General features: G+C 68.1%; 55 protein-coding genes (1 of these 55 only partly in view). 17 read left to right on the top strand and 38 right to left on the bottom strand.

Annotated elements, in window-relative coordinates; genetic code table 11:
- On the top strand, positions 1-2,470 hold part of the coding region annotated (locus tag ACSHSS_RS19650; RefSeq protein ID WP_445545422.1) for an NAD-glutamate dehydrogenase (this coding region is incomplete at its 5' end). 957 nt of the annotated region lie to the left of the window's left edge; 2,470 of 3,427 annotated nt are visible.
- A gap of 3 nt (positions 2,471-2,473) precedes the next feature.
- Here the strand turns inward: ACSHSS_RS19650 and ACSHSS_RS19645 are convergent.
- From ACSHSS_RS19645 to ACSHSS_RS19625, 5 genes are all read right to left on the bottom strand, one after another.
- The gene (locus ACSHSS_RS19645; RefSeq protein ID WP_445545421.1) at positions 2,474-3,334 is read right to left on the bottom strand and encodes a class I SAM-dependent methyltransferase; all 861 of its coding nucleotides are present in this window, start codon (positions 3,332-3,334) and stop codon (positions 2,474-2,476) included.
- 10 nt (positions 3,335-3,344) lie between these two features.
- On the bottom strand, positions 3,345-3,704 hold the full coding sequence (locus ACSHSS_RS19640; protein ID WP_006396804.1) for a VOC family protein: 360 nt from the start codon (positions 3,702-3,704) through the stop codon (positions 3,345-3,347).
- A 1-nt stretch (position 3,705) separates the two neighbouring features.
- Positions 3,706-3,879, bottom strand: coding sequence for a ribbon-helix-helix domain-containing protein (locus tag ACSHSS_RS19635; protein WP_006403231.1), 174 nt, complete (start codon positions 3,877-3,879; stop codon positions 3,706-3,708).
- A gap of 128 nt (positions 3,880-4,007) precedes the next feature.
- Positions 4,008-4,838, bottom strand: coding sequence for an arylamine N-acetyltransferase family protein (locus ACSHSS_RS19630; protein WP_445545420.1), 831 nt, complete (start codon positions 4,836-4,838; stop codon positions 4,008-4,010).
- 128 nt (positions 4,839-4,966) lie between these two features.
- Entirely contained in the window at positions 4,967-5,650 is a 684-nt protein-coding gene (locus tag ACSHSS_RS19625) for a hypothetical protein (protein WP_445545419.1), read from the bottom strand.
- Between the two features lie 297 nt (positions 5,651-5,947).
- On the opposite strand from ACSHSS_RS19625, the gene ACSHSS_RS19620 reads away from it, so the two are divergent.
- The gene (locus ACSHSS_RS19620; RefSeq protein WP_445545418.1) at positions 5,948-7,387 is read left to right on the top strand and encodes a carbohydrate porin; all 1,440 of its coding nucleotides are present in this window, start codon (positions 5,948-5,950) and stop codon (positions 7,385-7,387) included.
- A 64-nt stretch (positions 7,388-7,451) separates the two neighbouring features.
- On the opposite strand, the gene ACSHSS_RS19615 is transcribed toward ACSHSS_RS19620, so the two are convergent.
- Positions 7,452-8,936: an amidase gene (locus ACSHSS_RS19615; protein ID WP_445545417.1), complete on the bottom strand. Its 1,485-nt coding sequence runs from the start codon at positions 8,934-8,936 to the stop codon at positions 7,452-7,454.
- Positions 8,937-9,301: 365 nt separating this feature from the next.
- Here ACSHSS_RS19615 and ACSHSS_RS19610 point away from each other — a divergent pair, with 365 nt between their 5' ends.
- The 4 genes from ACSHSS_RS19610 (at position 9,302) to ACSHSS_RS19595 (ending at position 13,441) form a co-directional block, all read left to right on the top strand.
- Positions 9,302-9,736: a universal stress protein gene (locus tag ACSHSS_RS19610; RefSeq protein ID WP_445545416.1), complete on the top strand. Its 435-nt coding sequence runs from the start codon at positions 9,302-9,304 to the stop codon at positions 9,734-9,736.
- Between the two features lie 625 nt (positions 9,737-10,361).
- A complete protein-coding gene (locus ACSHSS_RS19605; RefSeq protein ID WP_060146160.1) occupies positions 10,362-10,610 on the top strand; it encodes a hypothetical protein in 249 nt (82 codons plus the stop codon).
- 252 nt (positions 10,611-10,862) lie between these two features.
- The gene (locus ACSHSS_RS19600) at positions 10,863-12,149 is read left to right on the top strand and encodes an Nramp family divalent metal transporter (RefSeq protein ID WP_006413810.1); all 1,287 of its coding nucleotides are present in this window, start codon (positions 10,863-10,865) and stop codon (positions 12,147-12,149) included.
- A gap of 50 nt (positions 12,150-12,199) precedes the next feature.
- A complete protein-coding gene (locus ACSHSS_RS19595; RefSeq protein WP_445545415.1) occupies positions 12,200-13,441 on the top strand; it encodes a DUF2252 family protein in 1,242 nt (413 codons plus the stop codon).
- A 35-nt stretch (positions 13,442-13,476) separates the two neighbouring features.
- On the opposite strand, the gene ACSHSS_RS19590 is transcribed toward ACSHSS_RS19595, so the two are convergent.
- The 15 genes from ACSHSS_RS19590 to ACSHSS_RS19520 all read right to left on the bottom strand — a co-directional run bounded on the left by ACSHSS_RS19590 (position 13,477) and on the right by ACSHSS_RS19520 (position 27,448).
- Entirely contained in the window at positions 13,477-13,881 is a 405-nt protein-coding gene (locus ACSHSS_RS19590; RefSeq protein WP_445545414.1) for a PPC domain-containing DNA-binding protein, read from the bottom strand.
- A 238-nt stretch (positions 13,882-14,119) separates the two neighbouring features.
- On the bottom strand, positions 14,120-15,520 hold the full coding sequence (locus tag ACSHSS_RS19585) for an MFS transporter (protein WP_006413811.1): 1,401 nt from the start codon (positions 15,518-15,520) through the stop codon (positions 14,120-14,122).
- 37 nt (positions 15,521-15,557) lie between these two features.
- A complete protein-coding gene (locus ACSHSS_RS19580; RefSeq protein WP_445545413.1) occupies positions 15,558-16,793 on the bottom strand; it encodes an NAD(P)/FAD-dependent oxidoreductase in 1,236 nt (411 codons plus the stop codon).
- Positions 16,790-17,752 (bottom strand): VOC family protein, encoded by a 963-nt coding sequence (locus ACSHSS_RS19575; RefSeq protein WP_164676081.1) that lies wholly within the window; start codon positions 17,750-17,752, stop codon positions 16,790-16,792. The genes ACSHSS_RS19580 and ACSHSS_RS19575 overlap by 4 nt, the downstream gene beginning before the upstream one ends.
- An 18-nt stretch (positions 17,753-17,770) precedes the next feature.
- Complete coding sequence (locus tag ACSHSS_RS19570; protein ID WP_445545412.1) at positions 17,771-19,261, bottom strand: aldehyde dehydrogenase; 1,491 nt, start codon at positions 19,259-19,261, stop codon at positions 17,771-17,773.
- Positions 19,262-19,338: 77 nt separating this feature from the next.
- Complete coding sequence (locus tag ACSHSS_RS19565; RefSeq protein WP_012216809.1) at positions 19,339-20,169, bottom strand: aspartate dehydrogenase; 831 nt, start codon at positions 20,167-20,169, stop codon at positions 19,339-19,341.
- The gene (locus ACSHSS_RS19560; RefSeq protein WP_012216808.1) at positions 20,162-21,829 is read right to left on the bottom strand and encodes a thiamine pyrophosphate-binding protein; all 1,668 of its coding nucleotides are present in this window, start codon (positions 21,827-21,829) and stop codon (positions 20,162-20,164) included. Before ACSHSS_RS19560 ends, ACSHSS_RS19565 begins: the two co-directional genes overlap by 8 nt.
- Complete coding sequence (locus tag ACSHSS_RS19555; protein ID WP_445545411.1) at positions 21,822-22,619, bottom strand: SDR family oxidoreductase; 798 nt, start codon at positions 22,617-22,619, stop codon at positions 21,822-21,824. Before ACSHSS_RS19555 ends, ACSHSS_RS19560 begins: the two co-directional genes overlap by 8 nt.
- Positions 22,616-23,470 (bottom strand): IclR family transcriptional regulator, encoded by an 855-nt coding sequence (locus tag ACSHSS_RS19550; RefSeq protein ID WP_048804599.1) that lies wholly within the window; start codon positions 23,468-23,470, stop codon positions 22,616-22,618. The genes ACSHSS_RS19555 and ACSHSS_RS19550 overlap by 4 nt, the downstream gene beginning before the upstream one ends.
- Positions 23,467-24,363, bottom strand: a complete 897-nt coding sequence (locus ACSHSS_RS19545; protein ID WP_217026365.1) for an alpha/beta fold hydrolase — start codon at positions 24,361-24,363, stop codon at positions 23,467-23,469. Before ACSHSS_RS19545 ends, ACSHSS_RS19550 begins: the two co-directional genes overlap by 4 nt.
- 18 nt (positions 24,364-24,381) lie before the next feature.
- Complete coding sequence (locus ACSHSS_RS19540; RefSeq protein WP_006396778.1) at positions 24,382-24,909, bottom strand: cupin domain-containing protein; 528 nt, start codon at positions 24,907-24,909, stop codon at positions 24,382-24,384.
- A 27-nt stretch (positions 24,910-24,936) separates the two neighbouring features.
- Positions 24,937-25,707: an SDR family oxidoreductase gene (locus ACSHSS_RS19535; RefSeq protein WP_105757227.1), complete on the bottom strand. Its 771-nt coding sequence runs from the start codon at positions 25,705-25,707 to the stop codon at positions 24,937-24,939.
- On the bottom strand, positions 25,700-26,770 hold the full coding sequence (locus ACSHSS_RS19530) for an aromatic ring-hydroxylating dioxygenase subunit alpha (protein ID WP_006413805.1): 1,071 nt from the start codon (positions 26,768-26,770) through the stop codon (positions 25,700-25,702). Before ACSHSS_RS19530 ends, ACSHSS_RS19535 begins: the two co-directional genes overlap by 8 nt.
- Before the next feature lie 47 nt (positions 26,771-26,817).
- Positions 26,818-27,129: a recombinase-like helix-turn-helix domain-containing protein gene (locus ACSHSS_RS19525; protein ID WP_445545410.1), complete on the bottom strand. Its 312-nt coding sequence runs from the start codon at positions 27,127-27,129 to the stop codon at positions 26,818-26,820.
- A 1-nt stretch (position 27,130) separates the two neighbouring features.
- Positions 27,131-27,448, bottom strand: coding sequence for a non-heme iron oxygenase ferredoxin subunit (locus tag ACSHSS_RS19520; RefSeq protein WP_006396774.1), 318 nt, complete (start codon positions 27,446-27,448; stop codon positions 27,131-27,133).
- 436 nt (positions 27,449-27,884) lie between these two features.
- Here ACSHSS_RS19520 and ACSHSS_RS19515 point away from each other — a divergent pair, with 436 nt between their 5' ends.
- On the top strand, positions 27,885-28,964 hold the full coding sequence (locus ACSHSS_RS19515; protein ID WP_006413812.1) for a porin: 1,080 nt from the start codon (positions 27,885-27,887) through the stop codon (positions 28,962-28,964).
- Between the two features lie 102 nt (positions 28,965-29,066).
- On the opposite strand, the gene ACSHSS_RS19510 is transcribed toward ACSHSS_RS19515, so the two are convergent.
- The 4 genes from ACSHSS_RS19510 to ACSHSS_RS19495 all read right to left on the bottom strand — a co-directional run bounded on the left by ACSHSS_RS19510 (position 29,067) and on the right by ACSHSS_RS19495 (position 32,806).
- Entirely contained in the window at positions 29,067-29,999 is a 933-nt protein-coding gene (locus tag ACSHSS_RS19510; protein ID WP_006396770.1) for an IclR family transcriptional regulator, read from the bottom strand.
- 280 nt (positions 30,000-30,279) lie between these two features.
- A complete protein-coding gene (locus ACSHSS_RS19505; protein WP_006396768.1) occupies positions 30,280-30,486 on the bottom strand; it encodes a hypothetical protein in 207 nt (68 codons plus the stop codon).
- Positions 30,487-30,803: 317 nt separating this feature from the next.
- On the bottom strand, positions 30,804-31,415 hold the full coding sequence (locus ACSHSS_RS19500) for an alpha-ketoglutarate-dependent dioxygenase AlkB family protein (RefSeq protein WP_012467961.1): 612 nt from the start codon (positions 31,413-31,415) through the stop codon (positions 30,804-30,806).
- Positions 31,416-31,657: 242 nt separating this feature from the next.
- Complete coding sequence (locus ACSHSS_RS19495; RefSeq protein ID WP_445545409.1) at positions 31,658-32,806, bottom strand: metallophosphoesterase; 1,149 nt, start codon at positions 32,804-32,806, stop codon at positions 31,658-31,660.
- A gap of 545 nt (positions 32,807-33,351) precedes the next feature.
- Here ACSHSS_RS19495 and ACSHSS_RS19490 point away from each other — a divergent pair.
- The 5 genes from ACSHSS_RS19490 (at position 33,352) to ACSHSS_RS19470 (ending at position 39,342) form a co-directional block, all read left to right on the top strand.
- Complete coding sequence (locus tag ACSHSS_RS19490) at positions 33,352-33,636, top strand: hypothetical protein (RefSeq protein ID WP_012216800.1); 285 nt, start codon at positions 33,352-33,354, stop codon at positions 33,634-33,636.
- Positions 33,633-34,682: a multidrug transporter subunit MdtN gene (gene mdtN, locus ACSHSS_RS19485; RefSeq protein WP_445545408.1), complete on the top strand. Its 1,050-nt coding sequence runs from the start codon at positions 33,633-33,635 to the stop codon at positions 34,680-34,682. Before ACSHSS_RS19490 ends, mdtN begins: the two co-directional genes overlap by 4 nt.
- Entirely contained in the window at positions 34,663-36,789 is a 2,127-nt protein-coding gene (locus ACSHSS_RS19480) for an FUSC family protein (protein ID WP_445545407.1), read from the top strand. Before mdtN ends, ACSHSS_RS19480 begins: the two co-directional genes overlap by 20 nt.
- Positions 36,776-38,317, top strand: a complete 1,542-nt coding sequence (locus tag ACSHSS_RS19475; protein ID WP_445545406.1) for a TolC family protein — start codon at positions 36,776-36,778, stop codon at positions 38,315-38,317. The genes ACSHSS_RS19480 and ACSHSS_RS19475 overlap by 14 nt, the downstream gene beginning before the upstream one ends.
- A 317-nt stretch (positions 38,318-38,634) precedes the next feature.
- The gene (locus tag ACSHSS_RS19470) at positions 38,635-39,342 is read left to right on the top strand and encodes an MgtC/SapB family protein (protein ID WP_006396758.1); all 708 of its coding nucleotides are present in this window, start codon (positions 38,635-38,637) and stop codon (positions 39,340-39,342) included.
- Between the two features lie 74 nt (positions 39,343-39,416).
- Here ACSHSS_RS19470 and ACSHSS_RS19465 read toward each other — a convergent pair whose 3' ends face one another.
- Complete coding sequence (locus ACSHSS_RS19465) at positions 39,417-40,136, bottom strand: autoinducer binding domain-containing protein (RefSeq protein ID WP_445545405.1); 720 nt, start codon at positions 40,134-40,136, stop codon at positions 39,417-39,419.
- Between the two features lie 74 nt (positions 40,137-40,210).
- Between ACSHSS_RS19465 and ACSHSS_RS19460 the strand changes: the two genes are divergently transcribed.
- The 3 genes from ACSHSS_RS19460 to ACSHSS_RS19450 all read left to right on the top strand — a co-directional run bounded on the left by ACSHSS_RS19460 (position 40,211) and on the right by ACSHSS_RS19450 (position 42,271).
- A complete protein-coding gene (locus tag ACSHSS_RS19460) occupies positions 40,211-40,654 on the top strand; it encodes a DUF4902 domain-containing protein (RefSeq protein WP_445545404.1) in 444 nt (147 codons plus the stop codon).
- Between the two features lie 204 nt (positions 40,655-40,858).
- A complete protein-coding gene (locus ACSHSS_RS19455; RefSeq protein WP_012467962.1) occupies positions 40,859-41,467 on the top strand; it encodes an acyl-homoserine-lactone synthase in 609 nt (202 codons plus the stop codon).
- A gap of 51 nt (positions 41,468-41,518) precedes the next feature.
- Entirely contained in the window at positions 41,519-42,271 is a 753-nt protein-coding gene (locus tag ACSHSS_RS19450; protein ID WP_445545403.1) for a hypothetical protein, read from the top strand.
- Between the two features lie 206 nt (positions 42,272-42,477).
- Here the strand turns inward: ACSHSS_RS19450 and ACSHSS_RS19445 are convergent, their stop codons facing one another.
- The gene (locus ACSHSS_RS19445; protein ID WP_445545402.1) at positions 42,478-43,641 is read right to left on the bottom strand and encodes a M20 aminoacylase family protein; all 1,164 of its coding nucleotides are present in this window, start codon (positions 43,639-43,641) and stop codon (positions 42,478-42,480) included.
- 209 nt (positions 43,642-43,850) lie between these two features.
- Here ACSHSS_RS19445 and ACSHSS_RS19440 point away from each other — a divergent pair, with 209 nt between their 5' ends.
- Positions 43,851-44,318, top strand: coding sequence for an Lrp/AsnC family transcriptional regulator (locus ACSHSS_RS19440; RefSeq protein WP_059843026.1), 468 nt, complete (start codon positions 43,851-43,853; stop codon positions 44,316-44,318).
- 12 nt (positions 44,319-44,330) lie between these two features.
- Here ACSHSS_RS19440 and ACSHSS_RS19435 read toward each other — a convergent pair whose 3' ends face one another.
- From ACSHSS_RS19435 to ACSHSS_RS19410, 6 genes are all read right to left on the bottom strand, one after another.
- Complete coding sequence (locus ACSHSS_RS19435) at positions 44,331-45,578, bottom strand: diaminopropionate ammonia-lyase (RefSeq protein ID WP_445545401.1); 1,248 nt, start codon at positions 45,576-45,578, stop codon at positions 44,331-44,333.
- A 53-nt stretch (positions 45,579-45,631) separates the two neighbouring features.
- Positions 45,632-46,876, bottom strand: a complete 1,245-nt coding sequence (locus tag ACSHSS_RS19430; protein WP_445545400.1) for a Zn-dependent hydrolase — start codon at positions 46,874-46,876, stop codon at positions 45,632-45,634.
- Between the two features lie 169 nt (positions 46,877-47,045).
- Positions 47,046-47,831, bottom strand: coding sequence for an HvfC/BufC family peptide modification chaperone (locus ACSHSS_RS19425; protein WP_445545399.1), 786 nt, complete (start codon positions 47,829-47,831; stop codon positions 47,046-47,048).
- Positions 47,828-48,718: a DUF692 domain-containing protein gene (locus tag ACSHSS_RS19420; RefSeq protein WP_445545398.1), complete on the bottom strand. Its 891-nt coding sequence runs from the start codon at positions 48,716-48,718 to the stop codon at positions 47,828-47,830. Before ACSHSS_RS19420 ends, ACSHSS_RS19425 begins: the two co-directional genes overlap by 4 nt.
- Before the next feature lie 98 nt (positions 48,719-48,816).
- Positions 48,817-49,119 carry a DUF3331 domain-containing protein gene (locus tag ACSHSS_RS19415; protein WP_012216787.1) on the bottom strand — a complete coding sequence of 101 codons (303 nt, stop codon included), beginning with the start codon at positions 49,117-49,119 and terminating at the stop codon, positions 48,817-48,819.
- 13 nt (positions 49,120-49,132) lie between these two features.
- A complete protein-coding gene (locus ACSHSS_RS19410) occupies positions 49,133-49,357 on the bottom strand; it encodes a hypothetical protein (RefSeq protein ID WP_445545397.1) in 225 nt (74 codons plus the stop codon).
- Between the two features lie 157 nt (positions 49,358-49,514).
- Here ACSHSS_RS19410 and pdxR point away from each other — a divergent pair, with 157 nt between their 5' ends.
- A complete protein-coding gene (gene pdxR / locus ACSHSS_RS19405; protein ID WP_445545423.1) occupies positions 49,515-50,936 on the top strand; it encodes a MocR-like pyridoxine biosynthesis transcription factor PdxR in 1,422 nt (473 codons plus the stop codon).
- Between the two features lie 95 nt (positions 50,937-51,031).
- On the opposite strand, the gene ACSHSS_RS19400 is transcribed toward pdxR, so the two are convergent.
- The 5 genes from ACSHSS_RS19400 to ACSHSS_RS19380 form a co-directional block, all read right to left on the bottom strand.
- On the bottom strand, positions 51,032-51,538 hold the full coding sequence (locus ACSHSS_RS19400; protein WP_012467965.1) for a YkgB family protein: 507 nt from the start codon (positions 51,536-51,538) through the stop codon (positions 51,032-51,034).
- A gap of 184 nt (positions 51,539-51,722) precedes the next feature.
- Positions 51,723-51,983 carry a hypothetical protein gene (locus ACSHSS_RS19395; protein WP_445545396.1) on the bottom strand — a complete coding sequence of 87 codons (261 nt, stop codon included), beginning with the start codon at positions 51,981-51,983 and terminating at the stop codon, positions 51,723-51,725.
- A gap of 147 nt (positions 51,984-52,130) precedes the next feature.
- Positions 52,131-53,099, bottom strand: a complete 969-nt coding sequence (locus tag ACSHSS_RS19390; protein WP_445545395.1) for a cupin domain-containing protein — start codon at positions 53,097-53,099, stop codon at positions 52,131-52,133.
- 102 nt (positions 53,100-53,201) lie between these two features.
- On the bottom strand, positions 53,202-54,410 hold the full coding sequence (locus ACSHSS_RS19385) for a GNAT family N-acetyltransferase (protein WP_445545394.1): 1,209 nt from the start codon (positions 54,408-54,410) through the stop codon (positions 53,202-53,204).
- A gap of 16 nt (positions 54,411-54,426) precedes the next feature.
- A complete protein-coding gene (locus ACSHSS_RS19380; protein ID WP_445545393.1) occupies positions 54,427-55,053 on the bottom strand; it encodes an FMN-dependent NADH-azoreductase in 627 nt (208 codons plus the stop codon).
- Positions 55,054-55,137: the final 84 nt, after the last annotated feature.

Here is a 55,137-nt window from a genome sequence, read left to right as displayed (position 1 = left end):
CGAGATCTGGGTGTATTCGCCGCGCGTCGAAGGCGTGCACCTGCGCGGCGGCCGCGTCGCGCGCGGCGGGCTGCGCTGGTCCGACCGGCGCGAGGATTTCCGCACCGAGGTGCTCGGGCTCATGAAGGCGCAGATGGTGAAGAACGTCGTGATCGTGCCGGTCGGTTCGAAAGGCGGCTTCGTCGTGAAGAACCCGCCGCCGCCGAGCGATCGCGAAGCGTGGATGCGCGAAGGCGTCGCGTGCTACCAGACGTTCCTGCGCGGGCTGCTCGATCTGACCGACAACCGCGTCGGCAACGCGATCGTGCCGCCGCGCGACGTCGTGCGCCACGACCCCGACGATCCGTATCTCGTCGTCGCGGCCGACAAGGGCACGGCCACCTTCTCCGACTACGCGAACGCGATCTCGCACGAGTACGGGTTCTGGCTCGACGACGCGTTCGCGTCGGGCGGCTCGGTCGGCTACGACCACAAGAAGATGGCGATCACCGCGCGCGGCGCGTGGGAATCGGTGAAGCGGCACTTCCGCGAGATGGGCGTCGACACGCAGACGACCGACTTCACGGTGGTCGGCATCGGCGACATGTCCGGCGACGTGTTCGGCAACGGGATGCTGCTGTCGCCGCATATCCGGCTGATCGCCGCGTTCGATCACCGGCACGTGTTCCTCGATCCGACGCCCGACCCGGCGACGAGCTTCGCCGAGCGCAAGCGGCTGTTCGCGCTCGAACGCTCGAGCTGGGCCGATTACGATCCGGCCGCGATCTCGGCGGGCGGCGGCGTCTATCCGCGCACCGCGAAGACGATCCCGCTGTCGCCGGCCGTGCAGGCCGCACTCGGCATCGACGCGCACGCGCTGCCGCCGACCGAGCTGATCCGCGCGATCCTGCAGGCGCCGGTCGACCTGCTGTACAACGGCGGCATCGGCACCTACGTGAAGGCGACGCACGAGACGCATCAGCAGGTCGGCGACCGCGCGAACGACGCGGTGCGCGTCAACGGCGCGGACCTGCGCTGCAAGGTGGTCGGCGAAGGCGGCAATCTCGGCTTCACGCAGTTCGGCCGCATCGAGTTCGCGCAGCGCGGCGGGCGCATCAACACCGACGCGATCGACAACTCGGCGGGCGTCGACTGTTCGGATCACGAAGTCAACATCAAGATCCTGCTCGGCCTCGTCGTCGCGGACGGCGAGATGACGGAGAAGCAGCGCAACGCGCTGCTCGCGGAGATGACCGATGAAGTCGCGCTGCTCGTGCTGCGCGACAACTACTATCAGACGCAGGCGCTGTCGATCGCCGGCCGCTACGGCGTCGAGCTGCTCGACGCGGAAGCGCGGCTGATGCGCTGGCTCGAACGTGCGGGGCGCCTGAACCGCGTGATCGAATTCCTGCCGACCGACGACGAGATCGCGGAACGGCAGGCCGCGAAGCTCGGCCTCACCTCGCCGGAGCGCGCGGTGCTGCTCGCGTACAGCAAGATGTGGCTCTACGACGCGCTGCTCGAATCGGACGTGCCCGAAGATCCGCTCGTCGCCGCGATGCTCGTCGACTACTTCCCGAAACCGCTGCAGCAGCGTTTCAGCGAGCCGATGCGTCGCCATCCGCTGCGCCGCGAGATTCTCGCGACGCATCTGACCAATGCGCTCGTGAACCGCGTCGGCTGCACCTTCGTCCATCGGCTGATGGAGGAAACGGACGCGAAGCCGGGCGACATCGTGCGCGCCTGCATCGTCGCGCGCGACGTGTTCGATCTCGATGCGGTGTGGCGCGACATCGATGCACTCGACAATCGCGTCGCCGACGACGTGCAGGCGCGGATGTTCGTCGACGTCGCACGGCTGCTCGAACGCGCGGCGCTGTGGTTCCTGCGGCACCTGCATACGGGTGCGGGGGCCGGCGACGGCATCGCCGCACTGCTCGCGCGGTGTCGCGACGCGGCCGAGCGGCTCGCGCCGCAATTGCCCGCGCTGCTGCCGGCGGACGACCTCGACGCGCTGTCCGCGCGCCGGCGCGTGCTGACCGACGCCGGCGTCGATGCGGCGCTCGCCGCGCGTGTCGCGAGCGGCGACATCTCGGCCGCGCTGCTCGACATCGCCGACGTGGCAGCCACCTCGAACCGCGAACTCGAACTCGTCGCGGGCGTGTACTTCGCGCTCGGCACGCTGCTCAACTACGGATGGATCGGCGAGCGCGCGGCGTCGCTGCCGACGCCGACGCACTGGGACATGATGGCGCGCGCGGCGGCGCTCGCGGAAGTCGCGCGGCTCAAGCGCACGCTCGCGACGAGCGCGCTCGCGGAATCGCCGGATTCGACGTCGCCGGAAACGATCGTCGCCGCCTGGCGCGTGCGCCGCGAAGCCGCGCTCGAGCGTTACGGCCAGCTGCTCGCGGAACTGCGTGCATCGGGCGGCGCGAGCCTCGCGGTGCTGCTCGTCGTCGTGCGCGAGATGGCCGTGCTCGAGCGTGCGTAGCGCTTAGACGGTCGCGACCAGCAGCTCTTCCGCGTTGTTCGGCGGCCGCAGGCCGTCCGCACGCCCGGCGAAATAGCGCCGACTCAGATCGGCGGCCGATACATGCTCGGCCGTCGAGAAGCCCGCCTCGAGCGCGAGCGCGCGGATGTCGGCCGGCATGAAGAAACTGACGAACGGCGTGCCGCTCGCGCGCGCGCCCTTGTCCGCCATCTCGAGACCGGGCCGCACGTCGGGATCGGCGTACTGCAGCGGCATCAGGAACGTCATCGCGAACGTCGTGCCGCGCGCGAGCGTCGCGACTTCCCGCAGCGTCGCCGCATTCGCTTCGCGTGTCAGATACATGCTGACGCCGGTCGATACGACGACGGCCGGCTTGCGCGGATCGAAGCCCGCATCGACGAGCGCATCGCGCCACGAGCGGCCTGCCTCGAAATCGACGGCCACGAAGCGCAGCCAGTCCGGCACGCCGAAGCCGAGCTCGTTCAGCCGACGGCGCTTCCATGCCTGCGGGCCCGGCCGGTCGACTTCATAGACGGTCACGCGCGTCGCCATGTCGGGGCGGCGCTGCACGAAGCTGTCGAGCCCGGCGCCGAGAATCACGTACTGACTCGCGCCGCGCGCGGCCTGCTCGACGACCAGATCCTCGATGAAGCGCGCACGCGCGACGATCGATGCGCGAAACGGCCGCGTGAACTGCGGATCCATGTCGCCGCGCTGCCGCCAGTCCGGCCCCGGCGCGAGCAGCTGCAGCCCCACTTCGTCGGCGAGCACGTGCGGCGGCGCATCGCATTCGACATGCAGCGCGCGCCACAGCGCGACGCGCGCGGCCGTGCTGTCGGGGCCCTCGTCGACGATATCGTTCATCGCCGCGCCCTCACGCGTTCGACTGGCCGGGCCGCCCCGGCGCCTGCAGCCGCCATACGCGACCGTCCGGATCGCGCACCGTCATCTCGCGCGTGCCCCAGTGCGTGTCCTCGAACGGCGTGACGACGTCGACGACGGGCTGCGGCCGCACTGCGGCCTCGTCGGGCACCTTCAGCACGACCTGCATGTCCGTCTTTTCGCCGGGCGGCACTTCGGCGATGAACAGATACGGGCCGTCGCCGTTGCGAAGCTGGCCCGACTGGTGATCGGTTTCGAATTCCAGCGTAAAGCCCAGCGCCTGGAAGAACTTCGCCGATTTGCCCCAGTTGTGCGTGGTCAGGAAAACGGCTTCGATTCGCTCGGACGACATGTCATTCCTCCGTGGTGGACGCGTCCGCCGGCGGCGGCGCGGCGAGATACGCGCGCAATGCGTCGGCTACCAGCGCCGACAGCGACTGCTCCGTTTCGATTGCGCGATGCTTGACCTGCCGGATCAGACTCAGCGGCAGATACACGTTGAACTGCTTCACTTCTTCGTCGGTCATGGTGCTAGTATGCTAGCAAACTAGGAAAAGTCAAATGCCCGCGCGAGCAATGGCACGGCACGCTGCGCGCACGAGACGCGGCGCACACCGGCCGCCGCCTCGCGCCGCGTGCGGGACGGCGCTGCCGTTCACTGCTCGCGCGTGCGCGCCGCGACGCGCGCGAACAGCGCGTCGAGATCGAAGCCCGTGGTATCGATGCCGATCGTGTCGCGCAGGCACGCGGCCCACGCGCCGCGATCGTCGAACGTGACGGTCTGCGCGGCGCCCGTCGCGTCGCGCACGCTCAGCACCGTGTTGAACAGCGTCGCCTGGCCCTCGGGCAGCACGCGGCAGGCGATCAGGTCGTTCACGAACAGCGACTCGGGATAGGTCGACGTGAACCAGTTCGCGGCATCGTAATCGACCCACTCGGCCGGCTTCAGCGCGAAGCGATACATCGTCTGCCAGCCGTCGCGCGTCTCGCACTGCATGTCGAATTCGTCGTCGCCGTGCGCGTCGATCCGGAACGCGCCGTGCGGCGTCGTCTGCCGCTCGCCGGGCGCGAACCGCATCGGCGCGGTCAGCGTCGCGGTGCCGAAGCCGACGTCCGCGAACCAGACCGTGTCGTCGAGATCGACGCGCAGCAGCATGTGCGTCTTCGCCGTCGCGACCTCGGGCGGCCGCATCCAGCGCACGCGCGCGATCAGCGGCGTCACGCGAAAGCCGATCGTCGTGAGCGCCGTGTAGAACAGCTTGTTGAGTTCGAAGCAGTAGCCGCCGCGGCGGCGTTCGACGAGCTTGTCGACGACGGCCGGCAGGTCGAGCGCGACGCGCGTGCCCGTCAGCGGATCGAGGTTCTCGAACGGAATCGCGCGCGGATGCCGCAGATGCAGCGTACGCAGCACGTCGAGCGTCGGCTCGGCGGGGCCGTCGTAGCCGATGCGCGCGAAGTAGCGCGCGAGGTCGAACGAATCGGTCATGGGACTGCACCAAGGAGGGGAATGCGCCACGATAGCATCGTGTGACATCCCCGTGGTGCGCGAGACGACCGTTCGGCGCCGCACGCCGCGAGCGGGCGGCGGGCGGCACGCACGGCCGCCGCCGCGTGTTACGGCAGCAGCTTCAGCGCCGACGACGCGACCGACGGCACCGAAATGCCCTGGCTCGTCGCGAACTGCACGGCCCGGCTCAGCGTCGTCGCGAGCGACTGCAGCTGACCGGGCGCGCTCTGCGCGATATACGACGCGGCCTGCAGGTTCTGCGGATTGAGCCCGGCTTGCAGCAGCGACGCCGGATTCGTCGAGCCGAGGCCGCCAAGCGCCGGCTGCAGCTGCGAATACTGCGTGAGCCCCTGCCCGAGCGACGCGAGGCCGTTGCTGAACGCCTGCTTGTCGACCGCGCCGTGCGTCGCGCCGCCGCTCGCGAATGCCTGATCGAGCGCCTGCGACACCGACTGCTGCGCGCCGCCCATCTGCGACAGCGCGGCCGGCGTCAGCGCATCGCCGTTGCCGAGCACGGATGCCGCCTGCTGCGCCTGGCCCGCCGCGCCGCTGAGCCCCATCGCCGATGCGAGCGACGACTGGCCGGCAAGCACCTGCCGGTTCGCGCCGACGTAAGCCTGCAGCAGCTGCGCGACGCCGCCCTGCGCGGGCGCCGCCTGCTGTCCGCCGCCGAGCAGCGACGAACCGATCGATTGCAGATCGAGCTGCGCATGGGCGGCGCCGCTCAGCAGCATGCCGAAGGCGATGCCGGCGAAGGCGAGATGTCTGCGCGCCGCGCGGATGTGTTTCATACGTTGTCCTCGTGCCCGAATGGTGGAGCCCGATATTGTCGAAGCGCGTCGCACGCGATCGCAACGACTGAAACACATCGAAACGAATCGGACGGCGCGCGCGCCTGCATTGGTCCGAATCGACTGCGCGAAATCAAGCTGTGCGTCGCAATTCGTTCCTTTTCCGCATCAATGCGCCCGATTGCGCGTCGCAGCGATTGACGCGACCACCGCCGTTTCTTACGATTCGCCCCGCTTCGCGTTGCTGTGCCCGCGCCGCCGCGCGGTTCGTCCACCGTCCGTCCCGCAAGGAAAATCATGTCGTCCGTTTCGCTGCCCGGAACCTCGCCCGCCGCCGTGCCCGTTCGCGTACCGCGTCGCCTGCGCATCGCGGCGCTGGCCTGCGCGGCCCAGCTGCTCGCGGGCACCGCCGCCGCGCAGCAGGCACCGACCTCCGCCGAACCGGCCGCCGAGGCAGACAACCTCTGGACGCGCGACACGCTGCTCGGCGACATCGGCGGCCTTCGTCCATGGCTCGGCAAGTACGGCGTCACGCTCGCGGCGACCGAAACGAGCGAGCTGCTCGCGAACCTGCACGGCGGGCTCGAGCGCGGCGTCGGCTATCACGGCGTCACGACGGTGACGCTCGGGCTCGACACCGAGAAGGCGTTCGGCTGGAAAGGCGGCAGCTTCAACGCGAGCGCGTTGCAGATCCACGGCCGACAGTTCAGCCCGAGCCATCTCGGCACGCTGAACACCGCGAGCGGCACCGAAGCCGACGCCGCCACGCGCCTGTGGGAACTCTGGTATCAGCAGTCGCTGCTCGACGATCGCGTCGACGTGAAGATCGGCCAGCAGGCCGTCGATCAGGAATTCCTGACGAGCACGTACTCGGCGACGTTCATGAACACGATGTTCGGCTGGCCCGCGCTGCCGTCATACGATTTGCCGAGCGGCGGCCCTGCGTATCCGCTGTCGGCGCTCGGCGTGCGCGTGCGCGCGAAGCTGACGCCGTCGCTGACCGCACTGGCCGGCGTGTTCGACGGCGATCCGCTCGGCAACAATCCGGACAATCACAGCGGCACCAATTTCAACCTGCACAACGGCGCGCTGTTCATCGGCGAACTGCAGTACGCGATCAATCAGGACGGTGCGGCCGGCGGCGCGGCGAAGTCGGGCGCGCTGCCCGGCACCTACAAGCTCGGCGTCTGGTATCACAGCGGCAGCTTCGCCGATCAGCGCGACGACACGGCCGGCCATTCGCTCGCCAGCGCCGATTCGACCGGCATCGGCCGGCCGCGCCATGGCGACTACAGCGTCTATGCAGTCGCCGATCAGATGGTGTGGCGCGCAGGCCCCGACAGTCCGCGCAGCCTTGGTGTGTTCGCCCGCGTGATGGCGGCGCCCGGCGACCGCAACGTCGTCAGTGCCGCCGCAAACCTCGGCGTCGTGCTGAAGGCGCCGTTCGCCGGTCGCGACAACGATTCCGCCGGCCTCGCGCTCACCTACGTGAAAGTCGGCCGCCATGCACGCGCGCTCGACGAGGATGCGCGCGCCTTTGGCGGCGCGCCGTACGGCGTGCGCGGCAGCGAAACCGCGCTCGAAGCGACCTACAACTACCAGGTCGCGCCGTGGTGGCAGATTCAGGCCGATGCGCAATACACGTTCAATGCGGGCGCAGGCCAGAATCCGGACGATCCGCGCGCGCCGCTGCACAACACGTTCGTGCTCGGCGTGCGCACGACCATCACGTTCTGACGGCGGCCCGCGCGCATGCGCGGGGCGGCCTGCACGGCGGCCGGCGGCGAACCGCATCGACGCGTTACGCGGCCATCCACGCCGGCAGCCGACGGCCGACCCAGTCGGCCGCGCGTTCGTAGCCGCGCGCCAGCTGCAGCACGGCGAGATCGGCGCGCGGCCGCCCGATCAGCTGCATCCCCATCGGCAGCCCCGCCTCGTTGAAGCCGACCGGCACGCTGATCACCGGGCAGCCGGCCAGCGTCCACGGGACGACCGTTTCCATCCAGCGATGATAGGTGTCCATCGCGCGCCCCGCGATCTCCTTCGGCCAGCGCTGCTCGACGTCGAACGGAAACACCTGCGCGGTCGGCGCCGCGATGAAGTCGTAGCGCTCGAAAAAGCGCAGCACGGCTTGATGCCACGCGGTGCGCTCGACGCTTGCGTCGAACACCGCGGCGCCCTGCATCGCGAGCAGCCCTTCGACCTCGTAGATCGCCTCCGGCTTCAGCAGCGCGCGGCGCGCCGGATCGCGATAGTGCGCGAGCAGCCCGCCGCCCGACAGCAGATGCCGATGCGCGAGCCACAGGCGCCAGATGCGCTCCGGCGCGAACGCGGGCAACGCCGCATCGACGTCGCAACCGATGTCGCGCAGCGTCGCAAGCCCGTGCTCGCACTGCGCGAGCACGCCGGGCTCCGTCGCGAGATAGCCGTTCCAGTCGCCGACCCAGGCGACGCGCGTGCCCTTCACGTCCGTCTCGAGCGGCTGCGCGAACACGGCCGGATCGTCGGCGAGCGACAACGGATCGTTCGGGTCGTAGCCGGCCTGGATCGCGAGCAGTTGCGCGACGTCGCCGACCGTGCGGCCCATCGGCCCTTCGATGCCGAGCTGCTGCATGTAGACGTCGACGCCCGGCCAGCGCGGCACGCGGCCCTGCGACGGGCGGAAGCCGTAGATGTTGCAGAACGCGGCCGGATTGCGCAGCGAGCCGCCGAAGTCGCTGCCGTCCGCGACGGGCAGCATCCGCGACGCGAGCGCGGCCGCCGTGCCGCCGCTGCTGCCGCCTGCACTCTTCGTCAGGTCGTACGGATTGCGCGTCGCGCCGTATACGTCGTTGAACGTATGCGAACCGAGGCCGAACTCCGGCGTATTGGTCTTGCCGATGAAGATCGCGCCGGCCGCGCGCATGCGCGCGACGCCGACCGAATCGGCCTGCGGCACGTGATCGCTGAAGATCCGCGAGCCGTAGGTCGTCACGAGCCCCTTCGTCATCGCGAGATCCTTCGGCGCCTGCGGCATCCCGTGCAGCCACCCGTGATACTCGCCGCGCGCGAGCGCCGCGTCCTTGTCCGCGGCTTCGGCGAGCAGCGCGTCGCGCTCGCGCAGCGCGACGATCGCGTTCACGGCGCCGTTCACGCGCTCGATGTGATCGAGATACGCGCGCATCGTCTCGACGCACGACACGGCCTTGCTGCGGATCGCCGAGGCGAGTTCGCCGGCCGACAGGCGCACGATCGGATCGACGGGAACGGATGCGGGAGCGAGAAGCGACGGGGCGCCGTGTGGCATGCGGGTCTCCTGAAATCGAATGGGAAGCCGGGCCGTATCGTGACGGCCGCGCGTCGCGGCGCGCGCGCGGCGCGCCGGTCGTCGACGCTCTACTCTACGCGACGCGCGCGACGCGACCTCCGATATTTTCCACGGACATTCATCGAGAATCCGACTGAATCGGCGCAGCGATCCAGCGCGTCGCCGTGCCGCGCAGCCGATCGGTGAAATCGTTTATGCGCATAAACTTAAATTTCTTATATTTCCAATAAGCGCAACACGATCGTCAGCGTTAACGACATTTTTACGCTGCCGTGCGGACTCTTTAGACCGCTCGCCGCGATCGCGCATTACGCTGAAAGCCTCTCGATTACGGGATACCGTCGATGCTCAAGCTGCTGGTTCCGGTCGGTCACGCTCCCCGTTCGCTTCAGGCGGTTCGCCACGCGGCGTTCCTCTACCGCGAGCGGTGCGCGTCGGAAGTCGTGCTGGTCAACGTCCAGCCGCCGCTCGAGGCCACACGGCTCGAAGCGTTTCATCCGCTGTCGCGACTGCGATCGATCGAGGAGAAGTTCGCGAACGACGACCTCGCGAGCGCGCGGCGGATCCTGCAGGAAGCCGGCGTTCGGTACAGCGTCGTGCGGAAGGTCGGGCCGGTGGCCGCGTCGATCGCGGCAGCCGCGGCCGAGACGGGCTGCGATGAAATCGTCGTCGTGGCGCCGAAGCGTGATCCGTTGCACGCGGTGATGTCGATGTTCGGACGCAGCGTGATGGACCGCCTCATGCGCATCTCGAACGTGCCGATCACGGCGGTGCGCTGAGCATCGCCGTGCGCCGGCTTGGCGAGCACGTCGTGCGCGCCGACGTCTGACGCGCTGCATCGCGAACGACACGGCCGGCGCACGCGTGCCGATGCCGACGATGCCGGCGGACGGACTCCGGTCGGCCGTTGGCCATCGCGCAATGCACGGCGCCGCGCTTACTTGATGGCCTTGCGCCAGAACACGAGATAGGTCGCCGTGGAAGACGCGAGCAGCAGGATTACCCACAACGGCGCCATGCTGATCAGGACGGATGTGACGTTAAGCATTTGGATTCCTCACTGTTCGATAGCGATAGGTTGGACACGTACACGCTCGACCGGAACCGGAGCGCATGCCACTTACCGCTTGTCGCCCAGCGCGTTCCGTCAGCGCATGAGCTCATGCTATCGCCGCGATCGGCAATACGACCGTCTCGCGGTGCCAGCACTCTGATGTTCGTCAAACTCGCGTCGATCGCCGCACTCTTGCGCGCCGGTTCCGCTACCCGCCGCAAGCTGCCGTAGCGCAAAAACGGCCGCCGCAAGGCACCGGCCGCGCCCTTTCAGCAGACGTTTACCGGGGGAAGCCCCAAGTGCTCGGCGTAGGGCGTCCGCGTTACGCTTGGACCACAAGGAGACGAACCATGAGACGAGTCGTACACATCGCATTTTTCGCGCTGCTGGTTTACCTGATCGGCGATCGCGCGATGCTGCACGCGCAAGGCCGCGACGCCGGCCCGGCCGCGTGTGCGGAGCGGGCCGACCAGGTGCGGTACGACGCGCTGGGCCGGGGCTTCGGCAGCGCCGCCGCCGACAGTCAGCGCGAAGCGTTCATGTCGGGCTGTCTCGTGACGGGACGCGCCGATCAGGATGTCGCGATGGCGGCTCGCTGACGCCGCAGGCCGGCGGGCGCCTGCCGACCGCCGCGCTCCCAAGCCTCCCGCCGACGATGCGAAACGACGGCGACTGCGCTCGCCGTCGTCGTCTTTTCCCGCCGCACTGCCCGTTCAACTGAATCCGCAACGATCACGCCGAGCCTTTCGTGCGGCGCGCTCGGCTTCCTGAAAACCGCGCCTGCACCGCTGCCCTCCGCGCGCGGGCACAGGAATTGCCCCTCGATTGCCCCCTCCCCACGGGCCGCGATCATGAACGACACCGAGTCCAGCAATCCGGCGGCGGATCGCCCGCACGCCGTAACGTGGCTGCGACGCCTGGGGCCCGGACTCGTCACAGGCGCCGCCGACGACGATCCGTCCGGCATCGGCACGTACTCGCAGGCCGGCGCGCAATTCGGCTACGAGCTGCTGTGGTCGCTGCTGCTCACGTATCCGCTGATGACGGCCATCCAGCTCGTCAGCGCGCGCATCGGCCGCGTGACCGGCAAGGGCCTCGCGTCGAACATGCGCGCGCACTATCCGCGCTGGCTGCTGTATGCGACCGTCGCGCTGCTGCTGATCGCGAACGTGATCAACATCGCGGCCGACCTGTCGGCGATGGGCGCCGCCGTCGACCTGCTGCTGCACGGCCCGCAACAGCTTTACGTCGTCTGTCTAGGCGGCGTGTCGGTGCTGCTGCAGATCTTCGTTCCGTACGAACGCTACGCGCGCCTGCTCAAATGGATCGCGCTGGTGCTGCTCGCCTACGTGGCGGTGGCGCTGATCGTGCCCGTGCCCTGGGGCGAAGTCGGTCGCGCGCTCGTGCGGCCGCACGTGCAGCCGAGCGCGGCCTATTTCACGACGGTCGTCGCCGTGCTCGGCACGACGATCAGCCCGTACCTGTTCTTCTGGCAGGCCTCGCAGGAAGTCGAGGAACTGGAGGCCGCGCCGCACGCGCACTCATTGCGTCGCGCACCGCATCAGGCCCCGGCGCAGTTGCGCCGCATCAGTGTCGACACGTGGGTCGGCATGGGCGTATCGAACGTCATCGGGTTTTTCATCACGCTGACGGCGGCGGCCACGCTCAACGCGCATCACATCGACGTCAAGACGTCCGCCGATGCCGCGCGCGCGCTCGAACCGCTCGCCGGACACTTCGCCTACGTGCTGTTCGCGCTCGGTATCATCGGCACCGGGCTGCTGGCGCTGCCGGTGCTCGCCGGATCGGCTGCGTATGCGGCGGCCGGCACGTTCCGCTGGCGCAACAGCCTCGCACTCGAGTTCGGCGTCGCACGCGAGTTCTACGCGGTCATCGCGCTCGCCACCGTCGGCGGCATCGCGATCACCTTCATGCATTTCGATCCGATCCGCGCGCTGTACTGGAGCGCCGTCATCAACGGCGTCACGGCCGCGCCGATCATGGTCGTGATGATGCTGATGGCCGGCAGCACACGCATCATGGGCGAATTCGCGGTGAAAGGCGCGCTGAAATGGGGCGGATGGATCGCGACGTTCGCGATGGCGATCGCCGCACTCGGCGTGTTCGTGCCGGGCTAGGCCGCGCGCTTGCCCGACGCTCGGCACACGAGAGCAAAACGGAGGGGATCGTGACCAAGAAAGGCAAGAAAGCCGGGCGATCGGCGCTGCCTGCCAGCGACGCGCGCGCGCAGGTGCTCGCAAGCTTGCGCAGCCGCAAGATGGCGCGCTCGATCCACACCTTCACACGCGGCAGCGCCGAGCGCTTCTATGCGTGGCTCGCGGAGCACCGCTCGGGCGCGGTGCCAGACGGCCCGGCCGTCTGGATCGGCGGCGACTGCCATCTCGGCAATCTCGGCCCCGTTGCGGACAAAACCGGCGAAGTCGCGGTGCAGATTCGCGATCTCGACCAGAGCGTGATCGGCAACCCGGCGCACGACTTGCTGCGGCTCGGCTTCTCCGTCGCGACCGCGGCGCGCAGCTCCGATCTGCCCGGCATCATCACGTGGCGAATGATCGAAGCGCTGATCGCCGGCTACGAACAGGCGTTCGATCCTCGCCGACGCAACGACGGCGAGGGCGACGCGCGTCCGGCGGCCGTGAAGATCGCGATGAAGGCGGCGTTGCATCGTTCGTGGCGCAAGCTCGATCGGCAGACGGTCCGCGATGCCGCGCCGCGCATCCCGCTCGGCAAGCGCTTCTGGCCGCTGTCGGACGACGAGCGCGCCGCGATTCACGCGCTGTTCGAATCGGCCTCGGTGTCCCCGATCGGCGCGGCGCTGAGCCCCACGGCGCGCGGCAACGCGAAGATGAAAGTGCTCGACGCCGCGTATTGGGTCAAGGGCTGCAGTTCGCTCGGGCGGCGGCGCTTCGCGGTCATGCTCGATATCGACGACGGCTGTGCGGACGGCCACCCGCCCTGCCTGATCGACATCAAGGAAGCCGCGGCGGCCAAGGCGCCGATGTATCGCGGCGCGCAAATGCCGCGCGATGCGGCCCAGCGCGTGGTCGAAGGTGCGCGCCATCTGTCGCCGATGCTCGGCAGCCGGATGTGCGCGGCGCGCCTCGACGGGCATTCGGTCGTGATCCGCGAACTGATGCCGCAGGATCTGAAGCTCGAAGCGGAACGGCTGTCGGAGGACGACGCGATTGCGGCCGCGCGTTATCTCGCGCGCGTGATCGGCCGCGCGCATGCGGCGCAGATGGACGGCGCGACGCAACGGGCATGGCGCGCGGCGCTGCGCAGTCAGCACGCGAAGACCGTCGACGCGCCCTCATGGCTGTGGCGCAGCATCATCGAATTGATGGCCACGCACGAAGAAGCCTATCTCGAACATTGCCGGCGCTACGTGCTCGGCAAGACGCTAGGCTGAGCCGACGATACGCCTCGCTCGCGGCCCGCGCCCGATCAGCGGCCGTCGTTCGTGCGAATCACGAGTTCGTCGAAACCGGTGCGCGCGTCCGGTTCGCGCGCGAAGCCATGCTCGGGCAACAGCGCGAGCAATATCTCGGCTGTGGTCCGCACGATGCAGCCGCGCGCGACGTGTCCGCCCGATACGTGCCCGCGTGCGTCCGACACCGACATATGCAGATGCGCGCCGTCCGGCGAAACGGAGCCGGCCAGCGTGAGGATTTCGAGATCGCCGCGCAGTTCGGTCGGCGCGTCGACGCCGGCGAAACGCAACTGCGCGACGTCGAGGCTGCCGATGCCCTGCAGCACGAACGCCGCGTGCGCGCCGAGCCGCCGCAGCGCCTGCTCGATGGACGCGCGCAGATCGTCGCCGGGGGAAAGACGCAGAGGATGGGCTTGCATCGTCGATACCTGCGAAAGGAAGGTGTCGACCAAGCGTACGTTCGACGCTGAGATCCGGCAAGTGCGCCGCCGGCGCACATGCGGCAGCGCACGGGCGCGAGCGGCGGAGCGACGTGACATCGATACGGCGACCGCCGTTCAGCGCGCGCGCTCGCGACTGCGCGCACGCAACAAGGCCCGGACGGGTCCGGGCCTTCCGTGTTTCATGCGGCACGCCGGCCATCGCGGCCGGCTGCGCTTACGCCTCGAGCGCTTCGAGCACCTTGCCCTTCGTCTCGATCCCGACGAAGTACACGGTGACGGCCGCAATCAGCGGCACCGCGCCGAGCAGATAGAACGCCGGGCTCAGATCGCCGCCGATGATCGCGTGCGGCACGATCATCGGCGCCGCGAACGATGCGATCTTCAGCCACGCGCTGCCGAGCCCGCAGCCCGACGCGCGGATGCTCGTCGGATACTGCTCCGGCGTATAGACGTACGCGGTAATGAAGCCCGACGCCATCAGACCGAGCGACAGCGAGCAGAACGTCGCGACGACGTACACCGACGATGCGTGATAGACGCCCGCGAGCGCCAGCGACAGTGCGCACAACACGAACGACCACACGATCACCGGCTTGCGGCCGAGCTTGTCGACGAGCAGCGCGGAGGCCAGCGAACCGAGCACGCCCATCACCGAGCCGATCACCGCGAGATTCAGCGCGAGCTGCAGCGGCGCATGATAGAAGTTCTTGTAGATCGTCGGCAGCCACGTCGACAGCCCGTACTGGATGAACCCGCAGGTCGCCCACAACGTTGCGATCGCGAGCGTGCGCTTGCGGTACGCGCGGCTGAACAGGTCGAGCATCCGGCGCTTTGGATGCTGGCGCACCATTTCGTCGAACGCGGCCGTCTGCGTGACGGGCGGCAGCTCGCCGCGCACCGAGGTCTCGAACGCGCTCACCGCGCGGCCGGCCTCGGCCAGCCGCCCGCGCGACGCGAGCCAGCGCGGCGATTCGGGCACGACGTGCGTGAGCACGAGCGCGAGCAGCAGCGGCAACCCGCCGACGAAGTACATGATCTCCCAGCCGAAGCGCGGCACGAGCCACGCGCCGAGCGCCATCGACACGAGCAGGCCGATCGGGAACACGATCTCGTACAGCAGCACGAAACGGCCGCGGCCATGCGCGCGCGTGATCTCGTTGATGTAGGTCGCGGCGACCGGCAATTCGCCGCCGAGCCCGAGCCCCTGCAGGATCCGCAGCAGCACGAATACCTCGAACGTCGGCGCGAAGCCGCAGGCGATGCTCGTGATGCCGATCACGGCCGAGCTCCACGCGATCGCCTTCACGCGGCCGTGCTTTTCCGCGAGTGCGGGAAACAGGAACGCGCCGATCAGCTGACCGATCGCGCCCGATGCGATCAGCATGCCGATCTGCGTCGGCGACAAGCCCCACTTGTGAATCAGCAGCGGCAGCGTCGCCGCGATCGTGATCACGTCGAAGCCGTCGAAGAACGTCGCGGTGCCGATCAGCACGCGCGCGCGGATCTGCATCGCATTGGCCGGAAGCCGCTCGAGCCGCGCGATGATCGCGCCGGGCGTGGAGGCGGCAGCTTCCATCGTGGCCCGACCGGCCACGACGTTGTCGAAAGTGCTCATGCGGGGTGTCTCCTGGAACTCGTGTGGGTCTGGCCGCTCAGGCAAGCGCCTTGGTCGTGTCTGCCAGGGCTTCCCTATCCACTGCCCGGCCCTGGTTCATCCACTTGCGCGCAAGCTTCAGTTCGCGCGCGTTGTTGATGGCGACGACACCTCTCACATGCCCATCGCCGAGGAAAAACAGCGTCGCGCGGCGCGCGGCGAGATCGCCGCGCACGACGAGCTGCGCATCGGCCGGCAGATCGCCGAGGATCTGCAGGTTCACGTCGTACTGATCGGACCAGAACCACGGAATTTCGGCGTACGCCGCACGCACGCCGAGCACCGCCTTCGCGGCCGCGATCGCCTGGTTCTGCGCATTGGCCCACGATTCGAGCCGCACGCGCCGCTTCAGCCAGCCGTTGTGATGATTCGCGACATCGCCGCACGCGAAGATCACCGGATCGCTCGTCGCGCCGAACTCGTCGACGACGATGCCGTCGTCGACGGCCAGCCCCGCGTCGCTCGCCAGCGACGCGTTGAGCGCGAGACCGATGCCTGCCACCGCGAAATCGGCGTCGATCGTCGTGCCGTCGGCGAGCGTCGCGCGTACTTTCGACGCGTCGTCCGGCTGCGCGTCGAGCGACGCGAGCGCAGCGCCGAGCCGCACGTCGACGCCGTTCGCGCGATGCAGATCGCAGAGAAAATCCGACACGATCGGCGGCACCGAGCGGCCGCACAGCCGCGGCGCGCCTTCGACGACGACCGCGTCGACGCCGAGCTTGCGCGCGGTCGCCGCGACTTCGAGGCCGATCCAGCCGCCGCCGATCACGAGCACGCGGCGGCTCGCGCGCAGCTTCTCGCCGAGCGCGGCAGCCTCGTCGAGCGTGCGCAGGTAGTGCAGGTTCGACGTATGGACGATCGCGTCGGGCAGCCGGCGCGACGTGCCGCCGGTCGCGATCACGAGGCGGTCGTATTCGATCTCGCGGCCGCTCGCGGTCTTCACCACGCGCCGCGCGCGGTCGATCGATGCCGCGCGTTCGGGCTGCCAGGCCTCGACGTTCAGCGCGTCGAACTCGTCCGGGCGCACGACGCGCACGGTCTCGATGTCCGCGTCGCCGGCCAGCACGGCCTTCGACAACGGCGGGCGCTCGTACGGCAGATGCGGCTCGTCGGCGATCATCACGAGACGGCCCGCATAGCCTTCCGCGCGCAGCGTCTTCAGTACCCAGCCGGCCGCCTGCCCGCCGCCGATCACGACGATCGTGCGCGGCGTATCGGTGTTCGCGTCGGTCATGATTTGCGCTCCGTCATGAACTTGCCTTCCGGCGCCTTGGCGTCCTTCTGCCGGCGCGTGTTGCCGTCGAGGCCGCCGTCGACCGCCCACTCGGCGAACACGGTCGGGCCCGGCTCGAATTCGCGCGGCTGCCACTCGGGCGTCAGCACGTCTTCGTCCGCGTAGTACTCGATCAGGCCGCCGGCCGGATTCTGGAAATACCAGAAGTACGCCGACGACACCGGATGACGGCCGGGCCCGAGCTGCGTCTGCCACCCGCAGCGGTCGATGTGCAGGCCGCCGCCGAACACTTCGTGGATATCGCGCACGGTGAACGCGACGTGGTTCAGGCCGCGCTTGCCGTTCGGCAGCGCGAGCAGGAACAGGTCGTGATGGCCGCCGTGCGGCGCGCAGCGCATGAACGCACCGCGGCCCGGATAGCGGTCCGACGTCTCGAAGCCGAGCAGCTCGTGATAGAAGCGCTCCTGCTCGTCGAGGCAGTTCGTGAAGAACACGACATGCCCGACTTCGACCGGCTCCGCGCGCGCATAGACGGGGCTCGGCTGGTCGACGCGCAGCGTCTTGCCCCACACGTTCGACGGCGAACCGGTGATGTCGAGCGCCCGCTTGCGCGTGACCTCGATGCGGATCGCCATTCCGTTCGGATCGATGCAGCCGATTGCATCGTCGTGCGCGTAGTAGCCGGGCTGGCCGGCGAGCTTGCCGCGCAGCGCGTCGAGTTCCGGCTGCGTCGCGACGCCCCACGTGACCTCGCGCAGCGTCGGGCCGCTCTCGAACGCGGGCGGCAGCGCCGGATCGTCGGCCTTGACGACGCGCACCGTACAGCCGTTCATCGTTTCGAAGCGCGCGTGCGTCTCGTCATGCGCGACTTCCTTCAGTCCCCAGTCCGCGAAAAAGCGGCGGCACGTCGCGAGGTCGTCGACGCCGTACGTGATCTGCTCGATACCCAAGATGGTCATTGCGTGATTCCCCTTCGCTCAGTTCGCCCACGGCAGCGGCGCGTCGTTCAAGCCCCAGTACAGGCTCTTCTGCTGCATGTATTCGCGGATCCCGAGACGGCCCTTCTCGCGGCCCATCCCGCTCTCCTTCCAGCCGGAGAACGGCGTCGAGATCGAGAACAGCTTGTACGTATTGATCCAGACCGTGCCCGTCTCGAGCGCGCGCGCGACGCGCCACGCTCGCTTGTAGTCGCGCGTCCAGATGCCGGCCGCGAGGCCGAACACGCTGTCGTTCGCCTGCTCGATCAGCGACGCCTCGTCGTCGAACGGCATCGCCACGAGGACGGGCCCGAAGATTTCCTCCTGGCAGATGCGCGCGCGATTCGACAGACCTTCGAGGATCGTCGGCTGATAGAAGAAGCCGTGCTCGCGCCCGTCGCCGGTCGGCCGTTCGCCGCCGCAGAGCAGCCGCCCGCCCTCGTCGAGCCCGAGCGCGACGTAGCGTTCGACCGACTCGCGATGCTTCGCGGTGATCAGCGGCCCCATCTGCGTGTCGGGCCGCGCCGGATCGCCGACGCGCAGCTTGCGCGCGCCGTCGACGAGCCGCTTCATGAACGCGTCGTATACCGAACGCTGCACGAAGAGCCGCGAGCCCGCGATGCACGCTTCGCCCGACGAGCTGAAGATGCCGTACAGCACGCCGTTGACCGCATGATCGAGATCGGCGTCGTCGAACACGATCGTCGGCGACTTGCCGCCGAGCTCGAGCGACACCGGCATCAGCTTCTCGGCCGCAATGCGGGCGATGCCGCGACCGACTTCGGTGCCGCCCGTAAACGACACCTTCTTCACGAGCGGATGGCGCACGAGCACGTCGCCGATCACCGAGCCCTTGCCCGGCAGCACGCTGAGCACGCCCTTCGGCACGCCGGCTTCCTCGCAGATGCGCGCGAGCGCGAGCGAGGCGAGCGGCGTGACTTCGGCCGGCTTCAGCACGACGGCGTTGCCGCCCGCGAGCGCCGGCGCGAGCTTCTGCGCGTCGGACGCGATCGGCGAATTCCACGGCGTGATCGCGGCGATCACGCCGATCGGCTCGTAGACGCTCATCGTCAGATAGTCGCCGCGCGACGGCGTCAGGTCTTCGTCCAGCGTTTCGAGGCACGCGGCGTAGTAGCGGAACGTGTTCGCGGCGCTCGCGACCAGCACGCGCGTCTCGCCGATCGGCTTGCCGTTGTCGCGGCGCTGCAGATGCGCGAGCGCTTCGTGACGCTGCATGATTAGATCGGCGATCCGGTACAGCACGAGCGCGCGCTGATGCGGCTTGAGGCCGGCCCAGTCCGCGCGGCGCCATGCGGCGTCGGCCGCGACGATCGCGTCGGCCGCGTCTTCCGCACTCGCGGTCGACACTTCCAGGTTCAGCGACTGGTCGGCCGGATAGACGCTCGCGTAAGGCGCGCCACGGCCGCGCCGCCACTCGCCGCCGATCAGGATGTCGCCGTTGGGCACGAGGCTCGTATCGAATGGAGTCATTTCACAAGTCCCACAAGTCTGTCTCTGCGCAGCCGCCCTCGCCGTGGCAAGAACGGGCGCGCGGTTCGATCGCCCGGTCAGATCACGCAGCGAGCCGCGCGATTGCGCAGCGCGCGGATCGCGCTGAATGCGGTCAGCGCGGACGTCTTCGGGTTGTCGGGCAGCGGCTTGCCGCTCATTTCGAGCGACATCTCGCCGAATGCGCCGCGTGCGGTGATGCGGTGCACGTTGCGCGCGACGGCCGGATCGGCGATCAGGCGCACGCGCGTCGCATCGAGGCCGACGCCGGCGAGCGCGACGGTCGCCGCGACGTTCGCGTTCTTCGGATACAGCCGCGCGGCATCGCGCGCCGTGCCTTCGAAGATCACCTTTTCCTCCGTCATCGTGCGCAGGTCGCACAACGCTTCGGCCGGCGTGCCGAGCCAGCCGAGCGGCGGCTTGCGGCCGACGTACAGCACCTCGTCGAGACCGCCCTGCTTCGCGGACGCGAGCGCGTCGATTCCGCCGATCGCGCCCGACAGCAGCGTCAGCGTCGCGTCGCCTTCGTCGGCGGCCTGCGACAACGCGTCGAGCAGCGCGAGATCGGACAGCGCGCCGATCGACGCCACCGCGCAGTCGGTGCCCGACTTCAGCAGCGGCACGACGTGATCGACGAGCGCGCTGTGGCCCGCGCATTCGAGCGCGAACTCGGGGCGGCAGGCCAGCGCGTCGACCGACGACACGACGTCCACCGCGCCGCCGAGATCGCGCTGCACGGCGTCGCGCTGATGCTCGGGCACGATCACGTGCGCGACGCGCAGCGACGCATCGTGCTCGACCGCGCGATAGACGGCCGCGCCGATCGCACCGAAGCCGATCATCGCGACGTCGACGGGCCCATGCCCGTGGTGCGCGTGGCCGTTACGCATACTGGCGCTCCTCCGGCGCTTCCTTCTTCACCGGCGGGCCCGCGAACGCGGAAGCGAACGAGCCGACCGACAGCATGTCGACTTCGACCATCACCGGGCCCTGCTTCGCGAGGCCTTCGCGCACGACCGCTTCGGCCTGGTCGAGCGACGTGATGCGGTAGTGCGTCAGGCCGAAGCTTGCGCAGAACTGCGCGAAATCGGGCTGGTGCAGTTGCACGAAGCAGCGGCGGCCGCCGTAGTGCGCGTCCTGGATGTTGCGGATCACGCCGTAGCACTGATCGTTCATCAGCACGATCATGACGTTCGCGTTTTCCTGCACGGCCGTGACGAGCTCGCCGACGTTCACCATCAAACCGCCGTCGCCGACGAGGCACACCGTCTTCGCCGCGCTGCCCGCGAGCGCCGCGCCGATCCCCATCTGAATGCCCTGGCCGATGCCGCCGCCGAGCGCATGCACGCCCGCGCGCGGTTCGAAGATCTTCAGCAGCCGGTTGCCCCACGTGCTGTTCGAGATCGTCACGTCGCGCACCCAGTTGTAGTCGCGTCCAACCGCGTTCTGCAGCGTGTCGACGAGCTGCTTGTACGGCCCGAGCCCCTTCGACACGTCGGCCACCGCCTGTTCGCGCGCGCCGGCCAGATCGACCGCGAACTGCGGATCGACCGACAGCCGGCCTTCGAGGCGGTCGGCGAGCTCGGCGAGCACGCGCTTCGAATCGCCGTGCACGAACAGCGCGTTGCGATAGCCGCGGTTGTCGGCGAGCGCGTCCGCGTCGATGCGGAACAGCGGCTGCGGCAGCGCGAGCTTGTACTTCAGCGTTTCGTTGCCGCGCAGCCGCGAACCGACGACGACGAGCGCATCGCAGGTCTTGTAGAACGCTTCGACGGCCGCATGCACGTTGAACGCGCCGAGCGTCGCCGGATGATCCTCGGGCAGCACGCCGCGCCCCTGCACGCTCGTGACGACACCGAAGCCGAGCTTCACCAAGCGCTCGACTTCGGCGCGCGCATGCCGCGCGCCGCCGCCGAGCCACAGCAGCGGACGGCGCTTCGACGCGAGCGCGTCGGCGAGCTTCGCGACGCGCTCGCTGTCGTGCTCGCGCACCGCGACGTGCGCGGGCGCGAGGTCTTCCGGCCATTCGATCTCGGCCGCCTGGATGTCGATCGGAATCTCGACCGACACGGGGCCCGTCGGCGCGGTCTGCGCGATGCGCACCGCTTCGCGGATCGTCGGCAGCACGGTTTCGACGGTCCGCACGCGGAATGCGGCCTTCGAGATCGCGTCGAGCATCGTCAGCTGATCGGGCGCTTCGTGGATATAGGCGAGATCCTGATCGAGGTACGGCGTTTCGATCTGCCCGGTGATGTGCAGCAGCGCGGTGCCGGCCGTCAGCGCCTCGACCATCGCGCCGGCCGCATTGCCGGCCGCGGTGCCGGTGCTCGTGAACGCGACGCCGAGGCCGCCCGACACGCGGGCGAGGCCGTCGGCCATGTTGACCGCGCCCGCTTCGCCGCGTGCGCCCACGTAGCGGATGTTGCCGCGCGTGTTGATCGCGTCGAGGATCGGCATGTTGTGGATCGAGATGACACCGAATGCGGTCTTCACGCCGCACTGCTCGAGAAAGGCGGCAATCAGCTCGCCAACCGTGGTTTTTTTAGACATGGCGTGCAAAGCCTCCAGAAACGTCGATATGGCTGCCCGTCGTGTAGGACGACAGATGCGTTGCGAGATAAAAAAGCGCCCAGGCGGCCTCGTCGGGCTTGCCGAAGCGGTTCAGCGGAATGTTCTTCTTGCGCGCGAGCGCGCCGGTCCAGTCTTCCCAGGTTTCGCCGGGCTGTGCCTGTGCCTCGTAGCGGCGGCGCCACTGGCCGGACTCGACGATCCCGATCAGGATCGAGTTCACGCGGATCCGCTGCGGCGCCAGTTCCGTCGCGAGCGACTTCACGAGGCTCAGCACACCGGCGCGCGCGGACGAGGTCGCGACCATGTGCGGCTGCGGCTGCAGCGCGAGCAGCGAGTTCACGCACGTGATCGTCGGCGCAGCCGCGTCGCGCAGCATCGGCAGGAACGCGCGCGTCGGGCGGATGATGCTGAAGTACTTGAGCTCGAGCTCGTCGCGCCACGCGTCGTCGGTTGTCTCGGCAAACGTCGACACGCGGCCCTGGCCGGCGTTGTTGACGAGCATGTCGGTACGGCCGAAGCGGTCCGACACGGCCTGCGCGAACGCGCTCACGTCGGCTTCGTCGAGCACGTTGCAGCGCACGGCGAGCAGCGGCGCGCCCGGATACCGTTCGCCGAGCATCGTCTCGGCGCGCGCGAGACGTTCGCCGTCGCGGCCGCAAATCGCGACCGACGCGCCGGCCTGCAAGAACCGTTCGGCCGTCGCGAGGCCGATGCCGGACGAGCCGCCCGTCACCACCGCGACCTGCCCGGTCAGATCGATCTGAATCATCGGAGTCCCAAAGCCTTCAAAAACGTGTGCTCGTCGTCCGAGCGGTAATTGAGCCGCCGCGACAGTTCGGCCGCCGCGCGCCGCACCTTGTCGATCAGTCCGTCGGCGATCAGCGTCGCGTCGATCTCCGGGCGCGGCACCGTCACCGTGATGCAGGCGACGATCTTCTGCGTGTCGTTGCGTACCGGCGCGGTGACGACCGAAATGCCGCGCTCGAACGACGAATTGCTGATGCCGTATCCGCGCAGCGCATCCTCGCGGATCATGGTGTACAGCGCGTCGACCGTGTCCGGCGTCGCGTTCGTCATCCGCGGCAGCGTGCCTTCCGGATACAGCGCGCGCAGCGCGTCCAGCGAGAGGTCGCCCATCAGCACGTGACCGTGCGTCGTCGCGTGCGCGGGCAGCCGCGTACCGACGTTCACGCGAATCGAACTGAACACGGGCGCCTCGCTCTGCGCCTTCGCGACGAACACGACGTCGCGGCCGTCGCGAATCACGATGTGCGTCGTGAAGCCCGTCGCATCGCGCAGGCTTTCGATCACGGGCAGGCCGAGATCGGTCAGCTCGAGCGAGCTCAGATATTCGAAGCCGAGCCGCAGCACCGCGATGCCGAGCTTGTAGTTGCGGTCCTTGTCGGCGCGCTCGAGAAAGCCGAGCGATTCGAGCGTCTGCAGCAGACGGAATACGGTCGTGCGCGGAATGCCGAGCCGCTTCGACAGCTCCGGCGCACCGAGTACCGGTTCGCGCGGCGAGAATTCGGCGAGAATCCGCAGCCCGCGCTCGAGGCCCGGCACGACGTAGCTCGCTTCGGCCTTCGCGGGTTCGGCCGCGCTCTGCAACGGTTCGCTCATGCCGCCCTCCGCTCGAGGTCGCACTGCCGGCAGAACGTGTCGATCAAAGCCGAATAGACGTCCGGCGCCTCGACGTAGCCCGCGTGGCCGGCCTGCGGAATCACCTGCAGTCCGACGCCGGCGACCGCCGCGATGCGTTCGCACGCCGCGGGCGGCGTAATCGCGTCGTTCGCGCCGACCGCCACCGCCGTGCGGCCGCGAAACCCGGCGAGATCGGCCGCGAGATCGGCATTGGCGAGCAGATGCGTGGCCTGCGCATAGCCGGCCGGCACGATGCGCGCCATGTTCCAGCGCACCCATGCGCGCGCGTCTTCGGTCGCGAAGCCCGACAGCATGTTGCCGCTGCGCTGCGCGGCGAGCCCGGCAGGCCCGAGTTCCGCGAGCATCGCGAGCCGCGCGTCGCGGCGCGACGCGCGCGTCTCGGCCGGCGCACTGCCGTAACCGCCGGCCGGCGAAACCAGCAGCAGCCCCGCGATCCGCTCGGGCTTCACGCGCACCATGCCGCCCGCGACGATCGCGCCGAGCGAATGCCCGACGAGCACGCAGCGCGCGATGCCGAGCGCATCGAGCCAGGCGTCGAGCGACGCCGCGTAATCGACGGCCGACGGCGATGCCCCGTGCACCGGCGTCGATGCGCCGTAGCCGGGCGCGTCCCACGCGAGCACGCGGCGCGAAGCGCCGAGCGCGTCGAGCTGGCGCACCCACGACGCGGCGCCCGAGCCGATCCCGTGCAGCAGCACGACGGGCAGCGCGGCGCCGGCATGCTGCGCACCGGCCTCGCGATAACCGATCGTGCCTGCCGCGCCGGAGGCGCAGCGCTGCTCGGGAAACCGCTCGAGCAGCGTGGCGAACGCCGCGGTGCGGTCGCGTTCTCGTTTGTCGACGACACTCATCGCTTCATCCGCTCCGTGTCAGCGCTTGATCTTCGCGAGCGGCGAATCGGGCGGATACGTCGGCGTGATCGGCTTCGGCGAACCGAGCATCACGCACATCAGCGCGTCTTCCTCGCCGATGTTGATCTCCGTGCGATACACGCCGGGCGGCACCGAAATCAGATCGCGCTCGCCGAGGATCGCTTCCCACGTTTCGCCGTCGCGCTCGCAGATCACCTTCATCTTGCCGCGCAGCACGAAGAAGATTTCCTCGACGTCGATGTGAATATGGCTCGGGCCGATGTTGCCGGCCGGGATCACCATCGTCGAGAACGTGAAGTTGCCGGCCGGCACCGTGTTCACGTCCTTCGCGACGCCCGTGCCGCCCGTGCCCACATAGCGCATCTGCGCGCGGCGATACTTCGGGTCGTAGTCGGCCTGGAACTTCAGCGCGTCCCAGTCGTAGCGGCGCGTCGCATAGCGCGCGACACGCCCTTCCATCCACTCGCCGAACGTTGCGCCTTCCGGCTGATCCCACGATTTGCGTTCGATATCGGCGTCCGCCATCGTCATCTCCTCAAAGAGTGAAAACCATCAATTCATTACGAAGCCGCCGTTGACCGGCAGCAGTTGACCGGTCACGAAGCGCGCGGCGTCGGACAGCAGGAACAGCACGGGGCCCGTCACGTCGCCCGGCACCTGCGCGCGCGTCAGCGCACGGCCCTGCAGGTAATACGCGTGCCGCTCCGCGGGCACGTATGCGGTCGCCTCGACTTCGGTGAGGCCCGGCGCGATCGCGTTGACCGTCACGCCGTGCGCGCCGAATTCGCGCGCCTGCGCATGGGTCATCGCGATCACGGCGCCCTTGCTCGCCACGTAAGCGAGCAGCTTCGGCGCGCCCCACAGCGCGGTATCCGAGGCGAGGTTCACGATCGCACCGCGGCCCGACTGCGCGAGGTGCGGCAGCGCGGCGTTGCTGACGAGCCAGAGGCCGCGCACGTTCACGTTCATCACCGCGTCCCATGTCGGCACGTCGAGTTCCGTCGACGCCTTGCCGCCCGAGTTCGTGATCGCCGCGTTGTTGATCAGCCCGTCGATGCCGCCGAGCGCCGCGGCGCATTGCGCGACGAATGCGTCGACGCTGGCCGCGTCGGCGAGATCGAGCGCGAAGAAATGCGCGGCATGGCCGCGCTGCGCGAGCGATTCGGCGAGCGCACGGCCTTCGTCGACGAGCACGTCGCCGAACGCGACTTGCGCGCCCGCGTCGACGAGCGCCGTCACGAACGCGGCGCCGAGCCCGCGCGCGCCGCCCGTCACGACGACGCGCCGCCCGGCGAGCGACACGACCGGTGCGTGCTCAGCCATGCGCGGACTCCGCTGCGGCCTGCGCCGCGCGATGCGCATCGAGCGCCGACAGATGTTCCTGCGCGCGCTGGCGCAGCATCCGGCGCACGCGCGTGATGCCGACGTCGTGCTGATACAGGTATTCGTGATCGCGCGCATTCGGCGCGAGGCTTTCGAGGACGTAGCGGTCCTGCTCGAGCACGTCCCAGTGCAGACCTTCGAGGCGGTTGCGGTACATGAAGCGCCACACGTCGCGCTGCCAGCCGCTGACCTTGCGCGTGCGCCAGAAGTAGACCTGGCAGTGGTCGTCGTCGACCGGCGTCGCAAAGCCGATGATCCCGAAGTTGCCGCCGGGGCCGAACTTCTGCTTGTACGGAATCGCGAGGCGCATCCAGAGGCAGCCGGTTTCGCCGAGTTCGACCCAGTCGAAGTTCACGTCGCGCTGGCCGATCTTTTCGAACATCAGCCCCGTCTCGGTCTTGCGCACGCGCATGTCGGCCTGCTTGTCGCCTTCGGCCATCGAGTGCGACGTCGCGTGCAGATACGCGCCGTGCATCGGATCCATCACGTTGTCGATCGCGTACTGGTAATTGCACTTCCAGTTCGACATGCAGAGGAAATGCGCGTATTCGTCGGCGACCAGTTCGACCGGCAGGTTCAGCGGTGCGGGTTCCGGATGCGCGTCGTCGCCGAACCACAGGAAGATCGCGCCGGCCTTCTCCTCGACCGGATACGACTTCACGCACTTCGTGCCCTCGAGCGGGCAGTTCGCGACCGCCGGCACCTTGTTGACCGTCCCGCTGCCGTCGACTTCGATGCCGTGATACCAGCATGCGACGCTGCCGCCGAGGTTCCAGCCGAGCGACAGGCGTGCGCCGCGATGCGGGCAGCGATCTTCGAGCGCGTGGACCTTCCCGTCCTGATCGCGCCACAGCACGATCTGCTCGGACAGGCGCGTGATGCCGACCGGCGCGTTCGATACCTGCCAGCTCGGCGCGACGGGATACCAGTAGTTCTTGATGCCGCGGTCGAGATAGTCACGGACCGGGTCGTGTTGCGATGCGTGTTGTGCGGGGGACGTCATCAGTGTGCTCCGGATGCGGTTGTCTGTCGGTCGCTCGGCGCGCGCGGTCATTCCGCGAGCGACGCCATTTCGGCGCAGAAGCGCTCGGCGGTCCACGGCGCGCCGTCCGGCGTGCGAAAGCCGATCCGGTTCAGGCCGGCGACCACGTCGTCGAGCTCGGTCGCGCCGGCCTCGAACACGCGCTCGAGCGCATCGCCGAGGTCGTTCTCGTACTGGGTCGGTTCGGCCTTGCGCGTCTGCCAGATCCGGTTCTCGACCTGGCCGGGGATCTCGATCCGCCCCTTGCCGGCGACGTTGTTCGGCTGCGGCGCCACCCACGGCTTCAGGAACGGGTTGAAGTTCACGGTCGCTTCTTTCATGTCATTCCACCTTGATCTGGATTTCCTCGCCGGCGAGGCGCACCGCGTACTGCTTCAGTGCACGGCCGCCCGGCCCCTTCAGGCATTCGCCCGTCCTGATGTCGAACACGGCTTCGTGCAGCGGGCATTCGACGGTGCCTTCGTCGACGAAACCCTGCGTCAGCAGCGCGTATGCATGCGGGCACACGTTCTCGAGCGCGTACACCTCGTCGCCGACGCGGTAGATCCCGATCTCGACACCGTCGGTCCGCTTGAACTCGATCGGCGTGTCTTCCGACAGCGCGCCGGCGTGCCCGGCGCAAACCCATTGTTCAGACATCTCACACCCTTCCTTCTGATCGACTCGCGATTTTTGTTCCATATTAGGAACAGCAGTTTATGGATGGTGATTATAGGAGCGACTTTGGACGAGCAAAATAAAAAGCTGCGCGTCCTAGGGAAAACACCGACGATCGATTCGACGATGGTGCGAAAGCACGGCCGTTTGACGAATTTTTCTTGTGGGACGGGGATTTATCGCGCTCGCGCGCGGAAAGTGGACCGCCGGTAGATCGTCGTGCCGCATGCATCTGGCCCGAAAAATTTATTTTTTTCCGGCATTGTGCCGCCCCTATACTTCATTCCATCAGAGGCACGATGTTCCTTATATGGAACATATGAAATGCCCGTCGGGCTGGGGAATCGCGTGACGGCCGGTCGTCCATGCGCGCAGCACCACCGCCCGTTTTCATTCGGATGGAGAGTCAGGAGATCACATGGTCAAGCATGCGGTAGCAGCAGCGGTCGTCGGGATGGGCGCCGTGTCGGGCGCGTGGGCGCAGAGCAGCGTGGTGCTGTACGGGAGCCTCGATGCGGGTGTCGCGTACGTGAACAACGTCGGCGGCCACGCGAAGTGGGCGATGATCCAGGGCAATACGCAGCCCGATCGCTGGGGGCTGAAGGGCAAGGAAGATCTGGGCGGTGGGCTGTCGGCGATCTTTCAGCTCGAGAACGGCTTCTATACGAACAACGGTCAGTTCGCGACCGCGAACACGATCTGGAATCGCGCCGCCTACGTCGGCCTGAGCTCCGAGCGCCTCGGCACGCTGACGCTCGGCCGCCAGACGCCGCTGATGTTCGACTATCTCGATCCGCTCAGCACCGCCTACCTCGCGATGAGCTGGTTCGCGTTCCACCCCGGCAACATCGACGGGCTCGCCGCGACCGGCAACGTGCCGTACAACAACGCGATCAAGTACCGGTCGCCGAGCTTCGCGGGCTTCTCGGCCGCGGCGACGCTCGCGCTCGGCAATACGACGAACTTCTCGACCGGCAAGTCGGTCGGCGTCGCGCTGAACTATGCGAACGGGCCGTTCAAGGCAGCCGCCGTCTACTCGAGCGAGCACGACCGCTCGGTGCTGATCTCGCAAACCGGCATCGCGTCGTTCCAGGGGCAGAACACGGCGAACGGCTATCTCGCGAACAAGGTCGAGAACATCGGCGCCGGCGCGTCGTACCAGTTCGGCGACTTTCTCGTGCACGGGCTGTACACGCGCACGAAGATGCAGTCGAACGGCTATTCCGACACGTTCCAGAGCTACGACGCGGGCGTGAACTACCGCAGCAGTCCGTTCAACACGATCGCGGGCGGCGCCGCCACGACGACGCTCGCCGGCCGCCGCTGGACGCAGGTCGAACTCGGCGACATCTATGCGCTGTCGAAACGCACGCAGCTCTATGCGAACGTGCTGTACGAGCATGCGACGGGCGGCGCGCACGCCGCGTTCTTTACGGCCGGCGTATCGAGCACCGCGAACCAGCTGATCGTGCTCGCGGGGATCCACCACTCGTTCTGACGCCGGCGCCGCGCGTCCCGACGCGGCGCCCGGAAACGACAAGAGCGGCCCGCGGGCCGCTCTTGCTCGACAGGCGACCGCCTCGGCGGCCGATGAGGCGCGTCAGAACATCGCGACCTTGTGACGCGCGTGCGCGAAGGTCGGATCGCTGTCGAGCGGACGATAGTTCAGACGCTGCGACAGATCGACGGCCGCGCCGCACACGGCTTCGACGAGCCGCTCCTTCTCGGCCGCGTCGCCGATCTCGGAGCGCGGCACCGTCGCGGTGATCGCGGCGACGATCGAGCCCGAATGATCGCGCACCGGCGCGGTGACCGCCGAAATCCCGCTTTCGAACGCCGCCTCGCTGACCGCATAGCCGAGCCGCGCGTACTGACGCACGCGCTCGTACAGTTCGTCGACGGTGGCCGGCGTGCGATCGGTGAACTGCTCGAGCCGCTTTTCCGGATAGAGCTGGCGCAGCGCGTCGCGCGTGAGGTCGCCCATCAGCACGTGGCCATGCACGGTCGCGTGCGCGGGCAGCCGCGTGCCGACATGCACCTTCACCGAGCCGAACATCGACGCGTTGCTCTGCGCTTTCGCGACGAACACGACATCGCGCTGATCGCGGATCAGCAGATGCGTGGACAGGCTCGTCGCATCGCGCAGCCGTTCGAGCACCGGCGTGCCGAGATCGGTCAGCTCGAGCGAGTTCAGATATTCGAAGCCGAGCCGCAGCACGCCGACACCGAGCCGGAAATAACGATCGCCGTTCACGCGCTCGAGAAAGCCGAGCGCCTCGAGCGTCTGCAGCAGACGGAACGTCGTCGTGCGCGGAATGCCGATGCGCTTCGACAGCTCGGGCGCACCGAGCACCGGCTCGCGCGCCGTGAATTCGGCGAGGATCCGCAGCCCGCGTTCGAGACCGGGCACCAGATACGACGATGCGCCGGCGGCCGGTTCGTCGTCGCCCGCTGCGGGCGGCGGCGGATCGTCGCGTTCGGCGTCGCGCGGTGCGCGCGCCTGCCGGGCCGACGGTTTCGGTACGCCGCTCATCGTTGTGTTGCCTCACTGCACATGGACGAAATGGAATCGCTCACGAGATACCCGCGATGAAGAATTATGGATGGGCGCTCCGACCGGATCAACACGATCCGGCCGGGCCGGCGCGTCGTGCCGGCGCGCTGCGCGCGACGACGGCCGCATAGGCTGACACGATCGAAAGAATATCAGCGATAGACGGGGCTGCCCACCGGCGCCCGGAAGAATGCACGCGCGGTCAACGCGCGCGGCTAGCCGCAGCGTCGGCGTTGCGGCCGATGAACGCGCTGCGCGCTCAGGCTGCCACGGCGTCGACGTAGTCGGTGCGCGCGCGCTGGCCGGCCGCCTGCGCGTCGGCTTCGTGGGCAAAGCCCTGATGGCTGAACGCGACGACCTTGACGCCGACGCCGGACGCACGCTTCACCGTCAGCGCCCATTGCCATCCGCCGTCTTGCTCGAAGACGTGCAGCGAGGGTTCGAAGGATTCCTGCAATGCGCTCACGCGGTGTGCTCCTGCCTGTCCGCGCTGGGCCCGCAGCGCATGAGGCATGTTGTAGAAATGGGCGCCGGCTCGCCGGCGCGCTATCAGCCATTCGATAGTCTAGTCAGAATTTGTTGCGACGCACCATCAGAGGTTTCACTCAGCTATCGGAACCGCCCGGTCGATGAATCCGGCCACGGCCCTGTCGGCGCGGGCGTCCGCAGGCGTCGCCGCGCGCTTGCCGGGATGTGACGGGACGCCGTTGTGCGGCAAGGTGCCGCACGATTGCGCCCGCGCGGCGGCGCGCCGGTCGGTTGGTCCGCTCGGCGGTCCGTCCCTTATCCGCCCGCCGCAGGCGACGCCGGATAAATGTAGCGAAACGTCAGATTCACGCGTTCGCCGTGCACCGACGGCGCCTTCGGCACGCGGTGCTGCCACTCGGCCTGCGTGCGTCCGCGCATCACGAGCAGGCTGCCGTGCGTGAGCCGATACGCATGCGTGGCGCCCGTTGCGCGGTGGCGCAGGTCGAACACGCGCATCGCGCCGAGGCTGACCGACGCGATCACCGGCGCGTCGCCGAGCTCCGGCTCGTTGTCCGCATGCCAGCCCATGCCGTCCTGACCGTTCCGGTAGCGGTTGAGCAGCACGCTGTTGAAGCGCGCGCCGCACGCCGCCTCGACCGCGCGCTTCAGTTCGAGCACGGCCGGCGTCCACTGTGCAGGCACGTTGCGTATGCCCGAATAGACGTAGACGGCATCGGGCTCGCCCTGCCACGCCGTCAGGCGCGGCAACGGAATGCGTCCGCGCGGCGTGCGGATCGTGTCCTGACGCCACGCGACTTCGTCGATCAGCGCCGCGAGCAGCCGATCGGCCTCGGACGGGACGAGCCAGTCGGGATACCAGTCGACGTCGGGTGCCGGCGTTTCGTCAAAAAGATCGGGGGTCGACATGCGGGGCGATACGGGAGCGGTATGTCTGCATACTAGCCAACGGCGCGCGGCGCTGCCATGCGCTTCCATTCGCCGGCTTCGGGACGAGTGCGCGCGTGCCGTGCATGGCCGCCGCGCTGTCGACGACGGGCTACGGCGCGGCCGCGCGATTGCGCGCCGTGTACTCCGCTTGCGTGCCGTCACGCGCTCGAACGGCTGATGCAGGGCCGACACGCTGACCGTGCCGGCTGCAGCCGCCTGCGTCATTCACTGCGCGCGAGCCGGATCAGCGTGATCTCGGACGGCACGCCGAAGCGGTTCGGCGGCCCCCAGTAGCCGGTCCCGCGGCTCGTGTAAAGCCACATGTCGCCGAACCGCGCGAGCCCGCCGATCACGGGCTGCTGCAGCCGCACGAACGGCGGCCACGGCAGAAACTGGCCGCCGTGCGTATGGCCGGACAGCTGCACCGAGAAACCCGCGCGGCTGGCCTGTTCCGCGCTGCGCGGCTGATGCGCGAGCAGGATCCGCGTGCCGACTTCGGCCGGCGCGCCCGCCAGCGCGCGTGCGGGGTCGCTGCGATGCGCCGGATCGAATCCGCCGGCCGTGAAATCCGTCACGCCGGCGAGCACGAGGCGCGCGCCGCCATGCTCGATCAGCACGTGTTCGTTCAGCAGCACGGTCAGGCCGATGCGCCGGAACTCGTCGATCCAGGCGTGCGCGCCCGCGTAATACTCGTGGTTGCCCGTCACGAGGAAGCTGCCGTGGCGCGACTGCATCCGCGCGAGCGGCGCCGTATGGTCGCGCAGGCGCGGCACCGACCCGTCGACCACATCGCCCGTCACGACGACCAGATCGGCATCGAGCGCGTTGACCGCGCGCACGATGCGCTCGACGTACGGCCGCTTGATCGTCGGGCCGACATGGATGTCGGACAATTGCACGATCTTCAGCCCGTCGAGCGCGGCGGGCAGCCCCGCGAGCGGAATCGTCACATGCTTGACCGCCGCCGTGCGGCGCGCGCCGACGAAGCCGATCGCGGTGACGAGCACCGCGCCGATCACCACCGCGAGCGCGGTGTCCGACGCGGCGCCGGCCCACACGGCGCCGTGACCGGCCTGCCGCCACAGGAACGCGGCGAGCAGCACGAATTCACGCAGAAACGTCAGCACCAGCAGCGACGAGAAGAATCCCATCGCGATCGAACCGGCCCAGCCGAACAGCGTCGCGGGCCAGCCTTCGTCGAAGCGGCGCGAGAACATGCCGATCGGAATCAGCACGCAGAAGCTGGCCAGTACGAGCGCCGCGAGCGTGCGCGCGAGCGGTGAAGCGAAGGCGTCGGGAATGATCCGTAACCCGACGTACAGATGGAACATCACGCCGATTGCAATGAACCGGACAAAGAAACTGCGCATGGAGCATTCATCCTCGTGGCGATACCGCTTTCGCGATGCGCGTCGGGCGGGATCGCCGCGCTTCGCGCCGTACGCAGGATGGTACACATATCCGCGACGTTCGCTCGTCCGGCCCGGACGGTGCGGCGCGCCGCCTTCGTCGCCGGTGTCGGCCGACCGATTCGCGCGCGCCCGTACGGCAACGCGACGTTTCCGCGTCGATTCCCTCGGCTTCGCGCGTCAATGCATCGCGCGTCCTTTCGCCTGACGATCTTTTACAGTCGCTTAGGCAACCTACACGAACCGCGGGCGACAAGCTCGCCAATCGCCCGGCCGTCGCGGCTGCGATGCCCGCCGCATCGGCATCGGCGCCGGTATCCGGCCGCCGGCGCTCGTCCGATGCCGTCCTGCATGCGCCCCTCGCGGCCCGCCATGCATGCGCGCCGGACCGCTAGCCGCCCGCATCGCGCTGATTTATTATCGGCCCCATATCGCGGAGCCGCCGTCGGGCGACGGTCCGCGTTGCGCCGCGCCCGGCCTCCCCTCATCGTCGAGCTCGTCACCTCATGAGAAAAACAACGCCGCTGCGCGTCGCCGCCATCCTGGCACCCGCCATGCCGCTCGCCGGCTGCACCTCGCGCGGCGCCCCGTCCTTCGCGCTGTTCGGCGCGTACTTCCCGCTCTGGCTCGTCAGTGCGATCGTCGGCGTCATCGGCGCGATCGTCGCGCACCGCGTATTCGTCGCGACCGGTTGGGCCACCGTCGTGCCTTATCAGTTGGCCGTCTGCACCGCGATCGGCCTCGTGATCGCCGTGATCGTCTGGCTCGCCGGCACGGGGCCGTTCGCATGAAGGCCGCCGGACTCACCCGCCCGTCCGCGAAGGGCCGCGCGATCGCGCTCGCGATCGTCGCACTCGGCATCGCGGCCCTCGCGTACGCGTATCACCGCACCACCGCCTACCCGTCCACCGACGACGCGTCGATCGACGCGGACGTCGTGCACGTCGCGTCGCCCGTCGGCGGACGCATCGTGCGGCTCGCGGTGCACGAGAACCAGCGCGTCGCAAAAGGCGACCTGCTCTATGAAATCGATCCGGTGCCGTACCGGCTCGCCGTTGCGCAGGCACAGGCCGACGTCGAACTCGCGCGCGCGTCGCTCGACACGCGGCGCCGCTCGCTGATCGGCGAGCGCTCGAATGCGGCCGTCGCGGCCGAGCAGGTCAAGCGCGCGAAGCAGAATCACGATCTCGCGACGCGCGACGTCGAGCGGCTCGCGCCGCTCGCGGCGCAGGGCTATGTCAGCGCGCAGCAGTTCGACCAGGCCAAGGTCCGGCAGCGCGACGCGGCCGTGTCGCTCGCGCAGGCGCAGGAGCAGCAGCGCGCGTCCGCGCAGACGATCGGCGACGAAGCCGACGCGATCGCGACGCTGCATGCACGCGAAGCCGCGCTGGCCCGCGCGCAGCACGCCCTCGAGGACACCGTCGTGCGCGCGCCGCACGACGGGCTCGTGACGGGCCTGACCGTGCTCGCCGGCGAAACGCTCGCGCCGAACCAGTCGATCTTCACGCTGATCGATGCGCGCGAATGGTTCGCCGTCGGCAATTTTCGCGAGACGTCGCTGAACCGCATCGCCGTCGGCGACTGCGCGACCGTCTATTCGATGATCGACCGCGGCCGCCCCATGACGGGCAAGGTCGTCGGCATCGGCGCCGGCATCGCCGACAGCGATCGCATCAACCTGCCGCGCTCGCTGCCGATCGTGCAGCGTTCGGTGAACTGGGTGCATGTCGCGCAGCGCTTCCCCGTGCGCGTGAAGCTCGACGAACCCGACGCGGGGCTCGTGCGCGTCGGCGCCAGCGCGATCGTCGAGGTCCGGCATGGCGCAGCCTGCCGCTGAGGTCCGCTCGCCGGGCCTGCGCGAAGTCCTGCGACTGCTCGCGCCGTTTCCGGGACGCACGGCGATCGCCGTGCGCGTCGCGCTGATCTGCACGCTGACCGTGCTCGTGACGAGCGCGTACGGCACGCCCGAGGCCGCGCTGTCCGCGTACGTCGTGTTCTTCATGATCCGCGCCGACCGCGTGACGAGCATCGTGCTCGAGGTCGCGCTGCTGCTGATCGTCACGATCGTGATCGCGCTCGTGCTCGGCATCGCGATCGTCAGCATCGACTATTCGATCCTGCGCGTCGCCTGCATGGTCGTGATGTCGGTCGGGCTGCTGTACCTGACGTCGGCCAGCAAGCTGCGCCCGGTCGGCGCGATTCTCGCGATGATCGTCGGCTTCGGGCTCGACGAACTCGGCCTCGCGCCGTTCGGCGAAGCGGCGACGCGCGCGCTGCTCTATATCTGGCTGACGGTCGCGATTCCGGTCGGCGTCGCGATCGTCGTCAATCTGCTGATCGCACCGTCGCCGCGCAAGCTCGCGCTCGCGCAGCTCGCCAAGCGGCTGCGGCTCGCCGCGCGGCGACTGCGCGGCGACGACGACGCGCGCGCCGGTTTCGACGCCAGCCTGCGCGAAGGCGACCAGCAACTGCTGACCTGGCTCAAGCTGTCGAAGCTCGAAGGCTCGTCGTCCGCCGCCGACATCCTCGCGCTGCGGCAGGCCGTTGCATCGAGCACCGCGCTGCTCGTCGCAGTCGCGCTCGCCGATCGCGAAGCGGATGCGCGGCTACCCGACACGTTCGCGGCACCGATCGCCGCCACGCTCGACGAGATGGCCGCCATCCTCGAACGCGGCGGCTATCCCGTCGACATCACGCTCGCGCTGCCGCCGACGGACACGCTGCCGCCGCTCGCGCGCGTCGCCGCAGCGGACCTGCACGCGGCGATCACGCGCTTCGCCGAGCCTGATGCAACCGCCGGCACGCCACAGGTCGATACCGCAAAACCGACCGCCCCGTCCGACGAACCGTCCGCAGCGCCACGCGGCGGCTTCTTCCTGCCCGACGCGCGCACCAATCCGGACCACATCCGCTACGCGCTGAAAACGACGGCCGCGGCGATGTTCTGCTATCTGCTGTACTCGCAGCTCGACTGGTCGGGCATCCATACCTGCTTCATCACCTGCTACATCGTGTCGCTCGGCTCGACGGCCGAAACGGTCGAGAAGCTGACGCTGCGGATCGCCGGCTGCATCGTCGGCGCGCTGCTCGGCACTGCCGCGCTCGTGTTCGTCGTGCCATCGCTGACGTCGATCGGTCAACTGATGATGCTCGTGTTCGTCGGCGCGTGGCTGTCCGCGTGGGTCGCGTTCGGCTCGCCGCGCATCGCCTACGCAGGCTTCCAGATCGCATTCGCGTTTTTCCTCTGCGTGATCCAGGGCGCCGGGCCGGGCTTCGATCTGACGATCGCGCGCGACCGCACGATCGGCATCCTGCTCGGCAACGTCGTCGTGTATCTCGTGTTCACGCGCATCTGGCCCGTCAGCATCGGCAAGCAGATCGACGTCGCGCTCGCGGCGCTGCGCGAGCAGTGGCGACGACTCGTGCAGGTCGCGCAGCCGGCGGAGCGGCGCACACTCGCGGCCGAGGCATTCGCGCGCCACGGCGCGATCGCGCAGGAACTCGGCCTCGTTCACTACGAACCGTCGTGGGTGCGACCGAGCGCGGCCTGGCTCGATTCGCGCCGACGCGTGCTGGCCGAGCTCGGCGCGCTCGAAGGTCCGCTGTTCCTGCTCGCCGAGCGTGCGCCGGGCGACGCGGCGATCGGCACGCGGCTCGCGCGCGTGGCCGAATTGCGCGACGACGAAGCGACGCCGGCCGCACACGATGCGCGGGAAGAAGCAAGCCCGACGGCGGCCGACGCGCCTTCGTCGTCACGACCGGCCGCGCAGCCCGTGCCGAACGCCGAGCGTGCGCCTGCGCCTGGGCTTGGGCCGCACCCCGCCGCGCCGCCCGACCCCGCGCGCGACGCACTGCTGAACCTCATCGACGCGCGGCTCGCCGCCATCGCCGACGCCGCGCGCCAAGCCACTTCGAAGGAGTCTGCCGCTCATGCGCCGACCTGAACCGCCGGCCGCGTCGATCGTCGCAGCCGCCCTCGCAAGCGCCGTCGTGCTGGCCGGCTGCGCGACCTCGTCGATCGATCTCGCTCCCGACGCATCCGACCGCCCGTGGCAGCCGCAGACGTCAGCCGCGGGCGAGATCCTCGCGGCGCCGCCGCACGCGTCCGCGACGCCGCACGACTACACGCTGCCGGCCACGCCCGCGCTCGCGTCGGTGTCGCCGCCGGCCGCGCTCGATGCCGCGCACGCGTACACGCTGCCCGAACTGATCGACCTCGCGGAATCGACCAACCCGCTGACGCGCATCGCGTGGAACGACGCGCGCAACGCGGCGCTCGCGGTCGGTATCGCGAAGGCTGCCTACCTGCCGCAGCTGTCGGCGACCGCGATGGGCGCGTACCAGACCGGCCACGGTTCGACGTCGACAGTCCTCGGCGACGCGTCGAGCGACACCACCGTGCACGGCACGATCTCCGCGCTGTCGCTGCAATGGCTGCTGTTCGACTTCGGCGGTCGCGCGGCGCGCGTCGAGGCGGCCGAACAGGCGTCGATCGCGTCGAACGTCGCGTTCACGGCCGTGCACCAGCAGGTGATCCACGATGTGACCGTCGCCTACTACCGCTACGAAGCCGCGCGCTCGCGCGCGCTCAGCGCGCAGCAAGGGCTCGCGAACGCCGATGCGATCCTCGCGGCATCGCGCGCGCGGCTCCGGCAGGGCGTCGGCACCGTCGTCGAGCTCGCGCAGGCCACGCAGAATCGCGCCCAGGCGAACCTCGCGCTCGTGCAGGCGCGCGGCGCCGAAAGCGACAGCTACCTCGCCCTCGTCTCCGCGCTCGGCATTTCGCCGTTGTCGAAGCCGACCATCGCCGCGCTGCCCGCGCGGCCGCTGCCGCCTGCGCTCGGTTCATCGGTCGATGCCATCGTCGCCGATGCGATCGCACGCCGCCCCGACCTGCAGGGCGCGTATGCGCTCGAGAAGGCCAACCGCGCAAAGATCAAGGCCGCCGAGGCCGCGTTCATGCCGAAGGTGTTCCTGTCCGCGTCGACGTCGTATTCGAGCGGGCACACGGCCGTCTCCGCACTGCCCGCGATCGGTGACCAGGCGCCGACCGTGAACCTGAACGGCAGCCGCTACGGCGCGGGCGTGTTCGTCGGCGTGACGATTCCGCTGTACGACGGCGGCCTGCGCTCGGCCGTGCTGATGCAGGCGCACAACGACGCGCGAAGCGCAACCGAACGGCTGACGCGCACGAAGGAAGAAGCCGTGCGCCAGGTCGTCGCCGCGCAGAACGCGGTGCAGACGAGCCTCGCGTCGCACGATGCCGCGAAGGCGCTCGTCGATGCCGCGCAGACGAGCTACGACGCGGCACTGACCGCGTACCGCAGCGGCGTCGGCTCGATCACCGATGCGACGCTCGCGCAGAGCCAGCTACTTGCCGCGCGCAACGCCGAGGTCGACAGCTATGCCGGCGCGCTGTCGGCGGCCGCCGCGCTCGCGCTCGCGACGGGGACGATCGGTTCGGCGCAGTGACGCCCGCGGCCCACAACGGCCTGCCCGCGTTCCGCCGTCGCGACGGTTGACGCCCGCGCGCGCCGCCCACTAGAATGCCGCGCATTCTCCCTTCAGGAACCATCGTGGACAGTTGCAGCACTCCGTTGCGTGCGCCACTTGCCGCCTGAACGCCTGTCCGCCGCAGTTTCCTGCCCCGGCTCGCGTTCCGCGAGCCTCGCACGCCTACCGTTTCACACTGAACGACGCATTCGCGCAGTACAGTACCGCGCGATGACGGCCGTCGTCGCGCCGCCGCGGCGCGGGCCGGCATGCGCCCCTTGCACGGCAGGACAATCATGACTTTCGATTTCGCACTCCGACTTTTTACTGCGTTCGCCTGCGGCGTCGCGATCGGCCTTGAACGCCAGATGCGCCAGCGCACGGCCGGCCTGCGCACGATCACGCTCGTCGCGAGCGGCGCGTGCCTGTTCGTCACGCTCGGCGTGCTGACCGGCAACGGCGTCGCGGGCGTCACGCAGATCGCCGCGTACGTCGTGTCCGGCGTCGGCTTTCTCGGCGGCGGCGTGATCATGCGCGACAAGGGCTCGATCCAGGGCATCAACACGGCCGCGACGCTCTGGTGTTCGGCTGCCGTCGGCGTGCTGTCGGGCTCCGGTCATTACGTGCCGGCGCTGGCCGGCACGGGCGTCGTGCTGCTCACCAACACGGTGCTGCGCGGCGTCAGCCAGGCGATCAACGCGACGCCCGTGTCGAACGCCGACCTCGTGCGCGAATACCAGATCACCGTGATCTGCCTCGCCGCCGACGAGGTGCATATCCGCACGCTGCTGTCGAATTCGATGTATGCGAAGCCGCTGTCGTTCCAGAGCCTGACGAGCGAGGACGTGCCCGATCAGCCGGACCGGCTGAAGGTAACCGCGACGCTGAAGCTGCATCCGAAGGATCAGCAGAAGCTCGAGCAGATCGCGAGCCGGATGAGCATGGAGAAGAGCATTTCCAGCGTGAGCTGGACCGCGAAGGAAGCGGAGCCGATGATGGAGTGACCGGTGTCGGCGCGCGAACGTGCGACGCGCGTCGCCCTGCGGACGCGAGCGGCGCAGCGTGCCGCTCGGCCGCGTCAGGGCGTATCGATGAGTCCCGCCGAAATCGCCTTCACGACGGCCTGCTCCTTGTTCGTCGCGCCGAGCTTCTCGAGGATGTTGTTGACGTGGAAGTTGACCGTGCGCTCGGAGATGCAGAGGATCTGGCCGATCTCGCACGCGGTCTTGCCTTCGGCGGTCCAGCACAGCACCTCGCGCTCGCGCGCGGTCAGCGCGACGCGCGCCTCGGGCGACAGCTTCGGCACCATGAAGCGGCTCATCAGCGAATGCGAGAGATTCGCGAGCCAGTTTGTCTGCAGCGTCAGCATGTTGATCTCGGCGGGCGTCAGCCGATCCGCGTGGCGCGCGATGCTGAGCAGGCCGAATGCGCCGCGCGCCGCCCAGCTCGACTGCGCGACGCCGACCGACAGCCCGAAATCGCGCGCGTCGCGCCACAGCGGACACGGCTCGATCTTGTCGACGTCGGGCCAGACGATCATGTTCGTGCTCAGCGCGCCGTCGCGCACCGTCGAATCGATCTCGATGTAGTTCTGCGCCTGATAGTGCGCCATCCAGCCGTCGGGATAGGTGTCGAAGATCGCGACCGCCGGCTTCGACACGGGCAGCGGCACACGGATGCCGTAGCAGCAGTATTCGAAGCCGAGCCGTTTCGAATAGGCGGCGATCCGCTGGAAGAGCTGCTGCTCGTCTTCCGCGGCGCTGAATTCATCGTAGGCATCCTGCCAGCGCAGTTCCATTCTTTCTCCGACAACGTCACGCTGTCATACTTGTCAGGTTCCAGCACCGATCGGCGCCTGATACATTCCAACGCATGACTTCTTCTTTGCTGCATGCGGTCCGCGGTCCGTCTCCGGACGGCTATGTGCGCCTGTCAGAAAGCGCACTGGCCGCGCTCGCGCTCGACCACGTCGCAAGCGCCCTCGATCCTGCACTGCTCGCCGAACTGCGCGATAGCGCGATCGACGCGCGTCTCGCCGGCTATACCGAATGGCAGCGCCCGGCCGGCCCCGGCGTCGCGTACGTGACGGTCGGCTGGGACTGGTATCTCGAACGCGCATCGGGCACGTTCGTCATCGTCGACGGCGACGTGCGCAGCAACGCGATGGGCGTCGACGCGAGCGGCGCCGACATCGGCATGCGCGGCACCGCGGCCGCGCTCGCGGCACGGCTCGCGTCCGTCGACTGGGCTGCCGCCGTCGCGGCCGCGATTCTCGGGCGCGACCCCGCCCATCATGCCGGTCCGGCGCTGCAGTGACAACCGCTGCATTCTTCTGACGTTTCCGCGATTCCGGCGCTCTTTATAAGCAAAAGCGCGCGCGTTTTCAATCCCGCCCCACGGGAAACCGTTACCGCGTCGAAATTGGCGTTTCCGCGCCGCAATACTGTAAGAGTTACCAGTTACCGCCGCCTCGGGACGCGCGCTGTAATGCACGCATACCAAAACACATCCGAGGACATCATGCAGACCTTCGTTCACGAGGGAAGGCAGTTGCCGATCGCCCAGGCGACGGAGCTCGCGCGCTATCGGCATCGCGTCTTCGTCGAGCAGCTTGGCTGGACGCTGCCGTCCGCGGACGAAGGAATCGATCGCGATGCGTTCGATCACGACGACACGGTGTACGTCGTCGCGCGCGACGGCAGCGGCGAGATGTGCGGATGTGCGCGGCTGCTGCCGACGACGCGTCCGTACCTGCTCGAAACGCTGTTCGCCGATCTGATCGCGCCCGACCTGCCGCTGCCGCGCTCGGCCGCGGTGTGGGAGCTGTCGCGGTTCGCCGCGAGCGACGCCGACGGCGGCGCGTCGGGCGCCGATTGGGCCGTGCGGCCGATGCTCGCGGCAGTCGTCGCGTGCGCTGCCGAGCGCGGCGCGCGGCAGCTGATCGGCGTGACGTTCGCGAGCATGGAACGACTGTTTCGCAGGATCGGCGTGCACGCGCACCGCGCGGGGCCGCCGAAGCAGGTGGACGGGCGTCTGGTCGTCGCCTGCTGGATCGACCTCGATCCGCAAACGTTTGCCGCACTGGGAATCGAGCCGGAGCGCATCGCCCGGCCCGCCATTGCCGCCTGATCCGGAACGCGCGTGTCCGGCCGGGCGGCATCGTAACGAAGGAGAAACCACGTGGACCAGTCTCAGGTCTTTCGCGCGATGATGCCCGGATTGACGAGCGCCGACGGCGCGCGCATCGCAATCGCCTATCCCGCGTATGCGCGGGCGCTGCCGCTCGTGCGGCTCGACCGCCGCGGGCTCGTGTTTCGCGCCGCCGGCGCCGCGCCGCTCGTGTGCGGCCTGCCGCGCGCGGCGACGCTGCTCGTCGCCGACGAGCCGCTCTGCTCGCTGCGCGTCGTGATCCGCGACGTCACGCCCAGCGGAGACGGCCGTCACGACCTGACCATGCAGCCGTCCGGCGCGGCCGGCGACGAATTGCTGTGGCACGCGCTGCGGGACCGCGCGCCGTACCGGCGTATCCAGCAGCCGCTCGCGCCGGTCGATGTCGCCGCTGCCGGCGACGCGCATGCGCCCGCCGACGACGTGCCGCGCCCGTCACGCAGCGCCGCGTTCCGGCTCGCGTGCCGCAGCGACGCGCTGTTCTTCGCCGACTGGATCGAATATCACTTCGACGAACTGCGCGCGCTGTCGCAGCAGCATGGGCCGCAGCTGAAGCTGAACGAGGTGAAACGGCAGGTTTCCGACGACGAGGTCGACGTCCGTTTCGTCTACGACGTCGAAGGCCATGCGACGCGGCACGTGCTCAACGACTGCGCGCGCGAAGCCTGTACGTGGATCGAGACCGAAATGCGCGACAAGTACGCGCTGCCGATCGCGCAGGAACGGTTCGGCTCGCACGGCGGCCATGTGCACGCCAGCGCCTGAACGCGCGGCAAGGCCGCACGTTGCACGGATACAACAGCGCGTCGGCGGGTCTTGCCCGCTTCAGGGTTTTCCCTTAAATTGACGTCTGTCTCCTCCATGTCTCCAAACATGGTTTCGGCCCGCTCCAGCAGCGGGCTTTTTTATTGCCCGCGCGCCGGCTCGATGCGGCACCGGCGGCGGCAAGCCGCCCCACCGCTGCGCCGTCGTCAGGCGCTTGCGAGCGCGATGCGCGCCACTTCGGCAAAGTACCGCGCGCCCAGCGGCAGGATGTCGTCGTTGAAGTCGTACTTCGCGTTGTGCAGCGGCACGCCGCCGCGCTCGCCCGCGCTCCCGTTGCCGATGAAGATGAAATTGCCGGGGACGACCTGCAGGAACGCGCCGAAGTCTTCCGAAATCATCATCGGCGGCACGTTCGCGTCGACGTGCTGCGCGCCCGCGACGCGCGTCGCCGCCGCCACCGCGACCTCCACGTATTCCGGCGAATTGACGGTCGGCGCGAACTCGTGGGTGTACGCGAATTCGCATTCGACGCCATGCATCCGGCAGATTCCCTCGCTCACTTCGCGCATCCGCGTCGCCAGCAGGTGCTGCACCTCAGGCGAATAGCTGCGCGTGTCGCCCTTGATCGTTACGGTCGACGGAATCACGTTGCGCAGCCCGTCGGTCAGGATCTCCGTACACGAAATCACCGCGGGCAGGCTCGGATCGAGATTGCGCGAAATGATCGTCTGCAGCGCGAGCACGATCTGCGCCGCGATCACGATCGGATCGACGCCCATATGCGGGCGCGCCGCATGCGTGCCGCGCGCATTGATCCGAATCACGAAGTTGTCTTCGCTCGCCATGATGCCGCCTGCACGCGTCGAGAAGGAGCCGGCCGGCATCCCGGGCATGTTGTGCGCGCCGAAGATGGCGTCGATCGGAAAGCGCTCGAACAGCCCGTCGGCCATCATCGCCTTTGCGCCGCGACCGTGCTCTTCCGCCGGCTGAAAAATGAACCGCACGGTCCCGTCGAAATCGCGTTGCTCGGCGAGCAAGCGCGCCGCGCCGAGCACCATCGCCATATGGCCGTCGTGTCCGCATGCATGCATCTTGCCCGGCACGCACGACGCATGGGCGCGCGCGGGTACGTTCTCGACGATGTTCAGCGCGTCCATGTCGGCGCGCAATCCGATCGCGCGCGGACTCTCGCCCACCTTCAGATTGGCGACGACGCCGGTGCCGCCGATGCCGCGATGCACGTCGAGCCCGAAGCTTTCCAGAAGCGCCGCGACGTAGTCGGACGTCGCGACTTCCTCGAAGCCCGTCTCGGGATGGCGGTGAAAGTGATGCCGCCAATGTTTCAACGTCGATTGCAGTGTGCTTTCCATGTTCGCGCTATCCGTCAAATCGCCGAATGGAACCGGCGCCGGCCGCGCACTTGCGTCGCCCGATACGCGCGGACCTTCTGAGCCCGACACGCCCGCGTCACGTTGACGCCGCGTTGTCGCAAAAATAATATTTCATCGCACGTCGAATTTCGGCGCATTCTTGGCCGCCGTTTTGCAAGAAAATTTCGCCCCTCCACCCCGCTACCCCGATGCTAGACAACTACGATCTGAAGCTGCTGAGCGAGCTCCAACGCGACGCCGATACGCCGCAAAGCGAACTTGCCGCACGCGTGAACCTGTCGCCGGCGGCCGTGAACCGCCGGTTGCGGCGGCTCGCCGACGAAGGCGTGATCGACCGCTATACGGCGATCCTCGCGCCCGAGAAGGTCGGCTACCCGCTGACGATCGTCACGATGATCGAAGTCGAAAGCGAACAGATCGACCTGCTCGATACGATGAAGCGCACGTTCGAAGCGTGTGCGCAAATCCAGCAGTGCTACTACGTCGCGGGCGAATGGGACTTCGTGCTGATTTTCTCCGTGCGTCACATGGAGGAGTACAACGACCTGACACGGCAGCTGTTCTTCGCCAACAACAACGTGAAGCGGTTCAAGACGCTCGTGACGATGAGTCGCGTGAAGGCGGGGCTCGAGATTCCGATCGGCCCCACGACCTGACGCGCGGCCGACTCAGACGTGAGTCGCCGCCCGGCTCGCCGCGCCGGCCGCCCAGGCCGCCTGTCGCGCCAGCACCGCGTCGGCCGTCTCGCCGACCAGTTCGCGATACGTGTCGGGCGCCGTCGCACCTTCCGTATTCACGACCAGCACGCGCGAATCGCGATCGAGCCCGACGCGCGTGGCCTGCGCGCGGTCCTTCAGCAACCCGGCGAGGCCGGCGAGCCCCGCGGCACCCGACTCGCCTGCAACGATCGGCACGTCGCCGTCGCGGCCTGTCGCCAGCACGCGCATTGCATCGATCGCATCGGCGTCGGCGATCGTCATGAAGTCGTCGACGGCCGGCTGCAGGAATCGCCACGCAAGCGGCGACGTCTCGCCGCACGCGAGCCCGGCCATCACCGAATCGACGGAGCCCGTCGCGCGCGACGGTTTGCCGGCGAGCGCGCTCTGGTACAGACAATCGGCCTGCTGCGGCTCGACGACGACGAATCGCGGCCGATGCGCGCCGTGAAACTCCCATAGATAGCTGACGATGCCCGCCGCGAGACCGCCGACGCCGCCCTGCAGCAACACGTGCGTATAGGCCGGCCGATCGGGTCGGGCGCCGCTCTGCTCGACGATCTCCGCGGCGACGGTGCCGTAGCCCTGCATCACGTCGCGCGGAATGTCTTCGTAGCCGTCGTACGACGTATCGGACACCACGTGCCAGCCGTTCAGCGACGCGAGCCGCGCGGCTTCCTCGACCGATGCGTCGTAGTTGCCTTCGATCCGGACGATCTGCGCGCCATACGCAGCGATCGCCTGCTCGCGTTCGATGCTGACGTTCGCATGCAGCACGATCACGCATCGGCAGCCGAGCGTCTGTGCAGCGGCCGCGAGCCCTTTGCCGTGATTGCCATCCGTTGCGCTGACAACGGTAAAGCCTGCGAGCAGCGCGCGATAGCGGCCGTCGAACAATGCGCGCGGATCGAGATCGTGCGCCGGCCACAGCCGAAGAATCAGGCGCACGAGCGCGCTCGGCGCGCCGAGCGCCTTGAAGCTGCCGAGCATCGAGCGCACGGACTCGTCCTTCACGCTCAGGCTCGCGATACCCGACGCCGCGGCGAGCGCAGGCAACGTGCGCAACGGTGTAGGCGCCGGCGCAATCTTGTCCCAGCAAGCCAGCCACGCGCGGCTCTGCTCCGCTTTCTCGATGCTCAGGATGCGCTTCAGCGCGTCCGGGTATGGCGCGCGCGTTGCGCGCGGATTGGCGATCAACATGTCGTGAAGTTCCAGCGATGAAGGGTTGGGATAAGGCGACGCGTTCGGCGCGATCACGCGGCCGCGAGACGATCGAGCACGACGTCGAGCAGCAGACGGGCGCCGTCGACGAGCTGGCTGTCGTCCGTATGTTCGCGCGGGTTGTGGCTGATGCCGCCGCGGCTCGGCACGAAGCTCATCGCGGCTGGCGCGATGCGCGCGATCATCTGCGCGTCGTGGCCGGCGCCGGACGTCATTCGGCGATACGAAAAGCCGCGGCGCGCAGCGGCTTTTTCGATTGCGTCGACGAGCGCGGCATCGAACACGACCGGCTCGAAACGCGCGAGCCGCTCGGTCGAAATCTGCACGCCTTCGCGTGCCGCGAGCTGCTCGAGATGGTCGGCGAGACGCTGCTCCGCTTGCTGCAGCCGCTGCTCGTCGGGGTCGCGCAGGTCCACCGTCAACACGGCCTTGCGCGGAATCACGTTGATCACGTTCGGTTCGATGCGCAGCATGCCGATCGTCGCGAGCGTCGTACCGGACGACACCGCGAGCTCGCGCAGAAACGTCGCGATCGCAGCCGCGACCCAGCCTGCATCGTGGCGCAGATGCATGGGCGTCGTGCCCGCATGGTTTGCGTTCCCCTGTACGGTGATCTGCTGCCACGAAATGCCCTGCAGGTTCTCGACGACGCCGATACGGACGTTCTCCGCCTCGAGGATCGGCCCCTGCTCGATATGCAGCTCCAGATACGCATGTGGGACGATCGCGCCCGGTTCGAGGTCGCCGGCATAGCCAATGCGCGCGAGCTCGTCGCCGAGACGCGTGCCGTCGATGCCGATCGTGTTCAGCGCGTCGTCGATCGACAGGCCGCCCGCATGGACGAGCGAGCCCATCATGTCGGGCTGATAGCGGATGCCTTCCTCGTTCGTAAAGGCGGCGACCGTGATCGGACGCGCCGGCTCGATGCGCGCGTCGCGAAACGCGCGCGCGACTGCAAGACCGGCGAGCACGCCGTAGCAGCCGTCGAGCGCGCCGGCGTTCTTTACGGTGTCGATATGCGAGCCGATCATCAGCGGCTGCCGGCCCGCGGCCGCCGGGCCGGCGTGCAGCGTGCCGAAGATGTTGCCGATGCGGTCGATGCGGACGTCGAGGTCCAGCTCGCGCATCCACGCGACGACGCGGTCGCGGCCCGCGCGCTCGTCGTCGGTCAGCGCGATGCGCGTGCGGCCGCCGAGTTCGCGGTCGGCGCCGATCTCGCCGAGCTCGCGCAGTTGACGCAGAAGGACTGCGCCGTCCAGTTGCAGCGACGTCTTCATTCCGTGCTTCCGTCAAAAAGCACCGCGCCGGGTGGCGCGGGTGCGTGGAAGCAATGTTATTTCGGGTGGCGTGGGATTTTTGCTCGTTGTGATGGGGTGCTGTGCAAGGTTCTTGCGTTTTTGCGGGGTGTTTGCAAGGGGTGGTGGGATGCGATGACGCGCGACACTCTCAGACCGCTATCCCGACGTCCACCGCGACGATGATTCCGTGCTCGACCCACGTCTGCCAGTTGCGCTCGAAGTCGAAACCGGCGTCGCGCGCGAGCGCGGCGGCGTAGGCATCGCCGATCGTGGTGCCGTCGCGCAGATCTGACAGCATCGCAAATGCGTACCGCGATACCGCGATTACCTCCGGCATCCATTGCGGCCGGGCGACGATCATCCACTGCGGTCGGTCGACGTCGTCCGGATCGAACGCCTGACCGGACGCATGGAACGCGAGCCAGCGATCCGCAGCACGCGTCGACGTGTGAAGCAACTGCACGGCCGGATGAAGCCGAACCGAGCAATGCGCCAACGTGTCGCGCGTACATTGCGCCCATGGGTCCGGCAGTCGCGTCGTCGCGTCCGCGGCAAAACAGGCGCGATGGACCAGCCACTCGAGACGCGCGACGTCGGCGAGATGGCGACAGGTCGCCGTCGGCGGCCACGACTCCAGCAATTCGGCCATGCGGCTGCCGAACCGATTCAGATCGCCGGACCGAACCGGATCGGCGATTCCGTATTCACGCGACAGCGTCAGAAAGAAGTCGTCGCCCATCAGACTGCGCAGCACGGGATACGCGCAGGCCAGTACGCGGTGCCACGTGCGCCATAGTCGAGCCCGGTAGCGCGCGACGCGCTCGCGGTTGTTGGTTTCGTCGCCGACCAGCGCACCGAGCAAACGCTGTTCGGCATCCGGGTGCAGCAGCGACGTCACGAATTCGAGCTGCACGTGCTTCAGCCGCTCGCTCATCGCGCCCTCCTCGAGGCGAACGCATCGGCCACGTTTCTCGCCGTCGCGGCTTCGTCCAGAAGAATCGCGATCGGCGGAACGTCCGCGTCGCATTCGATCAGCGTCGACACGGTGCCGAATCGCTCGACGGCATAGCCGTAAAGCTGCCACACATCGGTCGGCACTCGGCGACCGCGATGGTTCGCGTCCGCATGATGCCGGCATCGGTACGCGCGCACATGGAGCTCCCTGACGGCATCTACCGGAAACCGCCCGAGCGCCTCGAACGCATCTTCACCATGGTTGCACTGATTCACGTAGAGGCTCGTGACGTCGACGAGCAACGCACATCCCGTTCTTCCGACAAGTTCGGAAATGAAGTCTGTTTCCGTCATCTCGTCCTGTCGAAACGACACGTCGCGTGCGACGTTCTCGATCAACACGGTGCGCTTCAATGCGTGCTGCAAGCGGTCGACGTTCCGCGCGACCACGTCGAGCGACTCGGACGTGAGCGGCAACGGCAGCGACTCGTGCAAGCGGCGTGTGAGCGCGACCGACCAGGACAAGTGCTCGGACACGAGCGCCGGCTGGAATCGATCGACCAGCGATGCGACACGCTCGAGATGGCCGGCATCCAGCGGACCGGCCGAGCCGATGCTGAGCCCGACACCGTGGAAACTCAACGGATAGTCGCGCCGCACCTGCTCGAGCACATGAAGATCGTAGCCGCCGGCGCCGAGATAATTTTCGGTATGGACCTCGAGCCAGTCGACGGGCTGCGCTGCAGCCAGAAAGTCACGATAGTGGACGTCGTGAAGACCGACGCCCACGCCGAGATCGCGATCGATCCGTGCCGCAGCGTCCGCACGATCGCGCGCCGATTCGGGCAAAGCCTGTTCTGTTGCCATATTGCGTGATGTCTCCTTGACTGACGGATGCGTCGCGACCCTGGTCGATGATGCGATGGACGGCTTGCCGCCCGACGAGACGCGTCGACGTGACGCGCTCATGTTTCAGCGCCTTCTGACGCGATCGACGGGGGAAATAGACCGGCGACTGCAGAAGCCAGAATCATCCGATCGTGGTTGATCGGCACATGCGAACCCCTCACGCGCGGGCGAAACACGGCATCGCCGGGCCGTATCGACACACCCGACAGCATGCATACGGCGCTCGTGCGTGCAAGACCGATGCGCCAGACTTGGTCCGTGTAGTGGCCCATGCAGGGATTGCTCCAGCTGATGCTGATCATCGTCGGCGACAGTTGCTCGACGGTCGAGATATGCAGCGGCGAGGGGGCGTTTTCCATGATCGTGGACGTGTCAGCGAGATGCTGTCGGCAAGCCGAGCACGTCGCCGGCCTGGATGATCAGCATCGCCAATCTTTTTATCGACGGCGCACCGTTACGATCGCGTCGACTTCCCGCCGTGCCGAAGATTCGTCGCACAATCGCCCGATCCAACGACGCGCGCAACGAACGACGCGCGATGGTCTTTTCGTCGTCGGGCACGCGTCCGGCGCGCTTCGTCGGCGCGAAAACAGTCATCCGAGAATGCGCTTCGATCCCATTTTCATGCGTGCACCGACGCCGCTTTTCATGCGCTCCGCCCTTACATCCGGGGCCGCGATCGTGCGAAGATTCTGTGCGATCGATGACACGGATAGTAGAACCAAGATTTCCCATTTTTGTGTGTACCAAGCGGATGAATCGAGATTTTGAAATTCAGCTCGACCGGACGGCGAAGCTGTCCCTGGCAGAACAAATCCACACCAGTATCAGCAGAGCGATAGAGTCAGGCTTGCTCGCCCCCGGCACACGCCTCCCTTCATGGCAAGACCTCGCAGCGCAGCTCGGCGTCGCGCGCGGCACCGTGCAATCCGCGTACGAGCGCCTGTCCGACGCGCAAATGATCGAAACCTTCGGCGCCAGAGGGACGCGCGTTGCGCCACGATCGCGCGTCGTGCTGTCGCGGCCGCAAGTGCCGCCGGTCGGCGCGTTCATGAAGGCCTACGACGAGATGAACGCGGGGCCTGCGATCTTCCAGCTCGGCATTCCGGCGTTCGAAGGGCTGCCGGAGAAGCTGTTCTCCCGTTCGCGCTCGTCGAACCTGCTGAAGGCCGGATCCTTGTCGTCGTTGCTCTATCCCGATCCGCGCGGCGAGCTCGAACTGCGCACCGAGATCGCCGCGAATCTGGCGATCACGCGCAACTTTCACTGCCACCCCGAGCAGGTGTTCGTCACGTCGGGCTATGTGGCCGGCCTGGGGCTGGCGCTGCGCGTGCTGGGCATCGACGGCAAAAAAGTCTGGATGGAAGAGCCGGGATTCATGGTCACGCGCAAAGGACTCGAGCTCGCGCGTCTTAAGCTCGTGCCGGTGCCGGTCGATGCAGACGGCATCAACGTCGATTACGCACTCGCGAAAGCACCCGACGCCGCACTGGCCGTCGTGACACCCGGTCAGCAGGCGCCGCTCGGATCGACCCTCTCGTTGCGACGGCGTCTCCAGATGCTCGAATGGGCACGCACGAATCATGCATGGATCATCGAAGACGACTACCTCGGCGAGCTGCAGCTGCAAGGCCGGCCGGCACCCGCAATGGCGTCCCTCGACGAAGGCAAGCGCGTGATTCATGTCGGCTCCTTCAGCAAGACCATCAGCCCGGCGCTGCGGCTCGGCTTCGTCGTCGCGCCTATCGAACTCGTCAATGCGTTCTCTGAAGTCACCGCAACGCTCGCCCCTGCGCCGTCGCCGGTAATCCAGCTCGCAACCGCCGAATTCATGCGGCGCGGCCACTATATCCGGCGCGTGCGTCGGCTCAAGCGCCTTTATTCCGCACAGCGCGACGCACTCTGCGATCAGCTGAGAATGCGCAACGCGGAATGGATAACGGCCGGCCTATCCGTCCTGCTCAGGCTTCCCGATGGCGCGCCCGACACGAAAATCGTCAGGGACGCGATGACGGTCGGCATCGCGCCGTCGCCGCTGTCCGCGTGGTTCGCGACGCCTTCCTGGACGAGGCCCGGCCTTCTGCTCAGCGTCGCGACCGCACCCGAACAGCACGTGGCGACGTCGTGCCGCCGGCTGTTCGACATCATCGAACGCCACTGCGGAAAGGCGCGGTAGCGACCGGTCGCCTGCGATCGCGGCAGGCGGTCTGCGCCGTCCGCCGCGCTTCACCCCATCGGTTCCCGCGCGCGATGCGTCTCGGCCGTAACCGGTCACTGCCGGTCGATGCCGGGCTCCGCGCTTCGCACAGATGCGACGAGCAGACAAAGCGACGCGGCGAGCAGCACCAGGTCCTTGAGCAGGAACTGGCCAGGCAGCGCCGAGATCGCCGGAAAGCCGCCGGCCGTCGCTTCCGCGACACCCGGTGTGCTCAGGAAAAACGTCAGCGTGATCAGATAAGTCGCGGCCGACATCGCCGCACCCAGCGCCGACAGCACGGGCTGGAACGCCCCGGCGATCAGCGCCGCAGCCGTCGAGAGTTCGAGCACGCCGATCACGTTGCTTGCGCCCTGAACGCCGAACGACGCGTTCAGCCAGCTCATGATCGGGCTGTTGACGACGAACGGTGCGATGCCGTTGGCTTCATATCCCGTGAACTTCATGCCGCCGAACCACAGAAAGATGACGACGAGCGCCCATCGGAGCAGCGCAAGAAGCGACAGCGACCCAACACCCTTTTCAGCGATCTGCAGATGGAACTGATTTGCACGCGTGCTCATATTCGATATCCGATTCAAGTGAGAACTGACTTCGTTGGCGAGAAATTTCACGCGCGGCCGCTCGAGCGATCGCACGTTTGCGACACGCGCCGACCTACGGACCAGCGCGGCGTTGCGTTGTCGAGTCAAGGAGCGAACAGGAAACGGCCGTGTTGCGCCGTTTCGTCATCGGTGCGAACTGACGCTATGGAAAGAAGGTGGGCGACGTTCCGTCGAGGCGTTTGAAAACCTTGGCGACGACTGCGATCGCAACGGCCAGCGAGATGTCGGCGAGGCTCGCGGAAGCCGTCGTACCGGCTATCTGGAGCACGTCGACCAAGTTTGCGGCCACGACCGCGCGCAAGGCAGCGAACGGTTTGCCGACACGCGGCCGTGCGCACTTGCCGGTGCGCACGTCGCGCGTCGCGGCAAGCGACCCGAGGGCTGGACTGGCGATGCGGTTCATGGCGTGCCTCGTTCGTCAGTGGGCTAGGAGTCTCCACTTTAGAGGCCGCCATTACGGATTTCGAGACTGCGTGGGCTCAACAACATGCCCGAAAGGATCAAACGCCGGCACGGTCCATTCGACGCCACGTGCCGCGTGCAAGGCGCGCTATTCCCCTTCGTTCGCGAGACGCCGCCATTGTCCGGGCGTCATCCCCATCTTGTCGGTGAACACACGCCGGAATGCCGCGACCGACCGATAGCCGATCGCCTCGGCCACGGCCTCGGTGCTCATCGTCGGCTTCTTCAGCTCGTTTGCGGCCAGCGTCATCCGGATGTCCGTGAGCAGGTCCGTGGCCGAGCGGCCGAGTTTGTCCTGGAAGTGCCGCATGAAGGTTGCGCGCGACATGTTGCAGAGCGCGGCCAGCTCGGGCAGGCTCCACGGTCGCGCGGGGTCGGCGAACATTGCCGAAATGGCCGGCGCCAGCCGCGGATGACCGGCCAGCGCAAGCAGCCCCGCCGGCGCCTGCCCCGATTCGCTCGCCGCGCGCAGCACGAGCGTGAACAGTGCCGAAGTCAGCGCATTGAGGATCGCGTATCCGCCCGGCTTCTCGCCGGCCGACTCCATGCGCATCAACGCGACGAGACTGGCGAGCTGGTTCGACGCAGAGCCGTTGCCGCTACCGTCGCCGTCGTCGTCGCCGCCATCCGCGGAGCGCACGGTCAGTGTCGTCGGCAGGTAGTCGCGAATCAGCCGATCATGCGGCGGCCGGATGAAGAAGCGTCCGCACAGCATGTCCAGGCGTTCGCCCCGACCGTCGTTCTCGCTGAGCATCCATCCGGCGAAACCCGCGCGATTATGCGTGCGGCCCGGCGTATGGCCGCTGCCATCGTGCAGCACGTGCGCGGCACCGTGCGGCAACAGCACGATGTCGCCGCTCGCCAGCTCCCTGACCGTCCCGGACTCGGTATCCTCGAGCACAGCACGCCCCTCGAGCACGACGTGGTACGGAATCTCGTGTGCGGCCGATCGATCCCACGCAACCTGCCACGGCGCACCGTACACGCAGCGGACCTCCACCCGGCCGGTGACGGTGATCATTTGCAGAAGATGGCTCAGCCAGTCGATGTCGGACATGGAATTTCAAAACCGGAAGCGTTCACGCGGTTCGGGCATTTTATGGCGGTTTCGCGCGACCGTACGCGCGTGCGATAGCGCCTTCGACGGCACGCGAATGAGTCAGACGAATCGCTTCCTGTACTGGACGAAATCCGACCGCTCGGCGACGCGATCGTAAAGCTGCATCGCCTGACGGTTCGTCTTGTGCGTCAGCCAGTACACGCGCGGTACGCTGCGACACATCGCGTCGCCATAGACGTGCTCGATCAGCGCGCGGCCGGCGCCGCGACCGCGCGCGTCGTTCGCAACGAACAGGTCCTGCAGATAGCAGTAGTCGTCGGTCGTCCACGTCGATCGGTGATACAGCCAATGCACGAGACCGAACACCCGTTCACCGGCGACCGCGAGCGCGGCATGCATCGGCTCGGACGGATCCATAAAGCGCGCCCACGTCGCCTGCGTCACGGCGTCCGGAATATCGACTTCATAAAAGCGCTGATAGTCCTTCCACAACGGATACCAGACGTCGAAATCGCCGCGCTCGACCGGTCTGATGTCGACGCGCGGCAGCGAGCCCGCCCGATCGTGCGCACGGCGCAGCCACGCATCCAGACCGATACGGCCGACACGCGCTGCGCGCGACGGCACCAGCGAATCGTGCTGGAGCCGTCCGCCGAAATATCGCGCATCCGCATCCTTGGCGACGCTTCGCCGGTCGCCGACGGAGTTCAGATAGCGCGCGACGATGTCGTCGAACGGCGCCCGCTCGGGACCCGCGATTTCGACGATCCCGTTCCCCGGCGTCGCGAGCGCCACTTGCGCGACGATGGCCGCGACGTCGTCGGCCGCAATCGGTTGAAGCAGCGCCGGCGGCAGTCTGACGACGTCGCCGTCCGTATGCGCGTCTGCGATCCCGCGCAGGAACTCGAAGAACTGCGTCGAGCGAACGATCGTATACGGGATGCCCGATGCCTCGACCTGTTTTTCCTGGGTCATCTTCGCGCGGTAATAGCGCTGATCCGGCACGCGGTCGGTACCGACGATCGACAGCACGACATGGTGCCGCACGCCCGCCGCCGCTTCCGCCGCAAGCAGGTTGCGACCGGCCGTCTCGAAGAATGCCTGCACGGCCGCTGCGTCGGACGAGCGCCTGTCCGACAGATCGATCACGACGTGTGCGCCGGCGACGGCTGCGTCGAGGCCGGCGCCCGTGAACACGTCGACACCCCGTTTGCGCGACGCCGCTACCACTTCGTGTCCGTGCGCCTGCAGAACGGCAACCGTCTTCGCGCCGATCAGGCCGGTGCCACCGATCACGACTATCTTCATGATTGCCGCTCCCTGTTCATTGCCCCGACACGGCCGCCCGAATCACCGACACGTCGATTGCCGCGAGCGCCCGCTCGATTGCAGACGCCGTCTGGTCCGGCGACAGAAACGCGGTACCCTGCACCGGAAGAAACTGCAGCGAGTTCAACCCGATGCAGCCGAATGCGGCCGACAGGTACGGCGTCAGGAAATCCGGCTGATTCGCGCGTTCGCCGCTAAAGACGCCACCGGCAGCGATGCCGATGAACACCGGACGATCGCGGAGCAAGCCGATCTTGCCGGTCGGCGTCGACTTCATCGTCCGCCCGACGCGCAGCACGTGATCGATCCACGTCTTGAAGCCCGACGGAATCGTGAAGTTGTTCATCGGCGTACCGATCGCGATCACGTCGGCCGCCTCGACGTCCCGAATCAGCGCTTCGGAGAGCGCGAGCGCCGCCTGCGGCGGGTTGGCCAACGTCGCGGGCGTCGAGAGCGCAGTCGCATAACCCGACGTCGCGTGTGGCAACGGAACGGCACCGAAGTCGCGCCGGCTGATGCTCGCGCCCGGCGAAATCTCGAGCAGCTTCGCGACGATCGCCGCCGACAGCTGGCGGCTGTACGATTCCGCTCGCGGGCTGAAATCAATATGAAGAATGTTCATGCGATCGATTCCAATCGTTCCGTCAGCTCGCGGCCACCTGCAGCCCGCGCTGCACCGCCGGGCGCGCGAGACCGCGCTCGAGCC

Source organism: Burkholderia sp. BC1 (assembly GCF_052683555.1).
This window is presented reverse-complemented; position numbering and strand designations above follow the sequence as displayed.

What these genes read in the sequence shown, in the direction of transcription:
- ACSHSS_RS19540 (WP_006396778.1), bottom strand. Translation starts at nt 24,909, where the DNA reads ATGGCGGACGCCGATATCGAACGCAAATCGTGGGATCAGCCGGAAGGC.
- ACSHSS_RS19630 (WP_445545420.1), bottom strand. Translation starts at nt 4,838, where the DNA reads ATGACCGATTCGTTCGACCTCGCGCGCTACTTCGCGCGCATCGGCTAC.
- ACSHSS_RS19415 (WP_012216787.1), bottom strand. Translation starts at nt 49,119, where the DNA reads ATGGAAAACGCCCCCTCGCCGCTGCATATCTCGACCGTCGAGCAACTG.
- ACSHSS_RS19585 (WP_006413811.1), bottom strand. Translation starts at nt 15,520, where the DNA reads ATGAGCACTTTCGACAACGTCGTGGCCGGTCGGGCCACGATGGAAGCT.
- ACSHSS_RS19460 (WP_445545404.1), top strand. Translation starts at nt 40,211, where the DNA reads ATGACTTCTTCTTTGCTGCATGCGGTCCGCGGTCCGTCTCCGGACGGC.
- ACSHSS_RS19435 (WP_445545401.1), bottom strand. Translation starts at nt 45,578, where the DNA reads ATGTTGATCGCCAATCCGCGCGCAACGCGCGCGCCATACCCGGACGCG.
- ACSHSS_RS19470 (WP_006396758.1), top strand. Translation starts at nt 38,635, where the DNA reads ATGACTTTCGATTTCGCACTCCGACTTTTTACTGCGTTCGCCTGCGGC.
- ACSHSS_RS19495 (WP_445545409.1), bottom strand. Translation starts at nt 32,806, where the DNA reads ATGCGCAGTTTCTTTGTCCGGTTCATTGCAATCGGCGTGATGTTCCAT.
- mdtN (WP_445545408.1), top strand. Translation starts at nt 33,633, where the DNA reads ATGAAGGCCGCCGGACTCACCCGCCCGTCCGCGAAGGGCCGCGCGATC.
- ACSHSS_RS19625 (WP_445545419.1), bottom strand. Translation starts at nt 5,650, where the DNA reads ATGAAACACATCCGCGCGGCGCGCAGACATCTCGCCTTCGCCGGCATC.
- ACSHSS_RS19555 (WP_445545411.1), bottom strand. Translation starts at nt 22,619, where the DNA reads ATGATTCAGATCGATCTGACCGGGCAGGTCGCGGTGGTGACGGGCGGC.
- ACSHSS_RS19610 (WP_445545416.1), top strand. Translation starts at nt 9,302, where the DNA reads ATGCTCAAGCTGCTGGTTCCGGTCGGTCACGCTCCCCGTTCGCTTCAG.
- ACSHSS_RS19525 (WP_445545410.1), bottom strand. Translation starts at nt 27,129, where the DNA reads ATGAAAGAAGCGACCGTGAACTTCAACCCGTTCCTGAAGCCGTGGGTG.
- ACSHSS_RS19445 (WP_445545402.1), bottom strand. Translation starts at nt 43,641, where the DNA reads ATGGAAAGCACACTGCAATCGACGTTGAAACATTGGCGGCATCACTTT.
- ACSHSS_RS19545 (WP_217026365.1), bottom strand. Translation starts at nt 24,363, where the DNA reads ATGAGTGTCGTCGACAAACGAGAACGCGACCGCACCGCGGCGTTCGCC.
- pdxR (WP_445545423.1), top strand. Translation starts at nt 49,515, where the DNA reads ATGAATCGAGATTTTGAAATTCAGCTCGACCGGACGGCGAAGCTGTCC.
- ACSHSS_RS19420 (WP_445545398.1), bottom strand. Translation starts at nt 48,718, where the DNA reads ATGGCAACAGAACAGGCTTTGCCCGAATCGGCGCGCGATCGTGCGGAC.
- ACSHSS_RS19395 (WP_445545396.1), bottom strand. Translation starts at nt 51,983, where the DNA reads ATGAACCGCATCGCCAGTCCAGCCCTCGGGTCGCTTGCCGCGACGCGC.
- ACSHSS_RS19590 (WP_445545414.1), bottom strand. Translation starts at nt 13,881, where the DNA reads ATGCAAGCCCATCCTCTGCGTCTTTCCCCCGGCGACGATCTGCGCGCG.
- ACSHSS_RS19410 (WP_445545397.1), bottom strand. Translation starts at nt 49,357, where the DNA reads ATGACTGTTTTCGCGCCGACGAAGCGCGCCGGACGCGTGCCCGACGAC.
- ACSHSS_RS19635 (WP_006403231.1), bottom strand. Translation starts at nt 3,879, where the DNA reads ATGACCGACGAAGAAGTGAAGCAGTTCAACGTGTATCTGCCGCTGAGT.
- ACSHSS_RS19620 (WP_445545418.1), top strand. Translation starts at nt 5,948, where the DNA reads ATGTCGTCCGTTTCGCTGCCCGGAACCTCGCCCGCCGCCGTGCCCGTT.
- ACSHSS_RS19640 (WP_006396804.1), bottom strand. Translation starts at nt 3,704, where the DNA reads ATGTCGTCCGAGCGAATCGAAGCCGTTTTCCTGACCACGCACAACTGG.
- ACSHSS_RS19575 (WP_164676081.1), bottom strand. Translation starts at nt 17,752, where the DNA reads ATGACCATCTTGGGTATCGAGCAGATCACGTACGGCGTCGACGACCTC.
- ACSHSS_RS19455 (WP_012467962.1), top strand. Translation starts at nt 40,859, where the DNA reads ATGCAGACCTTCGTTCACGAGGGAAGGCAGTTGCCGATCGCCCAGGCG.
- ACSHSS_RS19600 (WP_006413810.1), top strand. Translation starts at nt 10,863, where the DNA reads ATGAACGACACCGAGTCCAGCAATCCGGCGGCGGATCGCCCGCACGCC.
- ACSHSS_RS19390 (WP_445545395.1), bottom strand. Translation starts at nt 53,099, where the DNA reads ATGTCCGACATCGACTGGCTGAGCCATCTTCTGCAAATGATCACCGTC.
- ACSHSS_RS19380 (WP_445545393.1), bottom strand. Translation starts at nt 55,053, where the DNA reads ATGAACATTCTTCATATTGATTTCAGCCCGCGAGCGGAATCGTACAGC.
- ACSHSS_RS19560 (WP_012216808.1), bottom strand. Translation starts at nt 21,829, where the DNA reads ATGTCTAAAAAAACCACGGTTGGCGAGCTGATTGCCGCCTTTCTCGAG.
- ACSHSS_RS19570 (WP_445545412.1), bottom strand. Translation starts at nt 19,261, where the DNA reads ATGACTCCATTCGATACGAGCCTCGTGCCCAACGGCGACATCCTGATC.
- ACSHSS_RS19605 (WP_060146160.1), top strand. Translation starts at nt 10,362, where the DNA reads ATGAGACGAGTCGTACACATCGCATTTTTCGCGCTGCTGGTTTACCTG.
- ACSHSS_RS19530 (WP_006413805.1), bottom strand. Translation starts at nt 26,770, where the DNA reads ATGACGTCCCCCGCACAACACGCATCGCAACACGACCCGGTCCGTGAC.
- ACSHSS_RS19520 (WP_006396774.1), bottom strand. Translation starts at nt 27,448, where the DNA reads ATGTCTGAACAATGGGTTTGCGCCGGGCACGCCGGCGCGCTGTCGGAA.
- ACSHSS_RS19515 (WP_006413812.1), top strand. Translation starts at nt 27,885, where the DNA reads ATGGTCAAGCATGCGGTAGCAGCAGCGGTCGTCGGGATGGGCGCCGTG.
- ACSHSS_RS19440 (WP_059843026.1), top strand. Translation starts at nt 43,851, where the DNA reads ATGCTAGACAACTACGATCTGAAGCTGCTGAGCGAGCTCCAACGCGAC.
- ACSHSS_RS19510 (WP_006396770.1), bottom strand. Translation starts at nt 29,999, where the DNA reads ATGAGCGGCGTACCGAAACCGTCGGCCCGGCAGGCGCGCGCACCGCGC.
- ACSHSS_RS19535 (WP_105757227.1), bottom strand. Translation starts at nt 25,707, where the DNA reads ATGGCTGAGCACGCACCGGTCGTGTCGCTCGCCGGGCGGCGCGTCGTC.
- ACSHSS_RS19550 (WP_048804599.1), bottom strand. Translation starts at nt 23,470, where the DNA reads ATGAGCGAACCGTTGCAGAGCGCGGCCGAACCCGCGAAGGCCGAAGCG.
- ACSHSS_RS19615 (WP_445545417.1), bottom strand. Translation starts at nt 8,936, where the DNA reads ATGCCACACGGCGCCCCGTCGCTTCTCGCTCCCGCATCCGTTCCCGTC.
- ACSHSS_RS19645 (WP_445545421.1), bottom strand. Translation starts at nt 3,334, where the DNA reads ATGAACGATATCGTCGACGAGGGCCCCGACAGCACGGCCGCGCGCGTC.
- ACSHSS_RS19480 (WP_445545407.1), top strand. Translation starts at nt 34,663, where the DNA reads ATGGCGCAGCCTGCCGCTGAGGTCCGCTCGCCGGGCCTGCGCGAAGTC.
- ACSHSS_RS19500 (WP_012467961.1), bottom strand. Translation starts at nt 31,415, where the DNA reads ATGTCGACCCCCGATCTTTTTGACGAAACGCCGGCACCCGACGTCGAC.
- ACSHSS_RS19400 (WP_012467965.1), bottom strand. Translation starts at nt 51,538, where the DNA reads ATGAGCACGCGTGCAAATCAGTTCCATCTGCAGATCGCTGAAAAGGGT.
- ACSHSS_RS19385 (WP_445545394.1), bottom strand. Translation starts at nt 54,410, where the DNA reads ATGAAGATAGTCGTGATCGGTGGCACCGGCCTGATCGGCGCGAAGACG.
- ACSHSS_RS19580 (WP_445545413.1), bottom strand. Translation starts at nt 16,793, where the DNA reads ATGACCGACGCGAACACCGATACGCCGCGCACGATCGTCGTGATCGGC.
- ACSHSS_RS19475 (WP_445545406.1), top strand. Translation starts at nt 36,776, where the DNA reads ATGCGCCGACCTGAACCGCCGGCCGCGTCGATCGTCGCAGCCGCCCTC.
- ACSHSS_RS19425 (WP_445545399.1), bottom strand. Translation starts at nt 47,831, where the DNA reads ATGAGCGAGCGGCTGAAGCACGTGCAGCTCGAATTCGTGACGTCGCTG.
- ACSHSS_RS19430 (WP_445545400.1), bottom strand. Translation starts at nt 46,876, where the DNA reads ATGAAGACGTCGCTGCAACTGGACGGCGCAGTCCTTCTGCGTCAACTG.
- ACSHSS_RS19565 (WP_012216809.1), bottom strand. Translation starts at nt 20,169, where the DNA reads ATGCGTAACGGCCACGCGCACCACGGGCATGGGCCCGTCGACGTCGCG.
- ACSHSS_RS19490 (WP_012216800.1), top strand. Translation starts at nt 33,352, where the DNA reads ATGAGAAAAACAACGCCGCTGCGCGTCGCCGCCATCCTGGCACCCGCC.
- ACSHSS_RS19465 (WP_445545405.1), bottom strand. Translation starts at nt 40,136, where the DNA reads ATGGAACTGCGCTGGCAGGATGCCTACGATGAATTCAGCGCCGCGGAA.